The sequence below is a fragment of the Desulfovibrio ferrophilus genome, from assembly GCF_003966735.1.
GTDB lineage: Bacteria > Desulfobacterota > Desulfovibrionia > Desulfovibrionales > Desulfovibrionaceae > Desulfovibrio_Q > Desulfovibrio_Q ferrophilus.
The window spans coordinates 2,965,105-3,022,775 of sequence record NZ_AP017378.1 but is presented as its reverse complement, the minus strand read 5'-3'; the positions used below and the strand labels follow the sequence as shown (position 1 = coordinate 3,022,775).

Here is a 57,671-nt window from a genome sequence, read left to right as displayed (position 1 = left end):
CAGAACGAACCCTCCAAGAGAGCCGAATGAAAAGCGATTCCCTCCGTTACAGCGTCGATGAAAAACCTTCCCTGGCGCTGTGCGCAGCGCTCGCACTGGTCCACGTGACCATCATCTTCGACGGCATCCTGTTCATCCCCAACGTCATCGCCAAGACCGTGAGCGTACCCGCCGAGACCATGCAATTCGTGAGTTTCGGAATGATCCTCATCGCCGCGGCCTTCACCTATCTGCAAAGCCGGCGCACGCTGGGCATCGGCGCGGGATTCATCCTGTTCACCGGCTCCTACAGCGCGTTTCTGATCTGCTCGCTGGACGCGGTGCGCATGGGCGGCTTCGCCACCCTGGCCACCATGACGCTTCTGACCGTGCCGCTGGTCTTCCTCTACACCTATTTCATCCGCTTCTTCCGGCACATCATCACCCCGGACGTGGGCGGGGTGGTGATCCTGCTCATCGCCGTGTCCATGGTGCCCATCGCGCTGGACCTGTGGAGCGGCGGGGGCAACGCCACGCCCATCGAGACCCGCATCCTCTTCGGCATCGGCCTGGCCACGGCTCTGCCCATGACCCTGTGCATGCTCTTCGGCAACGCGCTGCTCAAGATGTGGGGACCGCTCATCTCCATGGCCTGCGGCTATGGCGCGGCGGCGGCCACGGGGCATCTTCATTTCACGCACTGCGCGGCGGCCCCCTGGTTCGGGCTGCCGCCCCTGGCCTGGCCGGGGTTGGAGTTGGACCTCTCAAGCGCGCACGTGCCGCTGGGCATCGCCTTCGGCATCGCCATGCTCATCAGCGTCATCGAGAACACGGGCAACCTGATGCTGGTGCAGCAGATCTCCAAGCGCGACTTCAGGCGCGTATCCTACAACGTGATTCAAAGCGGGCTCTACTGCGACGGGCTCTCCAAGGTCGCGGCCGGGCTGATGGGCACCAGCGTGCCTTCGGTCTACTGCGACAACCTGCCCCTGGTGGAGATGACGGGCGTGGCCTCGCGGCGGGTGGGAATCATGGGCGCGGCGCTGCTCTTCGTTCTGGCCTTCATGCCCAAGGCCGGGGCCTTCATCCTGGACATGCCCGGACCGGTCATGGGCGGCTTCCTGGTAGTCATGGTGGCGCTTCTCTTCCACGCGGGCATCGGGCTGGTGACCATGAACCGCCTGAGCAACCAGCACGGCATCATCTGCGGGCTGGCTCTGGCCGCGGGGCTGGTGGCCCAGAGCGGTACCTACTTCCCGGGACTGGTGCCCGACAGCCTGGGGCCGCTATTGAACAACAGCGTGGCCGTGGGCGGGTTCACGGCCTTCGGGCTTAGTGCGGTGGCCTGGCTGCTGCCCAAGCGCTCCATCGGCGGAACCTACCCGGCCCGCATGGAGGCCTTGGGCGAGATGAAGCGCATGCTGGAGGCGGGGCGCTCCCGTCTCGGCCTGTCCAAGCGCTCGTTCAACATGCTCTCGCTGTGCTGCGAGGAACTGTTCTGCCACATGGCCGAGGAACACAAGGACTTCGACGATAGCTATCTGACTCTGCGCACCACGCGCGGCGAGGACGGTTATTTCACGGAGATTGTCTGCGGGCGCCAGATGGACGACATCAACAACTTCGCCCTGCCCGAGGGGCTGATCAACGCCAATCCCGACGACCTGCGCCAATTGGGCATGGTGCTCTTCGCGGGCTATGCGCGCGACGTGAAGCATGTGGAGATTTCGGGCTATTCCTTCATCTCGTTCTACACCTCGTAGAAACAGCGCGACCCAGACGGGAATCGTGTCCCAACACCAACGAGCCTGGTACCGCAATGCGGCGCCGGGCTCGTTGATCATGAGGATTCTCAAGGGAATCATTCCCTTGAGCTGGGTGCGGGGCAGCGCCTCCCCGAGAACAGAACAACGCCGCCGTTTATTCCCTGTCCATCCCGCACGCCGATTCTTCTCCCCAAAGAGGTCAGGGATGGGTGAATGCGAGACGCAAGAGTCGATCAAGACATACACGAGGTTTTGAATCGGCTCGCGGCGCACCTAAGGCGTAAGTGAAGACTAAGCTCGAAGACTCGCAAAGGCTTCACTTAACGCAGCTAGTGCCTATTCCCGGCCTCTTTGGCGTGGAAGATGGCGTAGACCACAGGGATGAGCACCAACGTGATCAGGGTCGAAGCCGTGAGCCCGCCGATGACTGCGCGGGCCAGTGGCGCCTGTGCTTCGGCGCCCTCACCGATACCCAGCGCAAGGGGCAACAGGCCCAGGATCGTCGTCAGGGTGGTCATCATGATTGGCCGCAGCCGTCGCCGGGCAGCCTCGGTCAACGAGTCCTCAAGGCCCATGCCCGAGCTGAACAGGCGACCGGCCTGGTCCACCAGCAGGATGGCATTGTTGACCACGATGCCCTCGAGCATCACGCAGCCGATGTAGGACTGCACGTTCAAGGTCGTACCCGTAAGAAACAGCGTCAGGATGACCCCGATGGCTGCAAAGGGCACGGAGAGCATGACCACCAGAGGATCGCGCAGGGATTCATACTGGCAGGCCAGAACCATGTAGACCAACCCAAGGGCCAGCAGCATCGAGAACGCCAACTCGCGCGAGGCCTTCTGCTGCTCCTCATAGTTACCGGCGATACGCAGCTCATAGCCCACAGGCCGGGGAATCCGGTCAATAATGGCCTGAACATCCCGGGCCACGGAACCTAAATCACGGCCGGCGACGTTGGCCTGGACCGTCACCTGACGCTGCTGGTCCTTGCGGGTGATGAGGACCGGACCACGGCTGGCGGTGGCTGAAACCACGTTTCGCAGGGCCACCTGCTCGCCCGAGGCACTGGTCAGAGTCAGATCCAGAATTTCATCCATGCTACGCTGTTCGGCGTCCGCAAGCTTCACGAAGATTCGGTAGGAATTGCCCTCGTGGCGATATTCCCCGGCCTTGGAACCCGCCACGGCGGTTTCCAGCAGCTCGGACACATCGCGAACGGACAGGCCCAGATCCGCAGCCTTATCACGATCAATGCGGAGTTCCTGCTGAGGCAGGCCAGCCTCCTGACTGGTCTTGGTATCCGAAATGCCCAACACTCCAGCGATGTCCTGCGCAACCTGTCCGGCCAGGGCGTCCAGAGCACCCAGTTCAAAACCACGAATCTCCACGGTCAGCCCCTCGTCCCCACCCAGAAGACGATCCAGCAGAAACTGGCCTTGCGGCGCACGGACCCGCACTCTCATGCCCGGCACGTTGCCTTCCAGCAAACGGCGCAGGTCCTTGGCAATCTCGGTATTGGAGCGGTGGCGCTTGGCAGCAGGCAGCAGGGACAGACGTATCTCGCCCTCGGACCTGGCCTTGCGCGACGCCGAGGACTGCACACTGACCACGGAGGAAACAGCCTCGGGCACGGCGGGATAGATCAAGCTCTCCATGAACCGGGTCTGTGCGTCCACCACGCCAAGCCGGGTGCCGACCTCCATCTCGCCAGTGATGCGTACCTCGCCCTCGTCGCTGGGGGGCATGAACTCGCGCCCAATCAGAGGCAGAAGCAGCAGGCTTGCCATCAGCAACAGGCACGCCCCAAAAACCACTGTCTTGCGATGCCCAAGCGCCCATTTCACCAGATCGCGGTAGGCAGCATCCAGGCGCGTCAAGACCTCGCCAAAGGCCTCTACTGCGGCCCCCAATCCACCCTTGCCCCGGCCTGGAGCATGGACCTGGGGCTTCAAGAGCCGCGAAGCCGCCGTGGGTAACAGACTTAAGGACAGCACCAGCGAACAGAGCAGGGAAAAGATGATCACATAGGCCATCTCCTTGAACAGCACACCCGAGACCCCCTGCAAAAAGGCAAGGGGCAAAAAGATAACCAGCGTGGTCAAAGTACTGGCCACAATGGCGGGGCCAACCTCGCGCGCGCCCTCCACCGCAGCTTGGGACACGGGCAAGGACTCTTCTTTCATGCGCCTGAAGATGTTCTCCAGAACCACAATGGAGTTATCCACGATCATGCCAACGCCAAGTGCCAAGCCGCCCAGGGTCATCAGGTTCAGGGTGAATCCGCCGAAAAAGATGAGCGCGAAGGTGGCCACAATGGAAATGGGAATGGCCAGCGAGATGATGATCGTGCTCTGAATGCTGCGCAAAAAGAAGAACAGCACCAGTACCGCAAGGATGCCGCCGTAGGCCACCGAATGGGCCACATTGGTGATGGAGCGCTCGATGAAGTTGCCCTGGTTGATGACCGGGACCACCTGCACCTGAGGATAATCGTGGTTGATGGCCTTGATCTCGGCCATGATCCCGCTGGCAACTTCCAGTGTATTGGCATCGGCCTGCTTGCGGATGCCGACACGAACACCCCGGCCCTGATTCACTCGAATGATGCGGGTCAACTTCTCATGAGTATCCTTGACCGCTGCCACCTGCCCCAGGGTGATGTCCCCATCCTCGCGCTTGGCGATTACCGTGTCGCGGATCTGGTCCAGGGATATAAACTCGGCTGGTGCGCGGAGGGTGCTCTCCTGAAGACCATGCTCCAAAGTTCCTGCAGGCAGGTCCAGGTTGGCATCCTCGATGGCTTCGAGCACATCGTCCAAGGGCAGGCCAAGGGCCTTGATCCGGTCCGGGTCCAGCTCCACACGGACCTCGCGGTTGAACCCTCCCCAGACATCCACCTGCGCCACGCCGGGAATACGGGCAAAACGGTAGCGCAACTGAACCTCGATCAGCTCGGTGAGTTCCACGGGGTCAAGATCGCTCTTGATACCCAGAATAACCACCGGGAAGCTCTCCACATCGAATTTGCGAATCCAGGGGCGCTCCACATCGTCGGGCAATTCGTTCAGCTCATCTTCCAACCGGGCGCGGACGTCCAGGGCGGCGGTATCGATGGAGACCCCCCAAGAGAAACGCACGCGGATATCGCTGCGCCCCGTGGACGAGGTGGAGGTGATCTCCTCCACGCCGGGAACCGTTGCCACGACTTCCTCGATCACCTGAGTGACCAACCGCTCCATGACCTCGGGGCTGGCGCCTTCGTAGTTGACGCGAACACTCACCGTAGGCAGTTCGATGGCGGGAAGCAGATCCACCCGCAATCGGCTCAGGGAAAAGATGCCCACCGTGACGACGATGAGAGTCGCCATGGCCGTAAGCACGGGCCTGCGAACGCAGAATTGGGGCAGATTCATTGCACAGTGTCCTTGCCACTGGCTTCAGGCTGGTTGCGGGTTGCAGAGTCTTCGCCCGAAACCTTTACCGCCGAGCCGTGCTGGATGAACTGCTGACCAAGGGTCACCACACGCCCAACAAGGTCCTGGCCCATGACCTGTGCAGTATTGCCTTCACGGATGCCGACGGTGACTTCCTTCCAAGTTACTGTCCCGGCACCTTCGTCCAGCAGGAATACCCCGATGCGGTTGTCGCGCGTGGTCAGGGCCTGATCGGGCACAAGGGTGGCCTGATCCAGGCTCTGCATGATGACCGTGGTACGGATGAACATGCCCGGCTTGAGCTGCCCATCGGGATTGGGTGTAGATATTTCCACACGTGCCTGACGGGTGGAGCGGCTGAAGACCGGAGCAATACGGCTGATCGCACCGGTAAAGATACGCCCGGGATAGGCATCAGTAGCAATCGCCACCTCCTGGCCAATAACCATGTGTGCGTATTCCTTTTCCGTCACCAGGATCACCCCGGTGATGGGATCAAGTTCCACGATGGAAACAAGCGGGGTGTTTTCGGATACAGTCTCGCCCTCATCCACAAAACGCTGGGCAATCACCCGGGCTTCACCACCTGAATTCCATTCGGCACTGACCTTGGTGTAGCTCAGACGAATACGAGCAGAGGCCAGAGAGGCTTCGGCCTTGCTCATGCGGGCGGCCGCCACCTTCAATGCGGCCTGCTTGCCCAACTGTTCGGCCTGAGCGGAATCATGCTGCGAGGCCGAAACCACACCGGTTTTGCGCAGCTTTTCGATACGCTGAAACTCGCGCGAGGCAATTTCAAGGGCACTTTGAGCTTCGAAATGAGTCGCCTCGGCCACAGCCAATTCGGCTTGCGCCTCCAGCACGGCCTGGGAATGCTCGCGACTGTCCAACTCGGCCACGATCTGCCCTCGGGTGACCGTATCGCCGAGATCAACCTCCAGCCGCACCACCCGGCCATCCACCTTGGGGGCGACCACGAACTCCGCAGCAGCCTCCAGGGTTCCACTGAAGGTGCGCTTGAGCTCGATATGTCCCTGCCGGATGGGGGCAACCTCCACCGGAACCGGACGCTTGCCCTTGTTGCCGTTAGAATCGCCTGAATCGCAGCCCGCGAGAACGAGCAAACCCATAAACACAGCCAAGGCGGCCGCCAGGGAGAAAAATCGTGTTCGCGTTGCTGGCATCTGCGTTACCAAGCCTCGGGTAGTGGTGTTGAGAGGTGAAGCGCTCATGGTTCCTCACCTGGAAAAGTATAGAAAGGCACTTCGCCTTCACATATCACAACACTTTTCCATCACAAACACTAAGTGCAGGGCACAGGGCGGCAAGACAGGGCAGGAAAGGATATATTTGACAATATGTTATGAGACCAAACAACACAAAAGGCCCGCCCCCTGCATCACTGGGAGACGGGCCTTCAACATGAACTTCATCAATATGCCTCAAAGCGTAAAGCGGCTGAGGATGGGTGAATGCGAGACGCAAGAGCCAATCAAGACTGTGGCGTATATCACATACGCGAGGTTTTGAATCGGCTCGCGGCGCACCTAAGGCGTAAGTGAAGACTAAGCTCGAAGACTCGCAAAGGCTTCACTTAACGCAGCTAGTGCCTATTCCCAACCGTTTGCGCTCTCCTTACAAAGCGGCCTTGGCTGCAGCAATGGCGGCATCATAGTTGGGCTCGTCGCCCACCTCGGAAACGATCTCCAGGTAGGTGATGGTCCCGGCCTTGTCCACGACCAGCACGGCGCGGGCAAGCAGACGCAGTTCCTTGATGATCAGGCCATAGGCCTCGCCAAAGGAGGCGTCACGGTGGTCGGAGAGAGTCGCGACCTGATCCACACCTGCGGCACCGCACCAACGCTTCTGGGCAAAGGGCAGGTCCATGGAGAAGGTCAGAATCTCGACATCTTCACCAAGGGCTGCGGCTTCGGTGTTGAAGCGGCGGGTTTCCATGTCGCAGGTGGGAGTGTCCAAAGATGGCACGGCGGACAGGATGAGCACCTTGCCCTTGTAGTCGGCGAGGGTCTTGGGGGCCAGGCCATTGTCCAGCACGGTGAAGTCCGGGGCCGCTTGCCCCACCTTGACCTCGTTGCCGGCCAGGGTCAGTCCATTGCCATGAAGAGTAATGATTCCGCTACGATCTGCCATGATAATTTCTCCTGAAATAATTAGTGTTTTTATGCGGCCTCTGAGCGAGCCGTGAAAAACTGTATACCCCAGTTCAAACAGCTTGTCACTCTATTAGTAACATTTCCTAATAACAAACCCTTTAATATCATCATCCGCACGACCGCAAACTTCTCAGACCTCTCAACCTAGCACAAAAAAACCGGCCCCACCATGGAGCCGGTTATCAATCACGCCCGGGCTGGTCATATCACCGGCGTTCCATCAAGCCACGGCATTCACGCTCGCGGTACTTGTGGAATCACTGCCTCCAAACATGGACAGCGCGGAGTCGGACAGCGAACTATCGGCAGCCACTTGATAGGCGGACATGGCTTGATCCATCAACTGCTGGCCCAGGGACTGGCTCTTGCCAGTGGTTCCCTTCTGGGCCTGCATTTCCTCGAATTGAGCCCCAAGGTAATCGGACAACTCGTCCTCGGAAACTATGCCGTCGCCGTTGGCATCGGCTTCGTCAATGGACTCCTCGGAGCCAAACATGGACTCCATGAAGGCGCCCGCGACATCGGGCACCTCTTCATCTTCCGTGCTGGATTCGTCGCCGGATTCACCCTGCTCTCCTGGCTGACCGCGCATGGCCTGAGCCAAGGATGCCATCATGTCCTGCATGCCCTGCATCTTCTCTGTGAGCGCGGCGAGTTCCGTCTCGTTCAGGGAACCGTCCCCGTCCGAATCGAACTCTGTCATGAGTTTATCCGTCATCTCCGAAGAGAATCCGGCCCCGGATGAAGACTCCGCGGAGCCGCCGCCCATCAAGTCCATGATCTCCTGCATGGACATTGCACCTTGGCCTTCAACACCTGATATGGACATCTCTGCCTCCCATTGGTTGAACGCCCCTCAAGTGGGACGTAGGAAAATAATGCCTCTGGGCCTACCATGCGGAAGGTCCTGCAATACTTTCCCCTTCTTCCATTGAGATACGTGCCAGAATCGTTGGGATATCCATGCATTGCTCAAGAAAGCTTCAGAACCATGAAAAAGGCCGCCCGGACAAACTGTCCAGACGGCCCTTGGTGGCGTGTGTTGTTTTGAAACTGATTCCTGACGGACCTTTCATCCAAGGTGGTTCATCGGCAGTCAGGGGGCCCTTCAGCCGTTGGCGAAGAACGAGCCTTACGGATGAAGAGAGCAAAGCGGCTTTCGATTCTCAGCCTCTCACTCAAGGTCTCTCAAAAATGGCTGGATGCAAGGCGCGAGAAACGTTGAAGCTCGACGCGTATATGGACATACGCAAGAGTTTCAACGTTTCGAAGCAACGCCGCAAACGGTCGTTTTTCAGAGACAGACTAAATCACTTTATTGAGAGTGAACTCAATAATAGCCTGAGCACCCTTGGCATGCAGCTTGGGAATCAGGTCACGCACGATGGACTGGGCGACCACGATTTCCACGGACAGCCAGTCGGAGTTGTGCAGGTGCGCGATGGTCGGGGAGTTGGCCGAGGGCAGCTCGTCCATGATGTCGTCCATCTTGTCACCGGGCACGTTCATCTTCAGGCCCACCAGGGACTCGGCATCCAGAGCGCCGGTCAGAAGCATGTTGATCTGGTCGATCTTCTTCTTTTTCCAGGGGTCGGCCATGGCTTCCTTGTTGGCGATCATGCGCGTGTTGGTCTGCATCAGCTCGGCAATGATGCGCAGGCCGTGAGCCTTGATGGTGGTTCCGGTCTCGGTGACCTCCACAATACCGTCGCACAGGCCTTCAACAACCTTGGCCTCGGTGGCGCCCCAGGAGTATTCCACTTCCACGGGGATACCCGCGTTCTCGAAGTAGCGCTTGGTGCAGCCCACCAGCTCGGTGGAGATCTTCTTGCCAGCCAGGTCTTCGGGACGCTGGTAGGGGGAATCACCGGCAACAGCCAGAACCCAGCTCGCGGTGCGGTTGGAGACCTTGGAATAGATCAGGTCGGAGACCACGTGCACGTCCGACTCGTTCTCCTGAATCCAGTCCTTACCGGTCAGCCCCAGGTCCAGGGTGCCGTCGGAGACGTAGCGCGACATTTCCTGGGCGCGGCACATGGAGATCTTGAGCTCCTTGTCGTTCACATCCGGGAAGTAGTTGCGATGGTACTGGCGGATCTTCCAGCCAGCCTTTTCCAGAAGAGCGATGGTGGCGTCCTGAAGGGAGCCCTTGGGAATACCGAATTTGAGGATCGGTTCGTTGGTGTCAGACATTATTTGTAGACCTCCTTGGGATCGAAAACGAGCGGCGAACAGGTACTGACCTCGCCATCCTTGAGTTCACGGAAAAAACAGGAGCGATAGCCCTTGTGACAGGCGGCTCCGCCGATCTGGTCAATCAACAGCACGAGCGTGTCGTCGTCACAATCGATACGAATGGACTTGATCTTCTGGGTATGGCCGCTCGTACCGCCCTTATGCCATAGGGTCTGGCGGGAGCGGCTCCAGTAATGGGCCTCGCCGGTCTCCAGGGTCTTGTCCCAGGCCAGCTCATTCATATAGGCCATCATCAGGATTTCGCCAGTCTCGGCATCCTGGGCGATGGCCGGGATCAATCCGTCCATTTTCTCGAAATCGGGTCGTATCATTACTTGGTGTCCTTTTGGTCACAGCCCTCAAGCTGTCTTCGAATATAATCCGCCTTGAGTTGTCCGCAGGCGGCACTGATATCCTGTCCCTTGCTGGAGCGAATCGTGGCGGTCAGACCCTTGACGTGCAGAATCTTCTCGAACGTCAGGATCTCCATACGCGCCGGGGCCTGATAAGGGGCATCGGGGCCGGCATTGTAGGCAATCAGATTGACCTTGGCCTTGCGCTGTCCCAGTAGTCGGACCAGCCCCTTGGCATGCTCGGGCTTATCGTTGACCCCTTTGAGCATGATGTACTCGTAGGTGATGCGCTGGCGGGGCCGCAGGGGATAGCGGTCCAGCACGGGCATCAGCTCGTCCAGGGGAACGGCCTTGGCTGCCGTGGGCATGATCTGTTCACGCAACTGTTGGGTCGGCGCATGCAACGAGACGGCGAGCATAGCAAGCCCACTATCTCCGAGCACCTCCAATCCTTTGAGGACCCCCACCGTGGAGACGGTGATCCTGCGTGAAGAAAACCCAAGGCCTGTTTCGCTGTTCAGTACAGCCAGGCTGCGCATCAGTTCATCAAGATTTAACAGGGGCTCGCCCATGCCCATGAACACGAGATTGCGGAGTTCCTTGATCTCGCGGCCCTGGTCCTTCAGATACTGGCGAGCCACCAGTACCTGGCCCAGGATTTCGGCCATGGTCATATTGCGCGTGAAGCCCATGTCGCCAGTGGAGCAGAAGCTGCAGCCCATGGCACAGCCCACCTGCGTAGACAGGCACTGGGTGGTGTGCGTGCGTTCGGGAATGAGAACAGTCTCCACCAAGGCGCCGTCATCCAGACGCAACATGAACTTCACGGTGGTGTCCGAGGAGACCAGGATCTCGGCGATCTCGGGCCAGCGGATTTCCCCGGCCTGTGCGAGCTTGGTCCGCAAATCCTTGGAGAGATTGGTCATCTCCTCGATCCGTTGCACACCCTTGTCCCACACCCATTGCCACACCTGCTCAGCGCGGTAGGCGGGTTCTCCCAGTCCGGTGACAAGGTCACGCAGCTGGTCCAGGCTCATGTTGCACAGGTTCTTCATGGTCTTTCGCTTTCGGCGCTTGCCGAAGATGGATAATCGTTTAACCCCGGTAAAACCCGAAGCAGGGACCGACGACATAATGCGCCCTATGGTCAACAACTGCATGGGAGAACGACACCGGAGAGGATTCACATCGACTTCCAGCAAAGAACAAATAGTCCCTGCCGGGGGAGTGTGTGTATCGTTTCTCGCGATGATCGTAAAGCGTTTAAGGATAATGATACTCGATTGTCGTCCTTCCCGATCATGCGAAACGACCATGCAGGACATTTATCGCCTTTCATTTATTGCTGTTTTAGCTGCCCATAAACAGCAGGATACGCGGCGCAAAAAAAATGAAGGCCGACGCGTATTCAACATCCGCGAGGCCTTCAACTTTTCTGAAACACATGAACCAACCTATTCAGGCTGTTCAAAAAGGGACAGATGCTAGGCGCAAGAGCCATTTGAAATCGATGCGTATTGAAACCATACGTGAGATTTCAAATGGCTCGCAGCAACAAAGCAGATGGCTGTTTTTCAACAGCCTGCGCTATGACAAACCTTCGCGTTCCTTGTAGCGTATGCAGAACTCCACGGCATCTGGCACGGTGCCCACCTCTCCGGCAATCTGGGCCTGGAGCAAGGCATCGCGGATGATTCCCACGGCGGGGCCGGGGTTGAGGCCTGCGAAATCCATGATCTCGTTGCCGTTCAAGAGCGGCTCCAGCATATCCTCGGGGATATCGGCGCGTTCCAGCATCTTGGTGTTGTGGTTGAACTCGGTGTAGTTGCCGCCACGTGCCTTGACGCCAGCGCGCTCCAACTCGATCAGGCGGGGGTACTCATCCAGCGCCTTGAAGCGACGGATGCCCTTGTCCGTGAGCATGAACCCGAAACGCTTGTGATGGCGCACCAGGTGGCAGATCAAATCAGTATCGTTAGGGTCAAATCGCAGACGATTCATGATCTTGCGGGTAATCTTGGCGCCCACGCGATGGTGCTGGTAGAAGGTCCAGCGATCGTCGAAAAATTCGGCGGTATAGAGCTTGCCCACATCGTGGAACATGCAGGACAGGGTCCCGATCCAGTCATAGGGCAGATGCTCGGGGTAGAAACGCATGACATTGAGCATATGCTCGAACACGGTCTCTTCCTCGGTGCCTTCATCCTCGTTCTTCATTTGCTTGATACGAGACAGGGCTGCCACTTCGGGGATCAGGCCATGCAGGACCATGGAGTCGAACAGCAGCTGAACGAAGTCGGCCATGTTCTCGGCTTCCACCTTGCGCCACTCGTCCATAATGTCGGACACGGCGATGTAGTCCAGCATCCGCTTGGAGCCACGCACGATGGCGGTCCAGGTATTGGGCTCGATGGGCAGGCCGAAGTTGGCTGCAAAGCGCATGGCGCGAATGCCGCGCAGGTAGTCACGGCGCAGGGTATCGTCGGGGATGCCCTTGAATTTGACCTCACCGCCTTCCAGATCCTCGAAGCCCTTGTAGCGGTCTTCGCTCTCGGGGATATAGGGGCAGGCCAGATTGGCCGGAATCTCACCCGTGCTTTCCAGCTTGCGCATCAGGCGCGGGGTGATCCGGGCCACGCATTCCTCGGGGTGGGAACCATCCTCGATATCCGTGGGGTAGAACCGAAACAAAACACCGTCCTCGACGAATTTGCCGATGGCCAGGTGTTCCTTGGAATGCTCGATGGCCGGGAACAACTTGTCCAGGCCCTTGAAATCCAGGTCAGTGGCGATATCCAGTTCGACATCGCCGCCCTCCATCACCAGATGCTGCATACGGGCATTGACGACATAGGCGTCGTAGCCATTGCGCATGATGGTTTTGCAGATGCTGACAGCTTCTTTATAGGGGTCACTCATGTATTCGTCTCCATATGGATTCGGTGCATAGGAATCTTCGACTATAGGAATGGATGGGGCAACCGTCAAACGATTCGGCGCCCGCCGACAAACAGGGCATTGACCCTGCCGGGCATGGTCTGCCCCATGAACGGGGTGTTCTTGCCCTTGGAGCGCATCAGCTCGGGCCGGACCTCCCAGCTAGCACTTGGGTCGTAGAGCACGAAATCAGCGCTGTCACCCGCAGCAAAGCCACAGGAGGGCAGTCCGAAAATCTCGGCGGGCCGCAGGCACCACGCACGAATGGCGGTCTCCATATCCAGGATGCCTTCGTCCACCATGCGCATGGTCAGCGGCAAGGCTGTATCCAACCCGGAAATCCCACAGGGGGCCTCGGCAAAGGGCACTTCTTTTTCGTGGTCGGCATGGGGGGCATGGTCCGTGACCAGAATATCAATGACTCCCTCATTCAGGGCCTGACGAATCGCCAACACATCATCCATGGTCCGCAACGGCGGATTGACCTTGGCGGCAGTGTCGTAGCCTTCCACGGCGTCTTCGGTCAGCAGCAGATAATGCGGGCAGGTCTCGGCGGTAATGGGCACCCCGCGACGCTTGGCATCGGCCAGCATTTCCACGGCCTGACGGCAGGAAACATGGGCCACGTGGATGGGGGTATCCAGATACTGGGCCAGCAGGATATCGCGTGCCACCTGAATGGCCTCACCCGCAGTGGGGGCACCCTTCAGGCCCAGGCGCGAGCTGAGTTCACCCTCGTTGACTCCGGCTCCGGGGGCCATATCCGGGTCCTCGCAATGATCGATGACCACCATGCCCCAGTTGGCGGCGTATTCCACGGCATTACGAAACAATTCGGTATTGTGCACGGGCAGTCCGTCGTTGGACGCAGCCTTGCACCCGGCGCGATGCATCTCGGCCAGATTGGTCAGCTGCTGGCCCTTCAAGCCCTTGGTCAATCCAGCCACGGGGAACAGACGCGGGCCATCGGGCCAGGCCAGACGGGCCTTGTCGAGCATCATCTCCGTGACACTGACCTCGTCGTTGACCGGGTCGGTATTGGCCATGCACATGATATTGGCAAAACCACCATGGGCCGCAGCCAAGAGGCCCGAGGCGATATCTTCCTTCCACTCGAAGCCCGGCTCGCGCAGGTGCACATGGGCATCGGTCAATGCAGGCAGCAACAGTGCGCCATTGGCAGGAATCTTTTCCACGCCCTCGGCAATGGAGCCGCCCGTGGGCCTCATCTCCATGATCTTGCCATCAGCCACAAGCAGGTCCATGGCCTCGCCCTGCCACTTGGCGCCGCGAATCACGAAATCGGGATTAGACACGCTCGCCTCCCTGGTCTTTGCGGGTCAGGAACAAAAACAGCAGCGCCATGCGCGTGGCCACGCCGGACTCGACCTGGTCCAGAATCAGGCTCTCGCCCATGTCCGCCAGTTCGGAGGCGATCTCCACGCCGCGGTTGATGGGGCCGGGATGCAGGACCACGGCTCCGCCATGGGCGTTCAGAAGATGCCGCTTGCCCAGCCCGTATTCACGGGAGTACTCGCGCAGGCTCGGGAGCAGCCCGTCCTGCTGGCGTTCCAGCTGCAGGCGCAGGCACATCACGGCGTCCACGTCCTTCACGGCCTTGTTCAGGTCGGAGTAGACCTCCACCGGCCAGGTTTCCACCTTGGGGGGGAGCAGGGTCCTGGGAGCACAGAGGCGCACATTCACGCCCAGGCGTGTCAGCAGATTCACATTGGAACGCGCCACCCGGCTGTGGGCGATATCGCCAAGAATAAGCAGGGTCTTGCCGCCGAAATCGCCACTCCAGGCCCGGCGCAGGGTCACTGCATCCAGCAGCGCCTGGGTGGGATGGGCGTGCCAGCCGTCGCCCGCATTGATCACCGAGCAATTCAGCCGCTCGGCAATGAACTGGGCCGCACCGCTCACGCCATGACGCATGACGATGGCATCGGGATTCATGGCCTGCAAGGTGAGCACCGTATCCTTCAGGCTCTCGCCCTTGGTCAGGCTGCTCATGCTCTTGGACAGCGAAAAGCTGTCTGCCGAGAGCCGCTTGGCGGCCATGTCGAAGGACGTCTTGGTCCGAGTACTTGGCTCGGCAAAGAACAGGACCACGCTTCTGCCTTTGAGCGTGGGAACTTTTTTCACGGGCCTGCGGTTGATCTCCAGAAAAGAGTCCGCGGCCTCGAAGATACGCTCCACGTCGCCGGTCGAGAGATCGGAGACGTCAAGCAAATCCTTGTGCGCCCAGTGCATACGCTTCCTCGTGGGAGTTGATGGATGGTCTAATCAGCCTGTTGGCGGGGCCGGACGATTGCGTGCGCAGAACAGATTTCAGCGCCCGATTCCGTCTGGAACTATGCTGTACCCTGCAACCTTGCCGGATTCAAGTGTTCCGTGCGTGTTTTCAAGGCCCAAAAAGCGGGCTGGATTCACCGTGAGCCAGCGCAAGACCTCCGAGAAGTCGAGTTCACCGCCACTTTCTTCAAGAATATAAGCAGCCTCGTTCCAAACATTGAGGTCATGATTGGAGGACAGACTGTCCGTACCCAGACAAAGATTGAGTCCGGCATCCTGCATGGCTTTCCAGGGTGCACGGCCCACGCCGATGAACTGGTTGGAACGCGGGCAGAGACAGACGCTCGCCCCTCGCTCTGCCAAGCGTTGAATATCGGCCTCGGAAACCTGCACGCAATGCACAGCCAACGTTCCTTCGTCCAGCAACCCCAATCGATCGGCATACTCCACGGGGCCGCAACCCGGCGCAATGAAATCATCGGGCAGCACCCGCACCCGCAAGAGATCCGCAAATTCACCGCCGCCATCAGCCAGCAACTCGGTCTCGCCCGTGTGCTCGGCCAGATGCATGGGAAAAACGCGCCCATTTGCAGTGCACCAGGCCTTGGCAGCGCGCAGGGTTTCTGGATGGGTGGAATACAGGGCATGCCCCGCCGCACTCACGTGGCGCCACTGGTCCTCGGACAGTTCCTTGGTGCTCTCAGGCCAGACCAGATCATCCGCAGTTTGAAACCCGAAAAACTCGACACCCAGACCATAACCCACGCCAGCCCGCTCCAGAGCATTGCCCACCGCCGCAGGATTACGGCTGGTGATATCCAGCACCCAGGCCGTGCCACTGTCCGTCAACTGGGCCACGGCGACGTCCAGAGCCTTGGCCTCCACATCCTGCATGGGCAGGGCAATGAGACTTTTGACCCACTGCGTAAAGCCCTGACCGGAGACGGTCTGGCCGTGCAGGTGAGACAGCTCCAGGTGGGCGTGCATGTTGAAGACCCCGGCGCAGATGGTGACCTCCCCCAGATCCTCCACAGGCCCGGACCACGAGCGCGACAGCTCACGCCATGGACCGACATCCTTGATGCGCCCATCCTCGAATATGATGAAACCGTCGTCCAACACCTTCTCTGGCGTCATGACAACGGTTCTGGCTCGTATGGCTTTCATGGCGGGAATCATAACGAGTTGCCTGCACAGGGGAAAGGGAAAGTTGCGCGGATGGCACTTGATCATGTATCTGATTGCCACAACACAAGGAGCGAACGACCCATGGGCCAGACGACCACTGCCTTCCGACTCACGACCGCAGCGATGCTCATCGCCGCCCTGATGCTGACCCTTTCGGGCTGTGGCAAACGCCAAATCCCCACCAGCCAGGACCCCGCGCGCCGTCCTTCGGTCGCCGCTCCGGCACCGGGCAAGGCCGGGCCGGTACCCAAGGGCACGTTCAAGCCATACACAATCGCAGGCAAACGGTATTACCCACTGTCATCATCCGATGGGTACGTACAGACGGGCATCGCCTCCTGGTACGGTGACGATTTTCACGGCAAGAAGACCGCCAATGGCGAGACCTATGACATGTACGCCATGACCTGCGCGCACAAGGTCCTGCCCATGAATACCTATGTGCGCATCACCAACAGGAACAACGGCAAAGTCGTGACCTTGCGCGTCAACGACCGCGGTCCATTCGTGGGTTCGCGCATCGTGGACCTGTCCCATGCCGGGGCACAGGCCCTGGGCGTGATTGGCCCGGGCACGGCACCGGTCCGGCTGGAGGCCGTGGGCGTGGCGGGCAGGCAGGCGCCTTCCATTGCCAAGGCCGTGGCAGATGGCAGCTATTTCGTGCAGGTGGGATCGTTCACACAGCCGGAAAACGCCAAGCGGCTGCTCGCGACCCTGAAGCAATCGGGGTACAGCGGCAGCCGCATGAAAAGAGCCCTGATCTCAGGACAATCGTATTGGCGGGTGCAGGCAGGCGTGTTCCGCGGCATGGACCATGCGAACAAGGTCCACGCCGCGCTCAAACACAAATATCCGGCCAGCTTCCTTATTGCGGATTAAGCTCCGAGCGGAACTTGCGGGACAACCGAAAAACCACAACCTTCCTGGGAGGGAGAGTGATGGTCTGGTTGGTCTGCGGGTTCCGGCCCTTGCGGGCGTCCTTGTCATAGGCCTCGAACTTCCCAAATCCGCTGATCAGCAGGGAGTGGTCCTTTTTGACCGCCTGCTTCATGATCTCCAGCAGGTCTTCGACCTGGCTCTTGACCTCCGCGCGATTACGCCCGGAACGTTCGTAGATGTTGTCCACGATCTCAGCCTTGGTTAACGTCTTCCCAGACATATCTGACCTCCGTGTTCCCCTTCTGTGATCCTGTCGCGGATTCCCCGGCCCAGAAGAGCCATTTCTTCAGGGCTGCCGTAGCCCTGGGGCGACCAAAGCTTAAGACCGTCGCCCGCGAACCTGGGGATGATGTGCCAGTGGACATGGTCCACCAGCTGCCAGGCATCACGAAAATTATTCTGACCAACGTTGAGGCCCGTGCCCCCCGTTGTCTGCATCACGGCCTTGCCAACAATCTGCATGACTGTGATGATATCCTCTCCCAATGCGGCAGGAAAATCGAAGATCGTCTGGTAATGGACCTTGGGAATCACCAGGGCATGACCCTTGTGAACCGGAGCGATATCAAGAAACGCCAATACATGGTCAGTTTCATAGAGTTTTTCGCTCGGGGCCTCCCCACTGACGATCTTGCAAAAAATACAGTCCGATGCCACTTTTCCCCCGCAGGATGCGGTCAAACGCGCGATGGACCTCTGGCCCGGCCCACCTATCAGGAGAGCCCCAAACCAAAATCGGTCGCGCCTATAACAGATTATTACCTAAGGTTTCTTTTTTTATCAAGTTATTTTGAGTTTTTGCACAACAATGACCAACAACGACACCCCCAGAATCGGTTATCCGACTACGCCCCGTACGGATTTCCGCATCGCGCACCCCGAGCCCCAAAAGACTGTTTCGCGCATTCATCCGGTCTTTTTGCCATTTGCCGGGTGCCCCGGGCGCTGTGCATTCTGCAATCAGAACGCCGTGACCGGGGCCGGAGCACGACCTCTGGAGGATATCCTATCGGAACTGGAAGTCGATCTGGCCAACGATCTGGACAGGGGCGTTCCCCCACGGGAACTGGGATTCTTTGGTGGCACGTTCACGGCCCTGCCCACCCCGTGGCCGCAGCGCTTTCTGGAACTGGCCGAGCGCTACCGGGAACAGGGGCTGATCACCCGCGTGCGCTGCTCCACCCGGCCCGATGCCACGGCGCCAGCCCTGCTGGATGAGCTGAAGGCACTGGGGCTGGACCTTGTGGAACTGGGTATCCAGAGCTTTCACGGCCCGGCACTGGACGCCAGCCAGCGCGGTTACGATCCCGCCACGGCTCGGGCGGGCTGTGACAACGTGCTGGCCAGCGGGCTTGAATTGGGTGTGCAATTGATGCCCGGCCTGCCCGGACAGGACCTCGACGGCTTCGAGACCGACATCATCAAGACGGCGACCCTGCCCCTGAGCTGCGTGCGCCTGTACCCCTGCGTGGTGCTGCGAAACACGCCTCTCGCCGAGACCTGGGAACAGGGCGGCTACACACCCTGGGAACTGGACGAGACGGTCAGCGCCCTGGCCGACGCCCTGCTAGCTCTGTGGACAAAGGACATCCCCGTGATCCGCATGGGCCTGCCGCCGGAACCGGGGCTGGAAAATGATATTCTGGCCGGACCACGACACCCGGCACTGGGGCAACTGGCGCGGTCCCTGGCTCTGCAGCGCTTCCTGACCCCACACATCAAAGCCCTTGGCGCGGCCCCCAAACGACTCCTGGCCCCCAGCCGCTACCGCTCGGACCTACTGGGCCATAAACACGCCCAACTGCCACACTACGAAGCCCTGGGCCTGCCGCTGGAGCGCATGGAGTTCCATGACCGGGGCTGGTTCGAACTGAGCTAGGCCCAACAGCCTATCCGATCTTGTCCCGCTTGCCTTCCCGCACAAAAAAACGGCCCGCAACGCATCACGCTCCGGGCCATTGATGACAAAATCTCAACCTCTTTAGCAGGGTGAAGCTCCAGCAGGTCCGGGTTCCTCTTCCAGAATCAGCACCGCACGATTTCGTCCCTGTTCCTTGGCCCTGTACAACGCTCGATCGGCACGCTGAATAACATCATCGATGCACTTGTCACTGGCAAGCACAAGGGCTCCCCCAAGGCTGATCGTCAGAGGCTTGGGCAAATCACATTGGGCACTCAACTGCTCCTCCACCAACGCCCTGCTGCGTTCGGCCACCGCCGCCAGACGATCGGCACTCTCTCCTTCCAGCACCATCAGGAACTCCTCGCCTCCATAGCGGCCAAAGGTATCATAAGGCCGCAGGGAACCGGAGATGATGGAGGCCAACTCCTTGAGCACCTCATCACCCTTCTGATGGCCGAAGCTGTCATTGACGGACTTGAAGAAATCCACGTCGATCATGAGGCAGCCCAAAGCCCCCCCCAGCCGACGTTGTTTGGCGAAGTCCTCGCTGAAGCGCTCCATGATCGAACCACGATTGGCCACACCGGTCAGCGCGTCCACTGTGGCCATTTCCCGCAACTGGGCCTGGGCCACATCCAGACGTTGCTGCATCCGGCGAAAGACAAGCCACAGGGAGAACAACAACAGCCCCAGAGTAACGAGGGTCAGGGCGAGGATGACCTGATAGCTCTGGCGGATGGCCCGATTCATCTCGTCGATACTGAAAGACACGCTGATTCCGCCACGTACCTGACCCACGGCATACCCCTGCTTGGCGTGGCAGGCGAGACAGGACTGCTCGACCATGAGTGGGGCCATGTAACGCAGGCGCGCGCCCTCGGCCTTGTCTTCCATCAGGAAAGACTCCTCCTGGCCCTGCTCAAAGGACTGCAAGGCCTGGGTTTCAAACAAGTCCGGGGCGTTATTGGGATTCAGGGGCTTCATGCTGGTGATGTGAAAGCTGAACAGATCATTCTCGCCTGCGATGTCGGAAATCTCACGGGTCATGAGCGCGGGGTTCTTCAGAGTCAACACCAGTCCCTCGGTAGTGACGACATCCGGATCATTCAGATAGGGGGTGGACGCCACGCCTGGACGCTTGATGACATAGACACCACCATGCTGGGCGCTCCAATTGCGCGTAACCACGATGGCCGTGAAGTGCGACCGGGCACTGGTCAACAACTGCTCCTGCATCAGATTCGCATTGCGCGTGGCCGTGGCGAGAAAAATGCCTGCTATGCAAAGACTGAAAACAGCACTGATAAGCAGAAGATAGCGTTTGAGTATGCGCTCTTTGCCGGGCATGGGCTCTCCATCCTGATGGACCTTTGCTGATGCGCCACCCCACGGTGACAGGAATGGCATAGCATAAACTACTCAATTTTTATTTGATCGAAAACAAAAACAATCCTGCAAAGCGTAAACGTGGAAAGGATCATTCCCCCCTCTCTTGGTATTGTCGTTAATTTCGCCTCGCACTTGAGCCCGCTTGAGCACGGACGTGCTCACTGGCCCTGTTGCGCTTCCTAACCCCGCACATCAAAGCCCTTGGCGCAGCCCCCGAACGACTCCTGGCCCCCAGCCGCTACCGCTCGGACTTATTGGGGCATAAGCGCTCCATGCTGCCTCGATGGGAGGAACTGGGACTGAGGGAAAAGATGATCGATTTTTGGGAGGAGGATTGGTTTGAGGTGGGGTGATAATTTCTGGTCAATTACTTATCGAAATATAAGGGGTATAACCTTGCTGGAGCATAAAAAACTAAAGGCAAAGCGACTCGTTATTCAAAAAACATGTATTTACCTTACCCCACCATATTGACAGCAGCTTATCTTCATTTTCGCAAATCTATCGGCACAACTACAATATACCTTTCCCTCTTACCCACCAATTGCTATCAAAAATGCGGACTAAACACCGCTCCTTCATCTCTGCGCTAAACGGAAAGGAAAAACAGCTAATGGCAAAAAACAAACATTCTCCACAAAAATCAATTTGCGCGCCCCAAGATGGGGCTCTTTCAGATCCCAATCCTTGTAACTGGGCAATATCAAGAGCGAACGCTGATAGAAAAAATAGAAATAAAACAGATAATAAAAAAGAAATAAAAAAATACAATCCGCTTGACGATCCAAGCCCTGCCAACTGGAAGATAGCACGCAATGGTCAATTAATACAAACGCATAATAAAAACGTTAATGACCTTGGATTCGTGTATGTTTTATCAAACTCATTATTACAAAGAAATCTTATAAAAATAGGAAAAACAAATCGCAGTATAAACAAAAGAATATCTGAACTACAAACAACAGGGGTTCCTGGAAAATTTAAATTGGAATTCGCATTAGAAACAGCTAACTGCTCTATTGTTGAGCGTGAAGTTCATAAAGAATTGAGTGAATATTTAGTATCAAAAGAATTTTTTAAAATAGACATTGATACAGCAGAAGAAACTATAAGAGAGGTATCAAAAAAACAATCAGAAATTTCAACCTGATTCAATACCTGCCACATTAAATTGTTAAAACCTTACAAAGTTAGTATGTACAGAGATTGTATTTATCTGACACTTGCCACCACCCGCCGCTCCCCCTCTTCATGGGCCGCTCAAAAATCACGCTGGCAAGACGTGAAGGGCGCGCCGGACCGACGTGTATTACACACATACACGAGGGTCGAGCGCGCCCTGAAACAACGCAGCCAGCGGGAAAATTTCAGCGGCCCACAACGCCACCCCAAATCTACTTCGACGTATCAGCCAACTCCGCCAACTCAGCAAGTCTCCCATCCACCCGATGATACAGCGAACTGGTCGGGAACTTGCCCTTGGCCGTCTTCCTGCCCGCGGGCAGGCCGGTCAGGAGCTCCATGGCCTCCTCGATGCGGGTCACGGGGTAGATATGGAACAGACCCTTGTCCACGGCTGCGCAGACCTCGTCGGAGAGCATCAGGTGGTCCACATTGTCCTTGGGCATGATCACGCCCTGCTTGCCCGTCAGCTTGCGCCGCTTGCAGATCTTGAAGAAGCCCTCGATCTTGGAGGTCACGCCACCCACGGCCATGATGGCTCCGGACTGGCTGACCGCGCCCGTAAAGGACAGGGACAGGTTCACCGGCACGTCGGCCAGGGCAGACAGCAGGGCCGCCAACTCCGCGCCCGAGGCCGAATCGCCCTCGATGCCCGCGTAGGATTGCTCAAAGGCCAGAGACCCGGTCATGACCAGAGGCTTGTCCTGAGCGAACAGGCCCAGCAGATAGCTCTTTAAGATCATCATGCCCTTGGTATGGATGGGGCCACCCAGTTCGGCTTCGCGCTCCAGGTCGATGATGCCGCCATGGCCCACACCCACGGTGCAGGCAATCTGATGCGTCAGTCCGAATTCATGATCCCCGTACATGACCACAGCCAGGCCGTTGGCCCGGCCCACGGCCTGACCGGTGGTGGAGACCTTGATCAGCTCGCGATCGTAATCAGCCAGAAATTCCTCTTCATAGAGATTGGCCCTGAACTTGCGGTTGGCCAGGGCCTTGTCCAGCTCCTTGCGACCCACCACCTTGAGCTTGGCCTTGCGGGCCAGGGCTGCGGCCTCGATCATCACCTCGCGGGCCTGGGGAAAGCGCAGGGATAACTGCTTCTGGTCCTCGGCCATGGCCGAGGCATAATCCACCAGCCCGGCCAGCGCGCCACGGTCAAAGGGCAGCAGCTCGGCCTTGCGGATGATGCGGCCCAGGGTACTCACGTATTGGCGGATGGAGGTCGCGTTGCGGGGCACATTGTCCTGCATGTGGGCTTTGAGCTTGAACAACTTTGGGAAGCGGTCGTCCACATCCAGCAGAGCTTCGTAGATCATGTCCGAACCCACCAGAATGACGCGCACGTCCAAAGGGATAGGCTCGGGCTGAATGGTCCTGGCCCGGGAATGCTCCTGGCTTTCGCCCGGGTCCTCGATTCTGGCCTTGCCCGCACGCAGAGCACGAAGCAAACCGTCCCAGGCATCGGGGTTCTGGACCAGATCTTCCATGCGCAGCACCAGGAACCCGCCATTGGCCTTGTGCAGGGCGCCGCTCTTGATCAGCGAAAAGTCCGTGTACAGGGCACCCATCTCGGCCTCGCGCTCGATGCAGCCCAAGAGGTTGGTCAGGGTGGGATGATCCTCGATGACGATGGGTGCGCCCTTGGTACAGCAGTTGTCCACAAAGCGGTTCACGTCGTATCGCCCGAAAAAGTCTTCGGCCGAGGCCGGGTCCGGCATCCCCAGCATGCCAAGGCCGGACATGCCCTCGGGCTGGGGCATGAAATTATCCAGGCTCTCCAGGATGTCCTTGCGCACGGCCTTCAGATAGCCGGACATGCCCTCGTGGGAGCGGCATTCCTGAAACAGGGGGTTCAGGTGCTTGTCGGCCAAACGCCCGAGCACGCTCTTTTCCAGGGAGCGCTGGTCTTCCTGAAAGTCCTGCTCCTCCTTGGAGATCAGGCGCAGGGATTTGGTCATCTCGGTCAGGATGCTGTCGCCACGAGTCTTCAAAGTCTTGCGCAGACGGGGTTCCAGGCGATCATAATCGGCCTCGGAAACCACCTTGCCCTCCACCAGCGGATAGAGAGTCATGCCGCCCTGCTCGTCCATATCCAGCTCAAAACCCTGCTTGCTGGCCAGGGCTTCCATGTCACGCAGCAAATCCTCGCGCCGATCCGCAAAACTGCGTGCCAGCTTGTCGCGCTTCTTGACGAAGGAGTCCTCGTCCATGCGCTTGGGCAATTCCTTGCGAATGGCTGCCAGGGCATCGGCCAACTGCTTTTTGAGACGCTTGCCCCGACCTGCGGGCACAGACAGCAACTGGGGCTTGTCCTGGTCCATGAAGTTATGCACGTAGAGCAGGTCATCGGGCACGGGCATGCGCGCGGCGCGAGGCTCCAGGAACGTGGTCACCAGATAGGTCCGGCCCAGATTGGCTTCGCCCGCCACAAAGACGTTGAACCCCGGATCATCAATGGACAATCCGGTTTCCAGAGCCATCAAGGCCCGGGGTTGCGACGGAATGAGGCGGGTCTTTTCGGAAATGGCGTTACTATCGGCATAGGGGATTCGCTCGGGGGCCAGTGTGGCACGCAAACGCTTCGCGGGCAGGGCTTTAGGCTTGGGCATACAACTCCTCAATTGTGTGGATGGCCCGAGTGTAAGGCCTGGGTTGGGGTTTGTCATCTGCCGGGGCTGGAAAAAGCGGAGAAAACAGGCCATGCGCCTTCAGGCTCTTCTTCATAGAGACGATTGAGGCAGCTCCGTTCACTGACTGATTCTGTCGAACATACGCACCCGCTCCTTTTCTGGGGACGCTCAGCAACACCGTTTACAGGCTTGTCCTGTCTGCATTGGCTGCCACTCGGAGGAATTGGTTCCCTTTGCGGGGGACTGCCCCTCTTGTCGGGCTGTTGCTGCCGTTGGCCCTCATACGGGGCGGTCAAAAACAAGTGACTTGTAAAGCTCAAAGTATCGCTAACAATTCACTTAATTTTCAACGCCCTCCCCCTACAAGGTCGTGGCTGTCTCAGCCAGACTCAGCAACGACTCAAACGTCGACATCTCGCGACTGAAGGTGGCAATGCCCACCTGCACCTTGATGTGCACGGGCTCTGCCCCGGCAAGATGCTCGCCATCGTTGACCACTGCTTGCAGGCGCTGGGCCATGGCCGAAGCGCCTTCCTGACCGGTCTCGGGCAGCAGCACTCCGAGCAGTTCGTTTTCCAACCGCCCGAAGATATCGAGGTTGCGCACCACCTGCTGGCCGGACTCGGCGATCTTGGCCAGGAGCACATCGCCAGCCTCGCGACCATGATCCTGCACGGCCCTTGAAAATCCATCCAGACGCATCAGAATCAGGGACAGCTCCTTGCCATACCGCTTGGCCCGGCTGACTTCCTGATGGCCGACATTCAGGAAATGAGTACGCGTGGTCAGTCCGGTGGCCGCATCCACCGTGGTCAGAGCATCAAGGCCCTTGTCCATGGTCTCGTCACTGAACAGCCAGACCCGCCCCCAGACGTTGCCGGATTCGTCACGTGCGGGCCGCGACCGGGCACGCAGGGTGCGACCATCGCAGAGTTCGATACTCAGACCGCCTTCGTCCGCACTGGAAAGCTGACTGCGAAAATGCTGTTCCACGACTTCGGGATCGGTGGTCTTGGCCGCCATGGTGCGGATCGTACCCGTGAAATGATCAGGATCAATCTCACCGCCGCCCAACTGCCAGAGGTCCAAGAAGCGCTGGTTGCATTCGCGCACTGCGGGCCGTTCGTCCACCAGCAGCACCCCCTCGGAGGTGCCCTGGCTGAAAGCGTGGCACATGGCCTCGGAACTCAGCATCTTCAAATCCTGTTCGGCCACGGTACGGAACTCGGCCAACAGGGCCTCGGCCTGTGCTCCGAAGGAGGTACGCTCACGGCCCAGCAGGCTGACAGTCCCGCAGGCGCTTCCATCGGGCTGGACAATGGGCAAACCGAGATAGGCAACCATGCCGCGCTCCATATCCGGATTGCGCTTCCAGTTCGGACTCAGCATATGCCAGGTCAGATCCCCCTCGGGGTCGTGCACACTCAGGCGATCTGCCGAGCGGAGGACGGATTCGCAGTAGCCCCCCGAATCAGACAGGGCGAGGCGCTCCCCGGTCTTGTAGGGCTGATTCTCGCCGCTGGCTGCCACCAGCAACAGCTCATCCCCGTCCGCCAGTGCAACGCGCACGGCAGATGCCTTTGTGATCGACGCCAGCAGATCGGTCCAACGCTGCCACTTTTCCCTGATGGAGGCGGGAATGCGAGTACTTCTCATGGATTCATCCTTTCTCAATGGTCTCCGGCCCCTGTGGCCAGCAAGGGAATGCGCCAATGCATACCACGGCACAAGACGCCGCGCCAGAGGGCCGAATCGGTGACCCAGGCAGCGCGTAGCGAAAAAACCACCCGAACGTCGCCTTCCGGCACGGGTTCGTCACCCATTGGCAACAGAGCCGGGATAGGCAGCGTAGCAGTACCCCGCCCATCCATGCGATGGCCCGCACCCCAGTCAGAGGCCATCACTCCGGCGGTCCCCTTTTCGGAGGAAATCAGATGAAGCATCCTGCGCTGTGTTGCGACCTGCACGTTCATTCCCGGTATTCCCGTCGCCCCTCGGAATGGATTCTCCAGAAGATCGGCTGTGCCGAATCCTACACTGACCCCAAAAGCATCTATGACATCGCGCGTCGCAGAGGCATGGATCTGGTGACCATCACCGACCACAACGTCCTCGAGGGCAGTCTGGAAATTGCGCATCTGCCCGGAACCTTTGTCAGCGAAGAAATCACTACCTACTTCCCCGAGGACCAATGCAAGGTGCATGTTCTGGCCTGGGACATTACCGAGGCCCAGCACACGGACATCAGCAAGGCCCGCGAGAACATCTTTGATCTGGCCCAGTACCTGCGCAGCCAGAATATCGTACACGCCGTGGCGCACCCCATGTTCGACATGAACAGCACGCTCACCCCCGGTCATTTCGAAAAGCTGCTGTTGCTATTCGAGGTGCTGGAACTCAACGGCTCCCGCGACCATTCGCCCAACGAGGCCATCCGGCTCATCGTGGAGCAACTGACCGAGGCCGACACTCTGGAACTGGCCGAGCGCCACGGCTTCCTGTCACCTCTGGCAACCCCCTGGAAAAAGAGTCTGGTCAGCGGGTCCGACGATCATTCGTCCCTGAACATTGCCCGCAGTCACACCAGCGTCGCAGATGCCACGGGCATCCGCAGCTTTTTGAATGGTCTCCGCGAGGGTCATTCACAACCCGTGCAGGTGCCCGCAACACCGGCCACCATGGCCCATAATCTCTACTCCATCGCCTACCAATTCTACGCCGACAAGCTGGGGCTGGCCCCCATGGTCAGTAAGGACCTGCTACTGCGGTTCATGGACCGGGCGCTGACCTTGCGCGAGCCCGAGCGGGGTAACCGGTTGAAGGCCCGCTTTCATGACATGGTCACCAGTCTGCGTGCAGCTTCGGTGCGCCGCTCCCAGCCCACGGCACTCAAAAGCATCCTGCAAAAGGAGGCCCTGTCCATCGTCTGGGACGACAAGACCATGATCAAAGGGCTCTCCGGGCGCAACGACGAACCCTGGAAGGCCGAACGCGACTGGTTCACCTTCGTGGACCGGGCCTCTGAAAAGGTCCTGAAACACTTTGCGGACACCATCCTGGAAAGCCTGGGCGGAGCGGACGTCTTCGACCTGTTCAAGGCCATTGGCTCGGCCGGGTCGTCCTACATCATGCTCGCGCCCTACATGGTGGCCTACAACCTCTATGCTCAGGATCGTACCTTTTCGCGCCATTGCCTGGACCGGATGTTCCAGCGCAAGGGCAGAAAAACCTCGCGCCGTCCCATGCGTCTGGCGCATTTCACGGACACCTTTCGCGAAATGAACGGCGTGGCCATGACCCTGCGCATGCAGATCGAAGCGGCACGCAGCAACGGCAAAGGCCTGTCCATCGTGACCTGCTATCCCGAGGATGAAGCAGAGACCGGAAAAAAGCCGGAAGGCGTGCGCAATTTCGCACCCATCGGCTCCTTCGAGATTCCCGAGTACCCGGAACTGGTGCTGCACTACCCACCGCTACTGAAGATGCTGGAGTGGTGCTACGAAACCGGCGTGACCCACATCCATGCCGCCACTCCCGGACCGGTGGGCATGGCAGGTCTGGCCTGCGCCAAGATTCTGGGCCTGCCCCTGCACAGCACCTACCACACGGCCTTTCCGCAATACGCCAGTGCTCTGACCGGTGACGCTTCCATGGCCGAGGGCATGTGGCGCTACATGGTCTGGTTCTCCAATCAGTCCGATGTGGTCTATGCTCCGTCCCTGTCCATGGCCAACGAACTGACAGGAAAGGGTGTGGATGCCAAGCGGGTGCGGCTCTACCCCCGCGGAGTGGACGTGGAGCGATTCAATCCCGCAAAGCGCAACGGGTTCTTCAAGTCCGGCTACGGCCTGGACGAAGGCGAGACCAAGCTGCTGTACGTGGGGCGCGTCTCACAGGAAAAGAATCTGCATGTGCTGACCGGGGCCTTCAAACGCCTGGCCGCGCGCCGGACCGGAGTCCGGCTGGTGGTGGTGGGCAACGGCCCGTACCTGGAACAGATGCAGGACGAGCTGTCCGGTTATCCCGTGACCTTCACCGGCCCGTTGACGGGAGACGATCTGGCAGCAGCCTATGCCTCGGCCAGTATCTTTGTCTTCCCCTCCACCACAGACACCTTCGGCAACGTGGTGCTGGAGGCTCAGGCCTCGGGCCTGCCGGTCATTGTCACGGACCAGGGCGGCCCCCAGGAAAATCTGATCCCCGGACAGACGGGACTGATCGTACCCGACGGCGACGAGCGCCACTTCGAACGAGCCATGGAAACACTGGTCGACAACCCCGCCCGCGTGCGCGAGATGCGCCACAATGCCCGCAACTACATGGAAGGCCGGTCTTTCGAAGCCTCGTATCTGCAACTCTGGGAGCTGTACAGAGAGGTCTCTCCCTGCTGATGCGGGAGCCAGCCCCACACACCCTCTCTGGTCACACCGAAGATGAACAGAGCTTTGAAAATCCTCGATGGGTGCGTTGCTGTATCGTCCGCAAACCCTCACCTATGTCAAAATAGGCGTCGGTCTTGCGGACGACTTGCGCCTGCCCATCAACGATTTTGAACGCTTTGCACAGAATAGCCCGAACCATTCACGCAAGCGCCTTCAGGCGGGGCCACCAAAGGTAAACAGCCAGGCCACGTTGTCATGCAATCGCCACCAGCCCTCCTCTCACCCGCCACACCCTGCTGCTACTCAATCTCAACTCACTTCACTCCGCCATGCCGACGAATTCCTCGCCAGCGGGAGTGCAACGCCCAGACCGGGAGGTCTCCATGCCGCAGGCACACGTTCTCGAGAGTCCCTTTGACCTGAATCTGCCCCTGAACAGGCCGCTTCGGGCCATGGTCCAGCCACCGCTGGAAAAACTCCTTTGCCTGCCCACCCTGAAAAGCCTCTACTCCGAAATCAGCGGACGCAAAAACTCCGATTTCCTGGCAGATGTCCTGAACCTGCTCTCCATCCAGGTGGACGTGCCCGAGACCGACCTGTCCAATATCCCCGCCACGGGACCGGCGGTGGTGGTAGCCAACCACCCCTTTGGTGCCATCGAAGGCGTGATCCTGCTCCAGACCCTGCGCCGCGTGCGCCCGGATGTAAAAGTCATGGCCAACCATGTCTTGTCCATGATTCCAGAGATGCGCGAGCATCTCATTTCCGTGGACCCCTTTGGCAGCAGGAAGTCATCCAAGCGCAACATCGGCCCACTCAAGGAAGCCATCCGTTGGGCACGCGGCGGCGGGCTGCTGGCCGTGTTCCCTGCCGGGGAGGTCAGCTCCCTGCAACTACGCAAACGTACGGTGACCGACCCCCAATGGAGCCCCTCCATCGGACGCATCATCCGCATCACCAAGGCTCCGGTGGTCCCCGTGCACTTCGACGGCCACAACGGGCCACTGTTTCATCTGCTGGGCATGATCCATCCGCGCCTACGAACCATGATGCTGCCCCGTGAGATGCTGAACAAACAGCGACGCACGGTGTGTCTGGACGTGGGGCGCATGATCCCGGCCCAGAAGATCCAACACTTCGAGAATGACGAAAAGCTGACGGACTATCTGCGACTGCGCACCTATCTGCTCAAGCACAAACGCGAGCAGGCAACGGGACTGACGCCGCCGACCAACCTGGAAGGCACTCAGCCCGTGGCTCAATCCTGCGGGCCGGCATTGCTGGCTGCTGAGATCGAATCCCAGCCCGCCCAGAACGTGCTGTTGGAGCAGGGCGACCAGATGATCATCTGCGCCCAGGGCCGGGCACTGCCCGCCGTACTGCCAGAGATCGGACGCCTACGCGAACTCAACTTCCGCGATGTGGGCGAGGGCACGGGCCTGGCGCGCGATCTGGACCGCTTTGATGACGACTACCACCACCTTGTGCTCTGGCACAAAAAGGATCGCCGCATCGTGGGCGCCTATCGTGTGGGCTGCGTGGATTCCATTGTGGACAGCTCCGGCATCAAGGGCCTCTACACCTCCACCCTGTTCAAGTACGATCACAAATTTCTGGACGCCCTTGGCCCCTGCCTGGAAATGGGCCGGGCCTTCATCAGCAAGGAATACCGCAAGAGCTACAATCCTCTGCTCCTGCTCTGGAAGGGAATTGCCCGCTTCGTCTACCGCCACAAACGCTACAAGACCATCTTTGGGCCGGTCTCCATCTCCAATGACTACAACCCCCTGTCCAGACACCTGATGATGCACTTCCTGAAGGGCCATCAAGAAGGCACCAAAGCCCTGCTCAAGACGGTGCGTCCCCTGACCCCGCCCAAGATCAAGGCTCGGGTTCCCGGCGGCTTCAAACCGGGCAGCATCGCCGCCATCTGCCCGGATATCGAGGATCTGGGGACCGCCGTGGCGGACATCGAATCCGACGGCAAGGGTGTGCCCGTCCTGCTCAGGCAGTACCTGAAGCTGGGCGGACAGGTGCTTACCTTTAATCTGGACCGCGACTTCGGCGATGCCATCGACGGGCTGATCGTGGTCGATCTGACCAAGACCTCGGAGAAAACCCTGGCCCGCTACATGGGCAAGGACGAGGTCTCCGTGTTCCGCGCCTACCATTTGCGCATGGCAACTCACGCAGCATAGGTGGCAAAAACGCAACCCAGAATGTGCCGCACCATGGCATTACCTGCCTCGATTCTGACACCGCCACCCCTGATTCCCAGCAAATCGATTCGGTTATTAAGCCCTGTTCTCGGACAGGGCTTAATTCTTGATGATTACGCCCCCGATCTGCCTCAAATGGCTCTATTTGGCGATTGCCTCCTGATATGCTAAGGTCCGCTTCCGATCAAACCTTGAGGAGCACCCCCAGCAATGTCAAAATGGATCAGAAGCAAACTGCCGGAATTCGTACGCGATGTCCTACGAGATTTCTGTCTGGTCAGCAGATTGCTGGAACACGAATTTCGCCATTTTGACCGCACCGGCCATGTGGACTTCAACGCCCTGAAGAATCTGCTCGGCCAGGAAATGAACAAGGGACTGCTCTGGCGCCTGAAGGACACGGCCCACGTGCTGTACAAGAATGATAGCGCCAGCGGTGCCAGCGGCTCGGGAATGCTGGGCCAATTTCTGGACTGGAGCGTCGGCTACATCTTCCACGACGCCATGAAGCTCAAGGAAGACGCCTATCAGCAGCAGAACTACGCCCCCTGGTTCCGACAGCTGCAGGACAAGGAACTCTCGGGAGAACACCTGGCCTTTTCCCGCGAACTGTTCGGAGTCCTTGACCAGACCAACGAGAGCATCCAGCGCGAAGTGAACCGCATCCGCTTTTTGCTGTTCAACTGCCGCAAACTGTTCATGGATTATCTACCGCTGCACCGCGAGAATGAACTGCTGGCGCGGTTCCTGTTCGATCAGAACGATCTGGTGCGCGAAGTTTTCGGCGACAGCTATGCCAAACTCGTGGCCAACGTCTATGACGAGGCCCCCGAGCGGCTGTCACTGCTGGCTGCCCGCAGCCTGCGCCGAGGCGGCTGGGCCGAAGAAGCCGCCCGCGCCCTGGCCGAAGCGGAGCGAATCAGCCCCGAGAGCCAGGAAGTGCTGCAGGAAAAGCAGCGCCACGGACTGGCCTGAGTTTACCCGGCGGACCACCGCGCCCGCCGGCACTCCACCCACAACCCGCGAAAAGCCCACGTTCCGCGCAGGATGATTCCTGAGGTTCTGTGGTCTCCCGGGGAGGGTTCACCGATTATCGTTTGACCACAATCCTGTTTCTGCTACGCATAGACATGCTGCGGGACGGGGCCACCCCACCCGCAAAAGACGATCATGATGGAGGAATAACAAGCCATGGCATTTCTGCACTTCAATCGCAGCTTCGACTATCAGGTCCGCAACCCCGAAGAACCTGTCCTGTTCCGCGAATACTTTCCGTACACCAAGGTTGGTCGGGTCAGCTTTGATGACAACTTCATGATGCCACGCCCGGCAGATCCGATTTTCATCACCGACACGACCTTCCGTGACGGCCAACAGGCCCGCCCGCCCTATACGGTCAAGCAGATGGAAACCATCTTCGACTACCTGCACAAGCTGGGCGGCCACTCCGGGCTGATTCGCCAGAGTGAGTTCTTCCTGTATTCCGACAAGGACCGCCGCGCCGTTGAGCGCTGCATGGCCAAGGACTACAAATTCCCCGAGGTCACAGGCTGGATCCGCGCCAACAAGGACGATCTGCGTCTGGTCAAGGACATGGGCATCCGCGAGACCGGCATGCTGACTTCGGTGTCCGACTACCATATTTACCTGAAGCTCAAGAAGAATCGCGTCGAGGCCATGCACGACTACCTCGAGGTGGTGGAAAAAGCCCTGGAATGGGGCATCGTGCCGCGTTGTCACTTTGAGGACATCACCCGGGCCGACATCTGGGGTTTCTGCCTGCCCTTTGCCAAACGGCTGATGGAGTTGTCCAAGGACAGCGGCCTGCCCGTCAAAATCCGGCTATGCGACACAATGGGCTTTGGCGTGCCCTATCCCGGCTCGGCTCTGCCGCGCTCGGTGGCACGGGTGGTGCGTGCCTTCACCGATGAGGCTGGCGTCCCCAGCGAATGGCTGGAGTGGCATGGCCACAACGACTTCCACAAGGTGCTGGTCAATGCAGCCACGGCCTGGCTCTATGGCTGCTCCGGTGCCAACGGCACCCTGTTCGGCTTTGGCGAGCGCACCGGCAACGCCCCCATCGAGGCCCTGGTCATGGAGTACATCTCCCTGACCGGTGAAGACGACATGGCCCACACCCAGGTCATCAGCGAAATCGCCGAATACTTCGAGAAGGAGCTGGACTACAAGATTCCCGACAACTACCCCTTTGCGGGCCGCGATTTCAACGCCACCAGCGCCGGAATCCACGTGGACGGATTGGCCAAGAACGAAGAGATCTACAACATCTTCGATACCAACAAGATCCTGAACCGCCCGGTGCCGATCATCATCACCGACAAGTCGGGCAAGGCCGGCGTGGCCTACTGGATCAACCAGTCCTTGCACCTGACCGGCGATCAGGTCATCGACAAGCGCCACCCCGCAGTGACCAAGATCTACAAGCGCATCATGGCCGCCTATGAAAAAGGCCGGAACACCTCCTTCTCCAACAAGGAGATGAAGGTCGTGGTCAAGCGCTACCTGCCAGAGTTGTTCATGTCCGAATTCGACCATCTGAAGGAAGCGGCCCACAAGCTGGCTGCCAAGGTCGTGGAAAAGCTGTCGCAAGACTGCGAAATCCGCAGCCTCAGTTCCGAGAAGGTGGGAGGCTGCATGGACGACTTCCTGTCCGAGTACTCCTTCATCCAGTACATGTATCTGGTCAATACGGAGGGGCGCCTTGTGGCCAGTTCCGTCTGCCACCCCGAGGATGCGCCCAAGTACAAGACCTATGACCATGAAACGGATTTTTCCGACCGCGAATGGTTCGTCAAACCCATGCAAACGGGCAAGATGATGGTTACGGACTTCTACAAGTCGCATTTTACTGGTAAACTGTGCCTCACCGTGGCCACACCAGTGGACGATGAAGAACTCGACATCCAGGGTATTCTGGGTGCGGACATCAGGTTTGAAGAGTTGTTGAAGCGACAGGAAGACCTTGAAGATGAGGTTTACGGCGAAGATACTGATTAGCACTCCCTTCAGGAAGTTGCTGGTCCTCATCTCCACCCTGCTGATCCTAAGCTCGGTGGGCTTCTACCTCCTTGAGCTTCAGCCTCAGGGACACGCTGATTTTCTTTCCGCAATCTGGTGGGCGGTGGTCACCCTGACCACCGTCGGCTATGGGGATCTCGTCCCGGCGACAACGCCGGGGCGGCTCCTCGGATTGCTCGTCATGATCTCCGGCATCGGGATGGTCTCCACCCTAACCGGCAACCTGGCCTCCATTATCGTCGAAAATCGGGCCAAACGCCGAAAAGGACTGCTCAAAGTGAAACTTTCAGGGCACGTCATCATCATCGGTTGGAATTCGTTCGCAAAAAACATCGTAAGCACACTTCAGGATGCAGAGATCCTGAAAAACAATGACCTGGTCCTGGTCAACAGCCTGGCTCCCGAGGAGCGTGACTCCCTGGCCTTTGATCTGGATATGGCCAACAGGCTGCACTTCGTCTACGGCAACCCCGCACACGAAAGCGTGGTCCACCGCGCCAGCCCGGCCACAGCCCAGGTGATCTACATCCTCTCCCAGGCCGGACTCTCGGCCGCAGACTCTGATCAGCAAAGCCTCTACGCCGCCCTGACCCTGCGCAGTCTCGCCCCCAAGGTTTCCATCTATTCCGAAGTGGTGCTGGCCGAAAACCGCGACCATCTGCTGCGGGCCGGGGTTAACGAGATCGTGCCCCGGGGCGAAGTCGCCAGCATGCTCCTGGGTCGCATGGGCAAGACCCCCTCGGTCTGGCCGTTCTTTCAGGGACTCGTCGGATCACGCAATCATGCGGGCAGCCTGGACTATCGCCGATTGACAAGCGATGAACAGAACATGGACTGGGGCGAACTCATACAGACCTCACGCGGCCATGACGGCTCACTGCCACTGGCCCTGTGTCACGAGAGCAAGGACCTGACCCTGCAGGACATGCTGGATGAAGGCTCGGCTCTGGATCAGTTCATCCTGGAACTGTTCACCATGAGCGGGCAGCAGACCTCGCTGGGGCAGCAGGGCCCGAGCATCGTGATCAACCCGGCAGACGACCTGCAACTCGAAGGCTATGACGGCCTACTGTACCTGAAGGCCCAGGCCACGGAATCATGATGAGGACGACTTCATGAACAACATTCCCTGGCACGACATCGCCATCTTCACGGACATGCCCGATGCCGACATCGACAAGGTTCAGAAGATATTCTCAACACTCAAGGTGGAGCGGGGCGAAAAAATCATCAATGAGGGAGACCTCGGCGACGAGATGTTCGTCCTTGTCAGCGGCCGGGTGCGCATCACCAAGTCCATGATCATCCAGGGCATGACCTTGCCCTTGCAGGAACTGCAGGACACCCGCAAGGTGCTGGCCACCCTGGACGGGAGCCTGTGCCCGTTGTTCGGGGAAATGGCGCTCATCGACCGCGACACTCGCTCGGCCACGGTGGAAACCCTGGAGCCCTCGGAATTTCTGGTCACCAATCGTGACCGCTTCTTTGCCCTGGTCAAGAACGAACCCGAGATTGGCTGCCACCTGTTGACCGCCCTGTCACGACGCCTTGCGGCCACGGTGCGCAAGAACAATTCCGAACTGGTCAAACTGACTACGGCTCTGGCCCTGGCCCTGACCCGCAGCAAGTAGGGTGCGGCTTCGCGCCGCAAGGGTGTTGCCTATCGGAGGGAAGACACCGACGTTGCCCGCTCTCGCGGAGAGAGGTTGGGGGTGCTGCGTCCAGGTGTCTGGCACATCGCCTGCTCTCGCAGACCGACCAAGGGGGCATTGCCACAGGTGTCCGCTTCGCTTGGACCAGAGGGTATGTGGAGGGACGCTCGAAGACTCGTTTTCCCCCCCGGAACACCCTCTGGACTCTGCCCTCCCCCTTTGGGGTGAGGCTTAACGGTTGGCAAACCATACAGGCCACAGGATCCGCAGATCTCATCCTTCCTGAAAATCAGCACTCGTCGCCGGAGCTGGATCGCTCATTTCGGGCGGCCAAGGTCCGCACTCTTCGCGTCCTAATGCCCCGACGCGGTGGGGAAGGCCCGTCTCTCGCATCGATCAAGCTTAATAATGACACCGACTTCTGCTTGAGCTATCAAACAGACACGTCTATACGCCATGCCATATGTCCCAAAACCCTGCAGTTGAGGAATTTCCATGCAAAACAGATATTTCGGAGACGTCGGGGATTTCACCAAGTACGGCATGCTCCGCAATGCCGTTACCCCCTCTTCCAGACTCGGGATCCTCTGGTGTCTCGCCAACAATGAAACACATAATAACGACGGGAAACATACAGCTTATTTGCAAAAATCAAACAACAAGGAGTTTAGGTCATGTGACCCCTTTTTGTTTGATGCACTAAAGAAACACCTCGTTGACGAACAGGGCAACATCATTCCGAATCGGAGAAACGTATCCCACATCAGAAAAATACAAATCCTCCCCGAAAACACCATATATTATGAAAACACCATCAAAGTTCCCAAGCTTAATGAACGAATGCAGGAACGACAGCACTGGTTCCAACAAGCCCAAGACAAACTGAAAGATTGTGACATAGTTTTTTGCGATCCGGATAATGGGATTGAAGTCCCAAGTACGAGTAAAAAAAGCAACAAGCATTGCAAGTATATCTTCTGGGATGAACTCAAAAAATTATGGGCCAGTGGGAAAAGCCTCATTATCTATCAACATATGCACATGGGAAAACCCCATCCGGCACAATTTGGTGAAAGGATTAAGGCAATACAAGAACACCTAGACACCGAAACCGTCCTCTCCATTCGATGTTTCAGAGGAACAGTCAGAACATATTTCCTCATCCCCCAACCATGCCATCATCACCATTTTACTCAAATTGTTGAAACAATGACCTCTGGACCATGGGCCAAGCACATTAATAGCTGGAAATAAAACCCACTCTTTCCACAGGGCGCTCAAAATTCGTAAGATACAAGGCGCAAAAACAAATCGAGACTGACGCCTATCTGGATATAGGTGAGGTCTCGATTTGTTTGCAGCAACACCGCAGATGGCTGTTTTTCAGCGCCTTTCTATAAATATGTGATGCCCTTGGCGATGACCTCGACCCGTCCCGAAATCCACGCATCACTGAATCGCCCCGTGGACTGATCATAATCCACTCGCGCTTCAATGCTCTGACCACTGGGCTGTAGTACCCGAACACACACAGGACCACCCTGCTGGCAGGCCAACAGCTGGGTCAGGGCCATGGTACCCGAGCCACAGGCGGTTTCCAGATGCGTGGTATTCGTCTCGCGGACCCAGACCACCGGGCGGATGCTGGGTAAGGCAAGGCCCCCGGAATACCAGATACAGCCCACGGCGTCGCGTTCCCCGAGGCCATGCGCAGCCCGCAGGCGTGCGGCGGCGTTGATGGGATCAACCGGACAGGAATGCTCGTCCTCGTCCAGAAGCAGGTGAGTGATGCCGTCCAGTTCGGCCAGGGCAATCCCGGGAGCCAGATCACTGATGCAGGCACCGTCCTCGCGCACGGGCATCTGCACGGCAGTGGAGAGCGCTCCGTTGTCGCGGCTGACACGCACATCAAGATCGTCCTCTACCCCGGACACGGAAATGCTCCCCACATCGTCCAGGTGGCCCTCCAGGGCCAGCACAGCGGTCAGGCAGCGCGCCGCATTACCGCAGAATTCACCACCCATCATGTCCAGCCTCGGCGTTCCGCCGTTCAGGGACACGAATCCCACCTGCTCGGCCTGCAGATGCAGCGGGTCCATGAATCGTGCGGCCAGAGCCGGATGATCGGCCACGGGCAATGTCTCGGCATCCATAATCAGAATGGTGGTATTGCCACCGGGAGAGAGCTTGTAAAATCGATAGGGGCGTGAACTCATGCGTTTTTCCCAATGAACCAGTCGGGGTGCTCGGTCATGAAACGGCTGGAGTGCTCGTAGTCCTCAAGGGTATGCGGCTCCAAAGTCATGGACGGGGTCCGCCCGCTTCGGGTCAGCGTCGCAAACAACTCGTCAAAGGGAATGGAACCCTGCCCAAGGCCCAGATGCTGATCCCCGGAACCGTCGTTGTCATGCAGGTGCAGATGCTTCAGGCGTGGCCCCAGAGCCATCAGCCAAGCCTTCAGGTCACGGCGTTCACAGCCTCGGGCAAAGCTATGCCAGTGCCCCAGGTCCAGACAGGCCCCTGCACGATCTTCCGGCAACCGGGAAAGCAGGTCCAGTATGGGCTGGCAGGCTGTTTCATAGGTGTTTTCCAGACACAGCAGCGGGGCGCTTTCATGGCCTTCCAGCAACCCGGCCCAGGTGCTGGTCGACGTCTCCAGCCATTCCTGCTCCCTGCATCCATCCATGCCCGGCACAAAACAGGCGTGACCCACCATGTGCGCGGCCCCGTATTCAAGAGCCAGGCCCATGGCCCTGTCCAGCCGCTCGCGGGTCACAGCCAGAATCGCGGGATCGGAGGCACCGGGGCGCAGATCCATGAATGGCAGATGCACTGCACAACGCAGCCCGTCCTCGCGCAGGCGGCGGGCCATGCGCTGGTGCCAGCGCTCGGACAATTCGTCCAGGGCAAAGGCATTGATGCCCAGCTCCGGGTTAATGCCCTGCTCCAGAAACAGGTCGAGATACGGCGCTCCTCTGGCGATGGAGGCCAGGGGCAGATTGACGAAAACGGATGGAGGCATGAGTGTTCCGGTGGTGTAACGCGACTACTGAGCCGCCAGGGTCATCCGGCCGATGGGCCGAAACGTGGTGGCCTGACGCAGGGTGATGGTGGTCTCGAGACCGGGAGCAACGGTCACACCGCCGCCCCAGGGCAGGGGTCTGCTTTCGTTGGTGGCCAGGACTTTGTCCTTGGGGCCATTGCTCCACAATCCTTCCAGGGTATAGGTCCCTGCGGGCAGAACATATCGGCCTTCACCGGTCCAGGGCACGATGATCCGGTCGCCATCCTCGCCCAACAGGCCCAGTGCGGACACGGAACGGGGCACAAATCGCACCTTGAATTGTGTCTTGGGCTCGCCCGGAGTCTCGCGCACCACCCGGCACAGCCAGGAAGAACCGTCTTTGGCGGCCTTGACATAGCGGCCAATGAACGCACCGGAGTCCAGGACAATCTCCTGCCCGGCATCCTGACCGTCGTTGCGGCGGGGTTGGCTGACATATCCCTTGAAATTAAGCACTTCTTCCTGATCCTTGCGGCTGCCCCAGACCCCTTCAAGCACCAACTGGTCACCCTGCACAGCCTCCAGCACACCGTCCGCCGGCACGAAGCGGAGCTTGCCGTTCAACCAGCAGGCAAACAGCGGGGCCGCCCCCTTTGCCACAGGGGTACCGGGAGTCGGAGCCTTGTCCTGCCATTGACCCTGCCAGGCCACATTGACACGCGAGACCCTGGTGCCATCGGCCCGCACATCCAGTCTCCCGAAACGCGACAGGGCCAGCCGGGGCGCCGAGACCATATTCAGATCAGGACGATCCGAGGCAAACACGGCAGGAACGGGGTCAAAAGTTGAATCCCCGGCGTCTTCCACCGTCACGGCCACAGTCCCTCCAGGGGCCAGAGGCAGCGTCAGATCCTTGCCCGGTATCACGGGCAGGCCATTGACGCGCAAACGCGAAGCAGTGCGTGCATAACGATCCACTTCCTGTTCGGTGAACTCGGGCAGACGCAGCTCGACGCCATACTGCTCCAGAGTCAGGACCGTGGCCCTGAGCTGTTGCAGAACCTTCCAACCCAACTGGCGGATGTTCTTGCTGACCTCAATGGCCAACGCAGGAATCCCGGCACTGGACAAGGCATGGAAAGTCAGTGACTTGCGCTGTTCGGGATGCGTGGTGTTGTTGGCAAAGGTGTTGGTATTGAACAGCTTGAACTGGTAGGCGGGCACAATGGAATGATTCAACTGGCCCAACACCGACGTGGCGACCTGGGCCAAATTGATGCGCCCCTCGAAAACCGGGGTATCAATGATGATGGACTGGCCATAACGGCGAGGGTTGCGCAATCCGTCCACATAGGTGGGATGATAGAACCCACTGCCCTCGTGCAAGTGCACGAAGGCATCGCTGCGCTTGAGCAAGAAACGGATCACCCGCGCCAGGCGATCTTCATAGAACGTATTGTAATCCTGATCGAAACGGCGGTTCAGATCGACATTGATCTCGCGCTTTCCGGCCAGAACCGTGGGCACGTTGGCCCGGGGGATGACAATCAGGTTGCCCCGTATGACCTCGGCATGGGTCAGAATCTGTGCGGTGAGATAGCCCGAGACCTCATCGCCCTGGATGCCGCCCTGGACCATGACCGTAGGTCCGGGTTCGGTGCCCTGGATGAAGTGGACGGTGAGGGGATACTGGGTGCCACTGAAAAACGTATGTCGCCGGGGAGCATCCCCGGCGAAGGCAACCGTGCTGACCACCAGAGCGGCCAACAGCAGGCTAAGACATAACGTAAGACAGCGGATAGGTTTCACTGAAAATAACCTTGCCTGAAGGATCCTTGATGACCAGGCGCAGCCCGAACACATCCGGGAGGGTCATCTTCTGGGGCAGGGTAAAGGTGGTGCTGATCTGCTTGAAACGCTGAATCTGGAAGACCATGTCGTTGCTGTTCAAGGCCAGGGAGCGATTCTTGCCCTCGTTGGTCACAATCTCGAGACTGGCTCGGCCCGATACGGTCTCTTCGGTCTGAAGATTATTCAGGTTGAAAGACAATCTGAGTTTGGAACCGATGGGCTTGATCTGAAGGTTGTCCACCTTGACACTCTGGGTATCCACACGCTTGAACACCGTACTCAGATTCACCTTGGGTACAGGCTTGGCTGCGGGATGCGCGGTAGTGGGCTCGGCAATGACATTCCCGAACAGAGCCTGCAGCTCTTCGGGATCGTTTGATTTCAAAATCTTGTCGACGTTCTGGAGGCGTTCCAACTCAATGCGGGCTTCACGCAATTCGCGCTGGGTCTCGGACAGCTCTTCGGTCAGGGTTGTATTCTGCTTCCAGTAGGTCAGGCCAAAGTACCCACCCAGGCCAGCCACGGTCACCAGCAGAATCAGGACATACAAGGCCATCTTCAGCCATGCAGGACTCATGCGAAACCGTTTGACCGGGCTGTTGTCCCGCATCATCAGCACATTATACTTGGCCTTGGACATCTAGATGGCCCTCCACTCTTCGCGAATGATCTTCCAGCCCTCATCGGTGGGCCTCAGGACCAGGTGCTTGACGCCTTTGTCCACAAAGCCGTTATCCGCTTGATACTGCTGTTCAAATGTAACGGCAACACCCTCTGAAGTCAGGGAGTAGCGCTTGTCCTGACCAAAGGCAACCTTTTCGGGTTTGGCGTTCTGCCAGAGCGCTGCCTTGTGCTCCTTGATGGAGGACACGCCCAGCCGCTCACCCTGCTCGGCACCGTAGGCGTAGTATCCGAGATAGGCATCCATCTCGGCATTCTCCCAGGCCTTGCGCCAGGCTTCGACAACCTCTCCGGCCTCGGCGCTCACTCGCTTCAGATAGACGTCGTCCAGAGTTCGCGGAGTCTGAACCCACTCACGCCCAACGATGCGCAGCTTGCCGTCGGAACTCCGCTGCCAGTAGAGGCGTTTGATGCCTTCGCTGACCATGCCGGGAGTGCGGTAATACTGTCTGAAATAGGTGACCACGTAATCCGGCCCGGGGACAACACGCACGTCATGGGTCATGACACGAATCCAGTTATGACGCTGGAACAGCCTGTGCTTGCGGGTCTTGAAAGCTGCGTAGGAACCGCCGTGAGCCTGATCGTATTTGATGGGATCGTAAAACTCGAAGAACTCATCCGAACGACGCTGCCAGGCATTGGCCCAGGATTTGACGCGCTCAACGGCCTCGTTCAATTCGGCGGCGTCATCCCGATCCTGACCAGTGGCAACGTCGAGGTGCTTGGAGATGACAACGGGCAGGCCGGGAGTAAGGTCATCGGCCAGATTGCGCAGGTCGGGCGTATTCAAGGCCACGCAGCCCTGGGTATCCCTGGGCAGGAGCTTCTTGCCCCGGCCATGGACCCAGATGCCGTATCCGGTCTTGCCTTTGATCTTATCCACGGGATTGGGGAAATTCAGGGGGTAGGCCAGATCGCCATACAGCGTCCAGTCCAGCTTGCGATGCAGCTTGCCCTGGATGAAATAGACACCCTCGGGGGTCTTCAGGTCGCCTTCTTCCAGCTTGTCGCCGGGGCGTTGACCCGTGGCACAGGGGTAGCTGCCGATGACCCGCAGCGGAGACTTGTGACCATAAATGAAAAAGGTCTGGGCATCCTTGTCCACCGCAAGAAACTTTTGCGGCAGAAGCGGATGCCCTGCAAGCTGTGCCTCCCAGCCCGAGGCGGCTAGCGCCTGGGTCGCACACATGGCCATGATAGCCAATACGGCGAAAAGTCTAACGATCCTCACGCCACCCCTACTTGAATTCTTCCCATCCCAGCTCCACTCGGCCAGCGGGCCCGGAAACGACCAGCTTCAGGGGACCGGGGGCCATGCGCTCAAAGCGCAACCCGTAAAATTTCTGCCACCGATTGAAATACGGAAAAAACGTACCCAACTTGCTGTCTGGCCACGCCTTGCCCTTCAACCGCCGGATTTCCTGGGGGTATAGCTTGTTTTCCCCCTGGAGTGCAAACACCTTCCACTGCTCATCCCTGACGGAAAGCTTGCCCACCTCAAGGGTCGGACTTTCAAGGGCCAGGACAATCTCGGTGAAGGCCGCATGGGCGTCCCGCTGAATGACCAGGCCCCGGGCAGCTTCGGCGGCTGTCTGGGAATAGGTATCGGCGTAACGGGCGGCAAAGGCCTCGCGCCAGTCCAAGGACTTGGCCGTGGCCGTGGCCGCAAAGGCCAGATTGACCCCATCATAGACGGCGGCCCTGCGGGTCCAGTCCTTGGTGGACAGCACGTACGGGTCATTCAAATCCGACCAAAGCAGGTCCTGGGCCGATTTTTCCGTCAACTGGCAGGCGGTCATCGCCAGTCCCGCCAGAATCAGGATGAATATTCTAGAGAGCAGCCGCATTGAGCAATTCGCTCCTGATGAAAATGGACTTCAAGGTGTATCCGGCCTCGGCCAGGGCCTCTCGTCCGCCTTCTTCCCGATCGAGCACACTGATGACACCGGCAATCTCGAGCCCCGCGTCCTTCACCCGCTGGCAGGCCTTGATCAGGGTGCCGCCGGTGGTGACCACGTCCTCGAGCATCACGACCTTGTCGCCAGCCTCGAAGTTGGCCAGACCTTCCAGATACTGGTCGGTGCCATGGCCCTTGGACTTCTTGCGAACGATGAACCCGGGCAGGGGGCGTCCTTCCAGGTGCGAGACCACGGTCACCGAAGAAACCAGTGGGTCTGCACCCAGGGTCATGCCTCCAACCCCGTCGACCGTAGCATATTCCTTGAGGATTTCCAAAAACAAGCGACCCAGCAGATAGGACCCTTCAGGATGCAACGCGGTCTGCTTGCAATCAAAGTAATATTCGCTCTTCTTGCCGGAGGTCAGGGTGAAATCCCCTTCCTTGTATGATTTCTCGATGAGAATCCTGGCCAGCTTCTTTTTCAGTTCCTGCATTCTAGTCTCCGAACACCCTGTTGAAAATCATGTCCTCTTGTCCGAGGTAGTAGCCGTAGTCGAAGATTTCATCCAGCTGCTCGGGGCTGAGCACGGCGGAAATCTCGGGATCCTTGCGGGCCTCGTCCGGGAACTGCAACCCTTCGTCCCAGCAACGCAAAGCCACGCGCTGAACCATCTCGTAGACCTTCTGGCGCTCAAGATCGGTCTGGGAGAGCATCTCCATCAGTACCCGCTGCGAGAAGAACAGCCCGAAGGAACCCTTCAGATTGCGCTCGACATTGGCGGGGATGATGCGCATCCGCCTGAGCAGCCCGGAAAGACGGTTCAGGATGTAGTTCATCAGACCCGTGGAATCGGGCATGATCACGCGCTCTACCGAGGAATGGCTGATGTCGCGCTCGTGCCACAGGGCCTGGTTCTCCATGGCGGCCAGGGAGTTTGTCCGCACCAGCCGGGACAGGCCCGTCAGGTTTTCGGCAGAGATGGGGTTCTTCTTGTGGGGCATGGCACTGGACCCCTTCTGGCCCTTGGAGAAGCCTTCTTCCACCTCGCGCACCTCGGTGCGTTGCAGGTGGCGAAGCTCCACGCACAGGCGCTCCACGCCACCGGCCAGACCGGCCAGGGCGGTGAAGAATGCGGCGTGGCGGTCACGCTGGATGATCTGGGTGGAGATGGGGTCCACTTCCAGGCCCAGGATCTCGCAACTGATGCGCTCCACTTCGGGGTTCAGGTGGGCATAAGTGCCCACGGCCCCGGAAATCTTGCCCACACGCACACCATCGGCAGCACGCAGGAAGCGCTCCTGATGACGCTTGAATTCGGCGAAGTACCCGGCCAGTTTCAGGCCATAGCTGGTGGGTTCGGCATGGATGCCGTGGGTGCGCCCCATGCAGAGCAGCCCTTTGTGCTCGTAGGCCATATCCTTCAAGGTTCCCAGAACGGTCTCGATATCCCGCGCCAGAATCTCACTGGCCCGGGACAGGAGCACACCATTGGCGGTGTCACCGATATCCGAAGAGGTGCATCCCAGATGGATGAAACGCGAGGACGGGCCGACCTTTTCTTCCACGGCCGTCAAAAAGGCAATGACGTCGTGCTTGGTCTGCTCCTCGATCTCGAGGATGCGACCCAGGTCGAAATCCGCCTTGTCGCGGATATTCTTCATATCCTCGTCCGGGATCACGCCCAGGCGATTCCAGGCTTCACAGATGGCTATTTCCACTTCCAGCCAGACCCGGAACTTGTTTTCCAGGGTCCACAGCTCGCTCATTTCGGGGCGGGTGTAGCGTTCGATCATTGGGGAATCCGTCGGGTGGTTCGGGGTTGACCGGCAGGAACAAGCCCTGTCCGGTGGTGGCTGCAAAAAAAAAGGCAGCGTGAGCTGCCTGGCGCCACTAAGACTGCGCCGCTGAACTGTCCGCCTTGGAGGCGGTGCCTCCACTGGCTGCGGGCGGGGTGCTCGATTCGGATTTGGACTCACTGCCTGCGGACGAAGTGTCTGCCTTGGCAGTGCTCTTGTCACCATCACCGTTACCGCCAGAAGCGGCATCGGAGGTGGCGCTGCCGCTCCCGGTGCTGCGCCCATTGGCGTAGTCGGTCACGTACCAGCCCGTACCCTTGAGCACGAAAGATGTATTGGAAATGATGCGCTGGGCCTCGCCGCCACAAACGGGGCAGGTGGCCTCGACTTCATCGTGATTGCGCTGCCATTCTTCGAAAATCTGCTCGCAATCCTTACAACAATATTCGTAAATCGGCATTGTGTTCTACCTAACCTCCACGGCAATATGCTCTAAGCCCATGAGCTAAGCACGCCGCGAAAGGGTGTCAACCTAGCGTCGTCAGTGAATATAAACAGGGCGCCGGAACAGCGAAACGAACGGGACGCCTTCCTGGCCGCCCCGGCGCAAACAATAAACCGGAGTTAAGCCTTGGCAGCCTTGGCTTCGCGGATACGTTCCTTGATGCGCTCTTTTCTGCGTTTGCGGCGACGATCCAGTTCCTTGGCGCGTTCGTGTCTCTTGTGCTTAGCCATATCTATTTCCTCCAAAGTAAATTTATAACTCGTGTCAAAAGAGGGCGTATATCCATAAACCATAGGCCTTGTAAAGGGTCAATACGTAACCCGGCCCGAGGCTCCATGCGATTGTGCACCCCATCAAGGTCCATACCGGCCTGCTTTGCCAATGATTCTAAACGCCCAGCCCCATGCCCGGCTCCATGACCAGCCCGGTCAGTGTGGTTTCGTACCCACCCAGTTCCATAATACCTGCCTTGAACTCCGCAGTACGGATCAGTTCCAGCACGGCCTGGACCTTGGGGTCGTCCAGAAACGCCGTGGGAATGAGCAGGTCATAGCGTTCACGAGCCAGAGGTGCGAAATCCAGCTTCAGGGCCCTGGCAGCAGCCATGATGCCCAGCCCGCAATCCGCAGCACCGGTCAACACGTTAACGGCCACGGCCATATGCGTGAACTCTTCCTTGTCGTAGCCCGTGACATCCGCGGAATGGATGCCCGCCTGCTGCAGATGGTGATCCAGCAGGATGCGTGTCCCCGCGCCGCGCTGGCGGTTCAGAAAACGCACGTCTTCGCGGGCCAGAGCCTGCACCGAGTTGATATCCTTGGGATTACCCGGAGCCACGATCAGGCCCTGATGCCGGATGGCAAGGTTGACCAGAGTTACATCCAGGCCCGGCAGATACCTGTCTGTGAACGGAAAATTGTAATCCTCGGCATCGGGCTCGAACAAATGCGTCCCGGCCATGTGACAGGAGCCGTTCTTCACGGCCATGAGTCCGCCCATGCTGCCCACATGGGTCGAAGCCAGGCGAATGGGATGATCCAGCCCCATCAATGCATCCGCCAGCAAATCCAAGGTGTTATCGTGGCTGCCCACGGCCACCAGGATACGATCCAGAGCCGCACCGGGCACCAGCAACTCGGCCTCCACGGTCTGACCGGCCTCCACGCCCTCGGAATTGGCCGGGATACGGGCCATGCCCTGAGCACGGGTCAGAGTGGTGATCATGCCCGCACCGCGTCCCAGAGGCGTGGCCACGTACTTGCCCCCCACCTTGCCGATGGACAGGCGCAGAAATTCCTCCATGCCCAGCTTGGAGGGCACCCGCCGTGTCAATTCGGCCTCGACCTTGGGCCTGCGCTTGGCAAATTTCCGGGTCATCCAGGCCGCCAGCGGGGCCAATAATTCCTCAAAGCAAACCACCGCACTCACAGGGTATCCGGGCGCACCCACTATGAGTTTCCCGCCGTACTCGGCATTGGCCACGGTAAGCAGCGAGGGCTTGCCGGGCATGGCCTTGATACCGTGCACCAACACCTGCCCGAAGCGCTCCATCGTGGCGCGCGAATAATCCTTGGCTCCGGCGCTGGACCCCGCACCGATGACCACCACATGCGCGTCGGACTCAAGAGCCTGCTGCACGGCGGCGCCAAGGGCCTCGGGCTTGTCCGGCACGGGCGGAACGCGCACGGCGTCAATGCCCCAGGCCTTGGCCAGGGACATGAATATCTGCGAATTGCTCTCCACCACCTGCCCGGGCTCGGGTTTGGGGCGGGTCTCGAAGTCCAGCACCTCGTCACCAGTGGGGATGATATGCAGCTTCAAGCGCTCGTAGCAGTCCACATCCCAGATGCCCGCGGACAGAAGCGCACCCACGTCATAGGCCGACATCACGTGATTCTGCGGGATGAGCAACTCCGTGGCCACAATATCCTCACCGATACGCCGCACATGCTGCCAGGGGAAAGCCGGAGCCTCGATGCTCACGCGACCCTCTTCCCGAGGCACCACGTTCTCGATCATGATCACCGCATCCATCCCCGCAGGCAGAGGATTGCCCGTGTTCACAGGGATGTATCCCTCACCCTGAATCAACTCCAGAGGCTTGTCGTCACGCGCCCCAAAGGTGGCTTCGGCCTTGACCGCAATGCCATCCATGGCGGCGCTGTGATACGTGGGCGATGACAATTCGGCATACACTGCGTGTGACGTAACCCGTCCCGCAGCCTCGTGCACAGGCACGGACTCCACGCCCACCAAGGCTTCGCGGTCCAATGCCGAGCGCACCCTGTCCAGGGCTTCGTCGATGGGGATTGTGTCCAGATAGATATTGCGTTTCATGGATGCTCCAGATTCGGGATAGGGTCACGGGCTGTCGGACACCCCGCCTTTTCAACAAGAAATGTTATGCTCACTGTGGCAGATTAATCGCCTTAAAACCAGTCAACAGGTCGGCCTCATAAGTACACTGAAAATCGTTCACTTCAGCGCCGTTTTAAAAAGGCCGAATGCCCGGCCGTCACTTCTTTCCGCGGGGCGTTCAAAAAGGGTTGGATGCTAGACGCAAAAGGGATTCAAGACCGACAAGTATTTAACATACTCAATATTTTCAACTTTTTGAAACAACAACGCAGACGGCCCTTTTTCAACGCCCCATCAACTCAATAGCCAGACGTCAACAAGTGTTCCAGCCTCCAACCCCTCGCTATCCGCAGGAATGCACACCAACCCATCGGCCAGGATCATGGTCCGCAGCAGCCCGGACTTGCCCAGAACGGGATGCGCTTCACCGGCTTCCAGCCTTACTCGCACATAGTCTTCACGACCAGGCTTGGAGTGGATATTGCGCGCCAGGCGGGCGGGGAAGGTGCGCCTGCGCGACACATCAAAAGCCTCGGGCTCGCCCTGGACATGACGCAGATATGGGCACCCAAAAACCAGCATGACCACCTGAGCCGAGGTCACTTGACCGGGCAGGCCCCACACTGCCTTGCGGCCCACACGAGCCAAAATGGTGGGTTTCCCAGGCGACACGGCCACTCCGTGGGCCAAAATTTCGGAATCAGGCAGAACCTCGATGACGGCTTGGGTCAGATCGCGCACCCCCATGGAGGAACCACCGGAAATAAAGACCATGTCGTTCTCGTCCACGGCCCGGGCAACCGCCTGGACCAACGCCTGTTCCTGATCGGGTACCAGCCCATACAGGGTGGGCGTTCCCCCTGCCACAGCAATGAGCGCGGCCAGGGCGTGGGAGTTCACGTCGCGCACCTGTCCGGGACGCGGTGTTTCGGTCACGGGCACAAGCTCGTCTCCCGTGGAGATGATCCCGCAACGCGGACGGCGATAGACCATGACCTCGGCAAAACCCAGTGCGGCCAACAGCCCGATTTCCTGGGGCCTCAGCACGGTCCCGGCACCCAGCGCCGTCTCGCCGGACGTGGCGTCCTCACCACGTCGCATCACGTTATCGCCCGGAGCCGATGACTTACGAATTTCAATGGTGCCTGCACCTAAATCGCCAGTGTGCTCGACCATGACCACAGCGTCCGTGCTTTCGGGCAGGGTTCCTCCCGTAACAATGCCCACGCACTGGCCCGGTTCCAGAACAACATCCACAGGCTCGTCAATGGCCAGATCGCCAACCTTGTCCAGATACGCAGGATTGGCTTCGCTGGCACCAAAAGCGTCGCGGGCGCTCAGGGCAAAACCGTCCATGCATGAGCGATTGACCAGAGGCAGATCATGAGGCGCCACAGCGCTCGTGACCAGCACTCGCCCACGGGCCTCGGCCAAAGGAACCGTCTCTGCCTCCAGGTGCGGAAAATTAGCCAGCAGCGCGGCAAATTCGACCGGGCTGACTACGTTGAAGAATCCGTCTTTCACAGGGCCTCCAAAGGTCCGTTTGAAGTGAAGCTGCAAGATTATCTCAACAACGGGAAAAAGCAAACAACGACCGGGGTGACTCACGAATCGGCACCGCCCTTTCACCGATTTCGGACCGCAATTCTCTGTGTCTTAAGCTGAATCCCGTGGTTGTATTCTGGCACCATCCAATCGTGATATGTCAGGTTGCACTATAAAATTTCGTGCCGTAGGGTGCGCCCCCTCTACGTGAACGTATTACTTCCACAGATCATTGATCTGCGGCGGTACAATACCGAACATTAACTCAGGAGAGATATTCGTGAATGTCATGACGCTTACCGCCAAGGTGGTCCAAGCAATACTTTTGGGGCTGTTCGCCATAACAGCCATCATGACCGGTTCCGCCCAGGCGGGCGACAAGGTCGAACTCGCCTATGTGGAATGGGCCGAGACCGTGGCCAGTACCTCTGTGGTACAGACAGTCTTGCAGGACCTCGGCTACGAGGTGGAAACCATCCCCGTAAGCGCCGCCGTCATGTGGCAGGGCACCGCATGGGGCAATGTCGACGCTTTCACGGGTGCGTGGCTACCCGTGACCCACGGCGACTATCGGGACCGAGTCGGCGACAAGCTCGACTATCTGGGCAAGAACCTTGAAGGTGCGCGTATCGGCCTTGTGGTTCCGGCCTATGTCGAACTGAACTCCATCGCAGATCTGCGCGGCAAGGAGGACATGTTCAAGGGGTTGATGATTGGCATTGATCCTGGAGCAGGCATTATGAGCAAGGCCGAACTCGCCATCAAGGAATACGATCTCGACATCGAGTTGATGGGAGGCAGCGGCGCAACCATGACCGCCGTCCTCAAGGAGAGCATAGAAAAGGGCGAACCCGTCGTGGTTACCGGCTGGACACCCCACTGGAAATTTGGCCGATGGGATCTGAAATACCTCGACGACCCCAAAAAAGTCTTCGGCGATGCCGAATTCATCGGCACATACGCCCGCAAGGGGCTGGCCGAAGACATGCCCGAAGTCTACGCCGTGCTGGATGCCTTCCACTGGACTCTCGACGATTGCCAGCAGGTCATGCTCTGGGCCCGCGACATGGAGCCGGAGGAAGCCGCCCGCAAATGGGTTGACGCCAACCCCGACAAGGTCGCCGCCTGGCTGCCCAAGAAATAGCACGGTCCACACGCCGTCAGAACGACTATTCAAGGCTCCGGCGCTATTTGCTCCGGGGCCTTTTTCGTACGCGAGGCAGAAACACAACGCCAGAACGCACGAAAACGGCCCTGCCTACTTCCCGCCATTGATGATCTGCAAAAAACGAACGCACCCTTCTTCCGGCGGCGGCAACGTGGACAGCACATCAGTGGAAACAGCAACGCCGTCCAGCTTCGCCTGCACCACACAGGACCAGAACTCGGCAGGCGCATCATGAACAACGCGTTGCCACCCCCGACCATCAAGCCCCACACCCAGAGCCATGAACTGTGGCGCCGTTTCCCGGGCAATAAAATTAAATAGCCGAACGCGGATCAACCCCGCTCTTTCGTCGCAGTCTCCATCACACTGAAAGGTAATGCCTTCGCGATAGACGGCAATGGCGTTGTTACGGCCCATGGTAATGCCTGCCACACCGGGCATGGCGCTGGACAGGGACAATTCGTTGCCATTGCCCACGGGAGCGGCGTCCAAGTCGTCCACGGGATGTCCATCCAGAAATATAGCCCTGATGCGATCATCCACGTAGGAGGCATCCAGCCCAACGAATTCCGTGAGCAAATCCATGACACTCATGGCACCGGGAACGCGCAGCAGAAACCCATCATGCAACGCCAAGGCCCAGGCCCGGGCAAAGCCCCCGGCATCATCCGGCCTCAGGGTCAGGACCAACCGCTCTTCGGATTCGGACTTGTTATGCTTCTTTTTGCTCATTGAACAGCTCGTATAGTTTGTTATGGTTGTCACTGGTTGCTTCTGGTTGGGACAGAAACACCAAGTGACATATCAGCCTTCAAATCAGTCAAAGAAACACATTGTAACCATCTAGGTTTCTTTGACATTCACTATGCATGGGCATAGATGCTAATGAGTTGTAGCTGTGCGTGCAATCACCAATTTACGATACTTAATTTGCAGGAGGGTTCAGTATGAGCAAACTACTTCGCATCAACACCCGCAAGCGGACCTTCACCTTTGAAGAGATGGGCGAATACGCCGGCCTTGGCGGCCGTGCTCTGACCTCGCGCATCGTCAACAAGGAAGTCCCCGCCGACTGTCATGCCCTGTCCAAGTACAACAAACTGATCATCGCCCCGGGCATCCTGACGGGCACCACGGCCGCCAACTCCGGCCGTATCTCCGTGGGCGCCAAAAGCCCGTTGACCGGCGGCATCAAGGAGTCCAACTCCGGTGGCGTTGTCTCCCAGAAGCTGGTCAAGCTCGGCATCGGCGGCATTGTCCTTGAAGGCAAGCCCGAGGCCGACGCCCCGTTCATGACCATCAAGATTGACAAGGACGGCGTCACCATCGAGGACGCTCCAGGCGATGTGCTCACCGACAACTACGCCTACGCCAAGATTCTGGACGAAAAATTCGGTGGCAAGGCCTGTGTTGCACTGGCCGGCCCTGCCGGTTGCCAAGGGCTGAAAGCCTCCACCATCCAGTTCACCGACCCCGATGGCCGTCCGGCCCGCTCCGCTGGTCGTGGTGGCTTGGGTGCCGTCATGGGCTCTAAGAAGGTCAAAGCCCTGATCGTGGACGACAAGGACGCCCCGCGCGTGGAATACGCCGACAAGGACGCCTTCAAGGAAGCCAGCAAGAAGTGGGTGAATATCCTGAAGGGCCACCCCGTCACCGGTGAGGGCCTGCCCGCTTACGGCACCGCCATTCTGGTGAACATCATCAACGAGGCTGGCGCTCTGCCCACCAAGAACTTCCGCGAAGGCCGCTACGAGCACGCCAACGACGTGTCCGGCGAGACCATGGCTGCCAACATCGAAAAGCGCGGCGGCAAGACCAAGGAAGGCTGCCACCCCGGTTGCATCATCCAGTGCTCCCAGTGCTACAACAACGCCAAGGGCGAGTACGTGACCTCCGGGTTCGAGTACGAGACCCTGTGGGCCTTCGGTCCCAACTGTCTGGTCAATGACCTGGACCTCATCGCCGAGATGGACCGCACCTGTGACGAGAAGGGCATCGACACCATCGAGATGGGCAACACCATCGCCATGGCCATGGAAGGTGGCCTGCTCGAATGGGGCGACGCTCCCGGTTCTCTGGCCCTGTTGAAGAAGGTCGGAACCAACGATCCGCTGGGCCGCATGATCGGCAACGGCGCAGTCTTCACTGCCGACGCTTACGGCGTGGACCGTGTGCCCGTGGTCAAGAATCAGTCCATGCCCGCCTATGACCCCCGTGCGGTCAAGGGTGTTGGCGTGACCTATGCCACCACCACTCAGGGTGCGGACCACACCGCCGGATACGCGGTCTGTCAGAACGTGCTCAAGGTCGGCGGCGACGTCGATTCCCACGGCAAGGAAGGCCAGATCGAGACCTCCAAGGCTCTGCAGATCGCCACCGCCGCCGTAGACTCCGCAGGCCTGTGTCTGTTCGTAGCCTTCGCGGTGCTGGACAGCGCCGAAGCCCTGGACGTTGTAGCCGACATGCTCTCCGCCCGCTTCGGACAGAAGTTCACCGTGGCCGACATCCTCGGCCTGGGCGAGTCCGTACTGCGCGACGAGCAGGACTTCAACGAGCGCGCCGGGTTCACCGAAAAGGACGACCAACTGCCGCGTTGGTTCAAGGAGCAACTGCCTCCCCATAACGTGTCCTGGGACTTCACCACCGAAGAGCTGCAGGGCGCCAAGGTCTAAGGCAACACAGCCAATACAATCAGACAGCCCGGTCTCCGCAAGGAGGCCGGGCTTTTTCGTGACATCGCCCCATGGCAGATAGCCAGAAGGCCAGAAACATGATTCACGTCAGGCGTATGCCCGCAACGACCCTCAGCAGGCACACAAAACAAGCTATCAGCCCTCGCCAATACTCAATCCAGCCCTACGCTGTTGAGCCACTCACGCATGGCCTCGTGGTGCGATCCGGGCCAATAGATGCGCCCGCAGGACCGGCAACGGTGAAACTCGTGATAATGCTTCCTGGTCAGGGGTTCCAACAGGTGCAGAATTTCGGCCTTGGACACAGGCTCCAGCAGGTCGTTGCAACGCAGGCAGCGCACAAAGGGCGTGAATGGTCCCTTGAGGCCAAAGTGGGTCAGGACTTCCAGCAATTGCTCCGTGGGCTCCTGGGCACGGACCAGCCGCCCGTGGCTGACCGCGGAGCGCTTGAGCAGGGCCTTGTCCCGCGTGAGCACGATGCGTCCTTGCTCACTGGCCAGTTCGACCAATTCGTCGTCGTCCCAATCCTGTTCATACGCGGTGTCCAGCCCCAGCAGCCGAAGCAGGGTAGCCAGCTTGCCCACACAGGCGTCCACCGCAAAGCTCACATCCGCCAGAGGCTTAGGGCGCAGTGGGTGGGCAAGGGTGACATCCGTGGGCGCATTCACGGGGTACACCCCCACGGTCAGTCCCGGCAGTAAAGGCTCGTCAAAGCCCATCGCCAAGCCATCCACAGTGATGCAGCCCACCTCGGTGTGCGGGATGCCCAGTGCCTCGATGGCATCCTTGAGTGAAGCGCTACGCGTCACGGGGTAGATCACGAATCCGCTACGCCGAACCTCGCGCACGCCATCACGCCCGGGGCTCGGTGCATAGGCTCCGGGGTTGATGAGTGGCTTCAACTCGCCGTGGAATCGAAAGATGACCGGTGCGTCGCTTTCCATGGCCCTTCACAAAGGTCTTTTCAAATGATGCCGAATTCGGGAGACTGCCCTCCATGAATATCTACCTGATCATCATTCTGGGGTCCATGCTGGCCGGATTTGTGCTGACAACAACCGTGAGCCAGCTCAACCTGCACGCTCTGGACCCGGCGCTGCCCGAGCAATTCAAGGATGTCTTCGAGGCCGACGAATACGCCCGCTCCCAGGCCTACACCCGTGCCGGAGCGCGGCTGGACCTGGTGGAAGAGGTGCTGGGCATCATCATCGTACCGGCCTTCATTCTGCTGGGCGGCTTCAATGTCGTGGACATGCTGGCCCGCTCCTTCGGACTGGACAGCATCGGCACAGGGCTGATTTTCTTCGGGCTGCTGTTCCTGATCAATGATCTGGCGGCCCTGCCCCTGTCCCTGTATCGGACCTTCGTGCTGGAGGAACGCTTCGGCTTCAACCGCACAAACGCGCGGACCTTCGCCCTGGACAAGCTCAAGGCCTGGGTGCTGACCGTGGCCATCGGCGGGCCGCTGGCTGGCATGGTGCTGTGGTTCTTCGAGGCCACGGGGCCTCTGGCCTGGCTCTGGGCCTGGATAGGCGTGACGACCATCATGATCGGCCTGCAATACATCGCGCCCGTGGTGATCCTGCCGTTATTCAACAAGTTCACGCCCCTGCCCGATGGCGAACTCAGAAATGCCATCGAGGCCCTTGCCACCAAAACGGGCTTCACCCTGTCCGGGCTGTTCATGATGGACGGCTCCAAGCGCTCGGCCAAGTCCAATGCCTTTTTCACGGGCTTCGGCAAGAAGAAACGCATCGCCCTGTTCGACACCCTTATCGAACAGATGAGCACGGAGCAGATAGTGGGCGTGGTGGCACACGAGGTGGGGCATAACAAGCGTGGGCATATTCTGCGCATGACGGCCATGGGCATTGCCAAGACCGGGCTGGTGCTGTTTCTGATGTCACTGTTTCTGGACAACGGAGAGTTGTTCGCGGCCTTTGGTATGGAGCAGGTCTCCATCCATGCTGGGCTGATTTTCTTCATGCTGCTCTACACGCCCGTCGCGCTGGTGCTGGGCATTGCGGCCCAGATGCTGTCGCGCAGGCATGAGTTCGAGGCCGACGCCTTTGCCGCCGAGGCAACAGGCGATCCCGAACCGCTGATCAGTGCACTCAAAACCCTCTCCGTGGCCAACCTCTCCAACCTGACCCCACACCCGGCCTATGTGTTCGTGCATTATTCGCACCCGCCGGTGCTGGCACGGATCAAGGCCCTGCATGGGCTGAAAGGCAATTAGCAACAGGTCGGAAAGCAGCTTCAACAAAGGCTCAACCCCCGAGCCTGCTCACGGAACCAGAACGTCTTGACCGATCATTGATCCGACATGGCCTTTCTGGTAGGCCATTCTCTATTCAAAAACAATTCATGGAAGAGGGGGATAAGTCCATGTCGCATCGTTTTCTGGCACCGTTGTGTGCCTTGCTTGTTGCTGCCTGCCTGCTTGCGGGCTGTGATTCGGCTCCGGAACAGGTGCAGCAAACCGAAGCCCCGGTGGTGGCGACCACTCCCCAACCCAAGCCGGAACCTCAGCCCGAAAAGCGCAAGCCCCTCATCGATCGCAGCAAGAAAACATCGGCGGCACCTCAAAAACCAAAAAAAGTATCTGCAATGGTGCTCAAGCTGGCGATTCTTCAAGATATTCTCACGGACTACCGCAAGAACCACACCTATATGGGCAACGATCTCTACATGTGCGCGGACATGGCCATGGATGTCTGGAATATCGTGCGCACCAAAGGCTTCAACGCCAAACTTGCTGGTGGCAATCCCGATCGTGACATCATGGCGAGCACCACCAGCTACCTTGAGGGCATGAGCCATGCCTGGGTCATGGCGCAAGTCAGCCCCAAGGACTGGATCGCCATGGAGTGTACCGGGGGATTCCTTGTCCCGAAAAAGGAGAAGCCGCTCTATTATTCCAGTGCCATTTTCTTTTCCAATCCCGCTGAATTGAAAACGTTCATGGCCAATACCGAAAACGCCAGAAACTCCTGCCAGGAATACAATGAACTGGCCACCGGCTGGAACAAACTCGTCGCCGGGAAGCGCTACAAGCCCGGCTCTGCCCAAGGGCAGCAGTACAGCTACATTGAAGGCAACATGAACGCCAAGAAGCGGGACTGCGAATACTACACGCAGCAGTTGCAGCTTGCGATTCTGACCAAGCGGAAGCTGTAAGTCTTCCTTGCCGTTTGCGCGGAGTCACGGCGGAAGCATTGAATCCAGGTGTCCGCCTTCAGCCGGACCAGAGGAGGTGTGGGTGGACGGTCGAAAACTCCCTCTCCCCCGCAATGGGTTCCAAAACCGGACTGACCCGGCGCGAAGAAAGTTCAAGGCCGAGGAAGAGCCTAACCTATCCGAGGGCTTGAGCGACAGTTCTATTTCCTTCTTACCGCAGACTGTTCAGAAACCTCGCTGACTAGGCACAAAAAAAATCTCAAGCCCTCAGCATCGTTAGCTATGTAAGAGTTTAAGATTTTTGCTGTAACAACGTCAGCGGGGAGTTATGGGTGGTCTCCATTACCAACTGACAGGTAGCCTGACCACGTTCTTCGCCTTATTGGTAAACAGCAGATACCCATTCTCCCGCCCATACAGATACAGATCGCGGGTCACGGCCACATCCTGCTTGCAGTATTTCACGATGTCGTCGATGCGGCCTTGTTTCCACCATTCCAGAGCCTGCAAACCATCGGCTGATTTCTTGGCCCCAAGGGTCGTCTGCGCCAGATGATCCAGGGACAGACGGTAGCCCAGTCGCTCGTGCACGCGCTGCAACAGGTCCAGTGTGGGCAGGGTCTTGAAGTCGAAACGTGAATACCCTTTGAGCACCGTGTAATCGAAACGCTTGATATTGAAGCCGATCACCAACGGCAGGGCCTGCAAATCCTCAATGAGTTCAGGCACCTCTTCTTCCAGATAGGCTCGAGTCTCACCCGTGGCCGAATCGAACAGGCAGGCGCAGGACACCCCCATCTTATAGGCCTTGTGCCAGCCGCCCACCTCGGCGGCGGAACGCTGCGTCTCCAGGTCAAAGACCCCGTAGCGACCATTTTCAGTGGCATTCATGACGGCCTCCTGTTCCGAATCCAACTGTTTCACGTCCGAAGGTGACTGTGCCCTCTGCCCATGCGAAGTGCCTGGATTAGATTTCCGACCGGTCTGCTCCTGGACTTCAATACGTATCGTATGTTTTTTCGTATTACTTTGATTTAGATCCTTATCTGACATGGCTTTCCGGGATGCTTCACTCGCCTCACCCACTGTATTCTTGCCCTGTTTCGCAGCAGATGCAGGCTCAGCATTCACGACTTCAGGGGGCACAAAGGCCTCCATCAGGGCTTGGGCATCAATGTCCGGTCCAGCCTCACTCTGGATGGCTTCCAGCAGAAAACGCGACGCGGCCTTGTCGATGGGCCGATTGCCCGAGCCACATTTGGGCGAATGCACGCACGACGG

The 57,671-nt window shown here is 58.8% G+C and carries 46 protein-coding genes (1 of these 46 running past the window's edge); 15 read left to right on the top strand and 31 right to left on the bottom strand.

The window, feature by feature from the left end; translation table 11 throughout:
* Positions 1 to 26 precede the first annotated feature (26 nt).
* Complete coding sequence (locus EL361_RS13835) at positions 27 to 1,742, top strand: uracil-xanthine permease family protein (RefSeq protein ID WP_172961765.1); 1,716 nt, start codon at positions 27 to 29, stop codon at positions 1,740 to 1,742.
* A gap of 332 nt (positions 1,743 to 2,074) precedes the next feature.
* On the opposite strand, the gene EL361_RS13830 is transcribed toward EL361_RS13835, so the two are convergent.
* From EL361_RS13830 to EL361_RS13780, 11 genes are all read right to left on the bottom strand, one after another.
* Positions 2,075 to 5,161, bottom strand: a complete 3,087-nt coding sequence (locus EL361_RS13830) for an efflux RND transporter permease subunit (RefSeq protein WP_126380514.1) — start codon at positions 5,159 to 5,161, stop codon at positions 2,075 to 2,077.
* Positions 5,158 to 6,414, bottom strand: coding sequence for an efflux RND transporter periplasmic adaptor subunit (locus EL361_RS13825; protein ID WP_126380512.1), 1,257 nt, complete (start codon positions 6,412 to 6,414; stop codon positions 5,158 to 5,160). The genes EL361_RS13830 and EL361_RS13825 overlap by 4 nt, the downstream gene beginning before the upstream one ends.
* Positions 6,415 to 6,817: 403 nt before the next feature.
* Positions 6,818 to 7,333 (bottom strand): thiol peroxidase, encoded by a 516-nt coding sequence (tpx, locus tag EL361_RS13820; RefSeq protein ID WP_126380510.1) that lies wholly within the window; start codon positions 7,331 to 7,333, stop codon positions 6,818 to 6,820.
* 243 nt (positions 7,334 to 7,576) lie between these two features.
* A complete protein-coding gene (locus tag EL361_RS13815) occupies positions 7,577 to 8,185 on the bottom strand; it encodes an EF-hand domain-containing protein (RefSeq protein WP_126380508.1) in 609 nt (202 codons plus the stop codon).
* A 476-nt stretch (positions 8,186 to 8,661) separates the two neighbouring features.
* Positions 8,662 to 9,549 carry an ATP phosphoribosyltransferase gene (gene hisG, locus EL361_RS13810; protein ID WP_126380506.1) on the bottom strand — a complete coding sequence of 296 codons (888 nt, stop codon included), beginning with the start codon at positions 9,547 to 9,549 and terminating at the stop codon, positions 8,662 to 8,664.
* On the bottom strand, positions 9,549 to 9,923 hold the full coding sequence (gene hisI / locus EL361_RS13805) for a phosphoribosyl-AMP cyclohydrolase (protein WP_126380504.1): 375 nt from the start codon (positions 9,921 to 9,923) through the stop codon (positions 9,549 to 9,551). Before hisI ends, hisG begins: the two co-directional genes overlap by 1 nt.
* Positions 9,923 to 10,999, bottom strand: coding sequence for a dual-specificity RNA methyltransferase RlmN (gene rlmN, locus EL361_RS13800; RefSeq protein ID WP_126381500.1), 1,077 nt, complete (start codon positions 10,997 to 10,999; stop codon positions 9,923 to 9,925). Before rlmN ends, hisI begins: the two co-directional genes overlap by 1 nt.
* A gap of 532 nt (positions 11,000 to 11,531) precedes the next feature.
* Positions 11,532 to 12,863 (bottom strand): HD domain-containing protein, encoded by a 1,332-nt coding sequence (locus EL361_RS13795; RefSeq protein ID WP_126380502.1) that lies wholly within the window; start codon positions 12,861 to 12,863, stop codon positions 11,532 to 11,534.
* 65 nt (positions 12,864 to 12,928) lie between these two features.
* Positions 12,929 to 14,197 (bottom strand): dihydroorotase, encoded by a 1,269-nt coding sequence (locus EL361_RS13790; protein ID WP_232034790.1) that lies wholly within the window; start codon positions 14,195 to 14,197, stop codon positions 12,929 to 12,931.
* On the bottom strand, positions 14,190 to 15,134 hold the full coding sequence (locus EL361_RS13785; protein ID WP_126380500.1) for an aspartate carbamoyltransferase catalytic subunit: 945 nt from the start codon (positions 15,132 to 15,134) through the stop codon (positions 14,190 to 14,192). Before EL361_RS13785 ends, EL361_RS13790 begins: the two co-directional genes overlap by 8 nt.
* Positions 15,135 to 15,212: 78 nt before the next feature.
* Positions 15,213 to 16,343: an amidohydrolase family protein gene (locus EL361_RS13780; RefSeq protein WP_172961764.1), complete on the bottom strand. Its 1,131-nt coding sequence runs from the start codon at positions 16,341 to 16,343 to the stop codon at positions 15,213 to 15,215.
* Positions 16,344 to 16,445: 102 nt separating this feature from the next.
* Between EL361_RS13780 and EL361_RS13775 the strand changes: the two genes are divergently transcribed.
* Entirely contained in the window at positions 16,446 to 17,243 is a 798-nt protein-coding gene (locus EL361_RS13775; protein ID WP_126380496.1) for a septal ring lytic transglycosylase RlpA family protein, read from the top strand.
* Here EL361_RS13775 and EL361_RS13770 read toward each other — a convergent pair.
* Positions 17,230 to 17,523: an integration host factor subunit alpha gene (locus tag EL361_RS13770; protein ID WP_126380494.1), complete on the bottom strand. Its 294-nt coding sequence runs from the start codon at positions 17,521 to 17,523 to the stop codon at positions 17,230 to 17,232. The two genes, EL361_RS13775 and EL361_RS13770, sit on opposite strands and share 14 nt — an antisense overlap.
* Complete coding sequence (locus EL361_RS13765) at positions 17,505 to 17,960, bottom strand: HIT family protein (RefSeq protein WP_126380492.1); 456 nt, start codon at positions 17,958 to 17,960, stop codon at positions 17,505 to 17,507. The genes EL361_RS13770 and EL361_RS13765 overlap by 19 nt, the downstream gene beginning before the upstream one ends.
* A gap of 151 nt (positions 17,961 to 18,111) precedes the next feature.
* Here EL361_RS13765 and EL361_RS13760 point away from each other — a divergent pair, with 151 nt between their 5' ends.
* Positions 18,112 to 19,182, top strand: coding sequence for a radical SAM protein (locus tag EL361_RS13760; protein ID WP_126380490.1), 1,071 nt, complete (start codon positions 18,112 to 18,114; stop codon positions 19,180 to 19,182).
* 102 nt (positions 19,183 to 19,284) lie between these two features.
* On the opposite strand, the gene EL361_RS13755 is transcribed toward EL361_RS13760, so the two are convergent.
* Positions 19,285 to 20,553: a diguanylate cyclase gene (locus EL361_RS13755; protein WP_172961763.1), complete on the bottom strand. Its 1,269-nt coding sequence runs from the start codon at positions 20,551 to 20,553 to the stop codon at positions 19,285 to 19,287.
* Positions 20,554 to 21,208: 655 nt separating this feature from the next.
* Between EL361_RS13755 and EL361_RS13750 the strand changes: the two genes are divergently transcribed.
* Positions 21,209 to 21,745 (top strand): GIY-YIG nuclease family protein, encoded by a 537-nt coding sequence (locus EL361_RS13750; protein WP_172961762.1) that lies wholly within the window; start codon positions 21,209 to 21,211, stop codon positions 21,743 to 21,745.
* Positions 21,746 to 21,989: 244 nt separating this feature from the next.
* Here the strand turns inward: EL361_RS13750 and EL361_RS13745 are convergent, their stop codons facing one another.
* The 3 genes from EL361_RS13745 to EL361_RS13735 form a co-directional block, all read right to left on the bottom strand.
* Positions 21,990 to 24,392, bottom strand: coding sequence for a Lon protease family protein (locus EL361_RS13745; RefSeq protein WP_126380484.1), 2,403 nt, complete (start codon positions 24,390 to 24,392; stop codon positions 21,990 to 21,992).
* A gap of 381 nt (positions 24,393 to 24,773) precedes the next feature.
* Positions 24,774 to 26,069, bottom strand: coding sequence for a sensor domain-containing diguanylate cyclase (locus EL361_RS13740; RefSeq protein ID WP_126380482.1), 1,296 nt, complete (start codon positions 26,067 to 26,069; stop codon positions 24,774 to 24,776).
* Positions 26,070 to 26,083: 14 nt separating this feature from the next.
* Positions 26,084 to 26,380, bottom strand: coding sequence for a hypothetical protein (locus EL361_RS13735; RefSeq protein WP_172961761.1), 297 nt, complete (start codon positions 26,378 to 26,380; stop codon positions 26,084 to 26,086).
* Here EL361_RS13735 and EL361_RS13730 point away from each other — a divergent pair.
* From EL361_RS13730 to EL361_RS13700, 7 genes are all read left to right on the top strand, one after another.
* Entirely contained in the window at positions 26,348 to 28,804 is a 2,457-nt protein-coding gene (locus tag EL361_RS13730; RefSeq protein ID WP_126380478.1) for a glycosyltransferase, read from the top strand. The two genes, EL361_RS13735 and EL361_RS13730, sit on opposite strands and share 33 nt — an antisense overlap.
* Positions 28,805 to 29,178: 374 nt before the next feature.
* Entirely contained in the window at positions 29,179 to 30,993 is a 1,815-nt protein-coding gene (locus EL361_RS13725; protein WP_126380476.1) for a lysophospholipid acyltransferase family protein, read from the top strand.
* Between the two features lie 231 nt (positions 30,994 to 31,224).
* Positions 31,225 to 31,989, top strand: a complete 765-nt coding sequence (locus tag EL361_RS13720) for a hypothetical protein (protein WP_126380474.1) — start codon at positions 31,225 to 31,227, stop codon at positions 31,987 to 31,989.
* Between the two features lie 216 nt (positions 31,990 to 32,205).
* Positions 32,206 to 34,032 carry a triose-phosphate isomerase gene (locus EL361_RS13715; protein ID WP_126380472.1) on the top strand — a complete coding sequence of 609 codons (1,827 nt, stop codon included), beginning with the start codon at positions 32,206 to 32,208 and terminating at the stop codon, positions 34,030 to 34,032.
* A complete protein-coding gene (locus EL361_RS13710) occupies positions 34,004 to 35,155 on the top strand; it encodes a potassium channel family protein (protein ID WP_126380470.1) in 1,152 nt (383 codons plus the stop codon). Before EL361_RS13715 ends, EL361_RS13710 begins: the two co-directional genes overlap by 29 nt.
* 13 nt (positions 35,156 to 35,168) lie before the next feature.
* Positions 35,169 to 35,684 carry a Crp/Fnr family transcriptional regulator gene (locus tag EL361_RS13705; protein ID WP_126380468.1) on the top strand — a complete coding sequence of 172 codons (516 nt, stop codon included), beginning with the start codon at positions 35,169 to 35,171 and terminating at the stop codon, positions 35,682 to 35,684.
* Between the two features lie 516 nt (positions 35,685 to 36,200).
* Positions 36,201 to 36,959, top strand: a complete 759-nt coding sequence (locus EL361_RS13700; RefSeq protein ID WP_126380466.1) for a hypothetical protein — start codon at positions 36,201 to 36,203, stop codon at positions 36,957 to 36,959.
* 140 nt (positions 36,960 to 37,099) lie between these two features.
* Here the strand turns inward: EL361_RS13700 and EL361_RS13695 are convergent, their stop codons facing one another.
* The 11 genes from EL361_RS13695 to EL361_RS13645 all read right to left on the bottom strand — a co-directional run bounded on the left by EL361_RS13695 (position 37,100) and on the right by EL361_RS13645 (position 49,328).
* Positions 37,100 to 37,921: a histidine racemase CntK family protein gene (locus tag EL361_RS13695; RefSeq protein WP_126380464.1), complete on the bottom strand. Its 822-nt coding sequence runs from the start codon at positions 37,919 to 37,921 to the stop codon at positions 37,100 to 37,102.
* On the bottom strand, positions 37,918 to 38,727 hold the full coding sequence (locus tag EL361_RS13690; RefSeq protein WP_126380462.1) for a sugar phosphate isomerase/epimerase family protein: 810 nt from the start codon (positions 38,725 to 38,727) through the stop codon (positions 37,918 to 37,920). Before EL361_RS13690 ends, EL361_RS13695 begins: the two co-directional genes overlap by 4 nt.
* A gap of 24 nt (positions 38,728 to 38,751) precedes the next feature.
* On the bottom strand, positions 38,752 to 40,518 hold the full coding sequence (locus tag EL361_RS13685; protein ID WP_232034789.1) for a M99 family carboxypeptidase catalytic domain-containing protein: 1,767 nt from the start codon (positions 40,516 to 40,518) through the stop codon (positions 38,752 to 38,754).
* Complete coding sequence (locus tag EL361_RS13680; protein WP_126380458.1) at positions 40,484 to 41,200, bottom strand: hypothetical protein; 717 nt, start codon at positions 41,198 to 41,200, stop codon at positions 40,484 to 40,486. Before EL361_RS13680 ends, EL361_RS13685 begins: the two co-directional genes overlap by 35 nt.
* Positions 41,201 to 42,475 (bottom strand): L,D-transpeptidase family protein, encoded by a 1,275-nt coding sequence (locus EL361_RS13675; protein ID WP_126380456.1) that lies wholly within the window; start codon positions 42,473 to 42,475, stop codon positions 41,201 to 41,203. It lies immediately after the preceding gene.
* Between the two features lie 7 nt (positions 42,476 to 42,482).
* The gene (locus EL361_RS13670; protein WP_126380454.1) at positions 42,483 to 43,091 is read right to left on the bottom strand and encodes a hypothetical protein; all 609 of its coding nucleotides are present in this window, start codon (positions 43,089 to 43,091) and stop codon (positions 42,483 to 42,485) included.
* Entirely contained in the window at positions 43,075 to 43,638 is a 564-nt protein-coding gene (gene pyrE, locus EL361_RS13665) for an orotate phosphoribosyltransferase (protein ID WP_126380452.1), read from the bottom strand. Before pyrE ends, EL361_RS13670 begins: the two co-directional genes overlap by 17 nt.
* Position 43,639: 1 nt before the next feature.
* On the bottom strand, positions 43,640 to 44,938 hold the full coding sequence (gene purB, locus EL361_RS13660) for an adenylosuccinate lyase (RefSeq protein ID WP_126380450.1): 1,299 nt from the start codon (positions 44,936 to 44,938) through the stop codon (positions 43,640 to 43,642).
* 97 nt (positions 44,939 to 45,035) lie between these two features.
* The gene (locus tag EL361_RS13655; RefSeq protein ID WP_126380448.1) at positions 45,036 to 45,401 is read right to left on the bottom strand and encodes an FmdB family zinc ribbon protein; all 366 of its coding nucleotides are present in this window, start codon (positions 45,399 to 45,401) and stop codon (positions 45,036 to 45,038) included.
* 432 nt (positions 45,402 to 45,833) lie between these two features.
* A complete protein-coding gene (locus EL361_RS13650; protein WP_126380446.1) occupies positions 45,834 to 47,783 on the bottom strand; it encodes a molybdopterin biosynthesis protein in 1,950 nt (649 codons plus the stop codon).
* A 315-nt stretch (positions 47,784 to 48,098) separates the two neighbouring features.
* Complete coding sequence (locus EL361_RS13645; RefSeq protein ID WP_126380444.1) at positions 48,099 to 49,328, bottom strand: molybdopterin molybdotransferase MoeA; 1,230 nt, start codon at positions 49,326 to 49,328, stop codon at positions 48,099 to 48,101.
* Between the two features lie 310 nt (positions 49,329 to 49,638).
* Between EL361_RS13645 and EL361_RS13640 the strand changes: the two genes are divergently transcribed.
* Positions 49,639 to 50,493 (top strand): glycine betaine ABC transporter substrate-binding protein, encoded by an 855-nt coding sequence (locus EL361_RS13640; RefSeq protein WP_126381496.1) that lies wholly within the window; start codon positions 49,639 to 49,641, stop codon positions 50,491 to 50,493.
* A 114-nt stretch (positions 50,494 to 50,607) separates the two neighbouring features.
* On the opposite strand, the gene EL361_RS13635 is transcribed toward EL361_RS13640, so the two are convergent.
* Complete coding sequence (locus EL361_RS13635; RefSeq protein ID WP_126380442.1) at positions 50,608 to 51,249, bottom strand: hypothetical protein; 642 nt, start codon at positions 51,247 to 51,249, stop codon at positions 50,608 to 50,610.
* A gap of 215 nt (positions 51,250 to 51,464) precedes the next feature.
* Here EL361_RS13635 and EL361_RS13630 point away from each other — a divergent pair, with 215 nt between their 5' ends.
* Positions 51,465 to 53,189, top strand: a complete 1,725-nt coding sequence (locus EL361_RS13630; protein WP_126380440.1) for an aldehyde ferredoxin oxidoreductase family protein — start codon at positions 51,465 to 51,467, stop codon at positions 53,187 to 53,189.
* Between the two features lie 173 nt (positions 53,190 to 53,362).
* On the opposite strand, the gene EL361_RS13625 is transcribed toward EL361_RS13630, so the two are convergent.
* A complete protein-coding gene (locus EL361_RS13625) occupies positions 53,363 to 54,154 on the bottom strand; it encodes a Mut7-C RNAse domain-containing protein (protein ID WP_126380437.1) in 792 nt (263 codons plus the stop codon).
* A 53-nt stretch (positions 54,155 to 54,207) separates the two neighbouring features.
* On the opposite strand from EL361_RS13625, the gene EL361_RS13620 reads away from it, so the two are divergent.
* Entirely contained in the window at positions 54,208 to 55,449 is a 1,242-nt protein-coding gene (locus tag EL361_RS13620; RefSeq protein WP_126380435.1) for a M48 family metallopeptidase, read from the top strand.
* 149 nt (positions 55,450 to 55,598) lie between these two features.
* Positions 55,599 to 56,390, top strand: a complete 792-nt coding sequence (locus tag EL361_RS13615; protein ID WP_126380433.1) for a hypothetical protein — start codon at positions 55,599 to 55,601, stop codon at positions 56,388 to 56,390.
* A 342-nt stretch (positions 56,391 to 56,732) separates the two neighbouring features.
* Here EL361_RS13615 and EL361_RS13610 read toward each other — a convergent pair whose 3' ends face one another.
* Positions 56,733 to 57,671, bottom strand: partial view of a DEAD/DEAH box helicase gene (locus EL361_RS13610; RefSeq protein WP_232034788.1) — the 3' end only. It continues 2,199 nt past the right edge of the window; the window shows 939 of its 3,138 coding nt (coding positions 2,200–3,138); the start codon falls outside the window, past its right edge; it ends in the stop codon at positions 56,733 to 56,735.

Excerpts from the sequence above, each read along its gene's own strand:
- EL361_RS13835 (WP_172961765.1), top strand. The coding sequence starts at position 27 with ATGAAAAGCGATTCCCTCCGTTACAGCGTCGATGAAAAACCTTCCCTG.
- EL361_RS13830 (WP_126380514.1), bottom strand. The coding sequence starts at position 5,161 with ATGAATCTGCCCCAATTCTGCGTTCGCAGGCCCGTGCTTACGGCCATG.
- EL361_RS13825 (WP_126380512.1), bottom strand. The coding sequence starts at position 6,414 with ATGAGCGCTTCACCTCTCAACACCACTACCCGAGGCTTGGTAACGCAG.
- tpx (WP_126380510.1), bottom strand. The coding sequence starts at position 7,333 with ATGGCAGATCGTAGCGGAATCATTACTCTTCATGGCAATGGACTGACC.
- EL361_RS13815 (WP_126380508.1), bottom strand. The coding sequence starts at position 8,185 with ATGTCCATATCAGGTGTTGAAGGCCAAGGTGCAATGTCCATGCAGGAG.
- hisG (WP_126380506.1), bottom strand. The coding sequence starts at position 9,549 with ATGTCTGACACCAACGAACCGATCCTCAAATTCGGTATTCCCAAGGGC.
- hisI (WP_126380504.1), bottom strand. The coding sequence starts at position 9,923 with ATGATACGACCCGATTTCGAGAAAATGGACGGATTGATCCCGGCCATC.
- rlmN (WP_126381500.1), bottom strand. The coding sequence starts at position 10,999 with ATGAAGAACCTGTGCAACATGAGCCTGGACCAGCTGCGTGACCTTGTC.
- EL361_RS13795 (WP_126380502.1), bottom strand. The coding sequence starts at position 12,863 with ATGAGTGACCCCTATAAAGAAGCTGTCAGCATCTGCAAAACCATCATG.
- EL361_RS13785 (WP_126380500.1), bottom strand. The coding sequence starts at position 15,134 with ATGCACTGGGCGCACAAGGATTTGCTTGACGTCTCCGATCTCTCGACC.
- EL361_RS13780 (WP_172961764.1), bottom strand. The coding sequence starts at position 16,343 with ATGAAAGCCATACGAGCCAGAACCGTTGTCATGACGCCAGAGAAGGTG.
- EL361_RS13775 (WP_126380496.1), top strand. The coding sequence starts at position 16,446 with ATGGGCCAGACGACCACTGCCTTCCGACTCACGACCGCAGCGATGCTC.
- EL361_RS13770 (WP_126380494.1), bottom strand. The coding sequence starts at position 17,523 with ATGTCTGGGAAGACGTTAACCAAGGCTGAGATCGTGGACAACATCTAC.
- EL361_RS13760 (WP_126380490.1), top strand. The coding sequence starts at position 18,112 with ATGACCAACAACGACACCCCCAGAATCGGTTATCCGACTACGCCCCGT.
- EL361_RS13755 (WP_172961763.1), bottom strand. The coding sequence starts at position 20,553 with ATGCCCGGCAAAGAGCGCATACTCAAACGCTATCTTCTGCTTATCAGT.
- EL361_RS13750 (WP_172961762.1), top strand. The coding sequence starts at position 21,209 with ATGGCAAAAAACAAACATTCTCCACAAAAATCAATTTGCGCGCCCCAA.
- EL361_RS13745 (WP_126380484.1), bottom strand. The coding sequence starts at position 24,392 with ATGCCCAAGCCTAAAGCCCTGCCCGCGAAGCGTTTGCGTGCCACACTG.
- EL361_RS13740 (WP_126380482.1), bottom strand. The coding sequence starts at position 26,069 with ATGAGAAGTACTCGCATTCCCGCCTCCATCAGGGAAAAGTGGCAGCGT.
- EL361_RS13730 (WP_126380478.1), top strand. The coding sequence starts at position 26,348 with ATGAAGCATCCTGCGCTGTGTTGCGACCTGCACGTTCATTCCCGGTAT.
- EL361_RS13725 (WP_126380476.1), top strand. The coding sequence starts at position 29,179 with ATGCCGCAGGCACACGTTCTCGAGAGTCCCTTTGACCTGAATCTGCCC.
- EL361_RS13720 (WP_126380474.1), top strand. The coding sequence starts at position 31,225 with ATGTCAAAATGGATCAGAAGCAAACTGCCGGAATTCGTACGCGATGTC.
- EL361_RS13715 (WP_126380472.1), top strand. The coding sequence starts at position 32,206 with ATGGCATTTCTGCACTTCAATCGCAGCTTCGACTATCAGGTCCGCAAC.
- EL361_RS13710 (WP_126380470.1), top strand. The coding sequence starts at position 34,004 with ATGAGGTTTACGGCGAAGATACTGATTAGCACTCCCTTCAGGAAGTTG.
- EL361_RS13705 (WP_126380468.1), top strand. The coding sequence starts at position 35,169 with ATGAACAACATTCCCTGGCACGACATCGCCATCTTCACGGACATGCCC.
- EL361_RS13700 (WP_126380466.1), top strand. The coding sequence starts at position 36,201 with ATGCAAAACAGATATTTCGGAGACGTCGGGGATTTCACCAAGTACGGC.
- EL361_RS13695 (WP_126380464.1), bottom strand. The coding sequence starts at position 37,921 with ATGAGTTCACGCCCCTATCGATTTTACAAGCTCTCTCCCGGTGGCAAT.
- EL361_RS13690 (WP_126380462.1), bottom strand. The coding sequence starts at position 38,727 with ATGCCTCCATCCGTTTTCGTCAATCTGCCCCTGGCCTCCATCGCCAGA.
- EL361_RS13680 (WP_126380458.1), bottom strand. The coding sequence starts at position 41,200 with ATGTCCAAGGCCAAGTATAATGTGCTGATGATGCGGGACAACAGCCCG.
- EL361_RS13670 (WP_126380454.1), bottom strand. The coding sequence starts at position 43,091 with ATGCGGCTGCTCTCTAGAATATTCATCCTGATTCTGGCGGGACTGGCG.
- pyrE (WP_126380452.1), bottom strand. The coding sequence starts at position 43,638 with ATGCAGGAACTGAAAAAGAAGCTGGCCAGGATTCTCATCGAGAAATCA.
- purB (WP_126380450.1), bottom strand. The coding sequence starts at position 44,938 with ATGATCGAACGCTACACCCGCCCCGAAATGAGCGAGCTGTGGACCCTG.
- EL361_RS13655 (WP_126380448.1), bottom strand. The coding sequence starts at position 45,401 with ATGCCGATTTACGAATATTGTTGTAAGGATTGCGAGCAGATTTTCGAA.
- EL361_RS13650 (WP_126380446.1), bottom strand. The coding sequence starts at position 47,783 with ATGAAACGCAATATCTATCTGGACACAATCCCCATCGACGAAGCCCTG.
- EL361_RS13640 (WP_126381496.1), top strand. The coding sequence starts at position 49,639 with ATGACGCTTACCGCCAAGGTGGTCCAAGCAATACTTTTGGGGCTGTTC.
- EL361_RS13635 (WP_126380442.1), bottom strand. The coding sequence starts at position 51,249 with ATGAGCAAAAAGAAGCATAACAAGTCCGAATCCGAAGAGCGGTTGGTC.
- EL361_RS13630 (WP_126380440.1), top strand. The coding sequence starts at position 51,465 with ATGAGCAAACTACTTCGCATCAACACCCGCAAGCGGACCTTCACCTTT.
- EL361_RS13625 (WP_126380437.1), bottom strand. The coding sequence starts at position 54,154 with ATGGAAAGCGACGCACCGGTCATCTTTCGATTCCACGGCGAGTTGAAG.
- EL361_RS13620 (WP_126380435.1), top strand. The coding sequence starts at position 54,208 with ATGAATATCTACCTGATCATCATTCTGGGGTCCATGCTGGCCGGATTT.
- EL361_RS13615 (WP_126380433.1), top strand. The coding sequence starts at position 55,599 with ATGTCGCATCGTTTTCTGGCACCGTTGTGTGCCTTGCTTGTTGCTGCC.